General features: G+C 63.3%; 54 protein-coding genes, 3 pseudogenes and 1 other annotated feature (2 of these 58 running past the window's edge). Of the genes and pseudogenes, 34 read left to right on the forward strand and 23 right to left on the reverse strand.

The features are described from left to right. From PBT88_RS00595 to PBT88_RS00620, 6 genes are all read left to right on the forward strand, one after another. On the forward strand, positions 1–4 hold the 3' portion of the coding sequence (locus tag PBT88_RS00595; RefSeq protein ID WP_270077330.1) for a hypothetical protein. The gene continues 614 nt to the left of window position 1, outside the view; the window shows 4 of its 618 coding nt (coding positions 615–618); its start codon lies beyond the left edge, outside the window; it ends in the stop codon at positions 2–4. An 86-nt stretch (positions 5–90) separates the two neighbouring features. Then, positions 91–759, forward strand: a complete 669-nt coding sequence (locus PBT88_RS00600; RefSeq protein ID WP_270077331.1) for a queuosine precursor transporter — start codon at positions 91–93, stop codon at positions 757–759. A gap of 46 nt (positions 760–805) precedes the next feature. After that, positions 806–1,726 carry an acetylglutamate kinase gene (gene argB / locus PBT88_RS00605; RefSeq protein ID WP_270077332.1) on the forward strand — a complete coding sequence of 307 codons (921 nt, stop codon included), beginning with the start codon at positions 806–808 and terminating at the stop codon, positions 1,724–1,726. Positions 1,727–1,803: 77 nt separating this feature from the next. Next, positions 1,804–2,106: a YggT family protein gene (locus tag PBT88_RS00610; protein WP_270077333.1), complete on the forward strand. Its 303-nt coding sequence runs from the start codon at positions 1,804–1,806 to the stop codon at positions 2,104–2,106. Further along, positions 2,103–3,005, forward strand: coding sequence for a bifunctional methylenetetrahydrofolate dehydrogenase/methenyltetrahydrofolate cyclohydrolase FolD (gene folD / locus PBT88_RS00615; RefSeq protein ID WP_270077334.1), 903 nt, complete (start codon positions 2,103–2,105; stop codon positions 3,003–3,005). Before PBT88_RS00610 ends, folD begins: the two co-directional genes overlap by 4 nt. Continuing rightward, entirely contained in the window at positions 3,002–3,625 is a 624-nt protein-coding gene (locus PBT88_RS00620; protein WP_270079129.1) for a MarC family protein, read from the forward strand. Before folD ends, PBT88_RS00620 begins: the two co-directional genes overlap by 4 nt. 21 nt (positions 3,626–3,646) lie before the next feature. On the opposite strand, the gene PBT88_RS00625 is transcribed toward PBT88_RS00620, so the two are convergent. After that, a complete protein-coding gene (locus PBT88_RS00625) occupies positions 3,647–5,506 on the reverse strand; it encodes an AcrB/AcrD/AcrF family protein (protein WP_270077335.1) in 1,860 nt (619 codons plus the stop codon). A gap of 110 nt (positions 5,507–5,616) precedes the next feature. On the opposite strand from PBT88_RS00625, the gene PBT88_RS00630 reads away from it, so the two are divergent. Next, positions 5,617–6,051 carry a GtrA family protein gene (locus tag PBT88_RS00630; protein ID WP_270077336.1) on the forward strand — a complete coding sequence of 145 codons (435 nt, stop codon included), beginning with the start codon at positions 5,617–5,619 and terminating at the stop codon, positions 6,049–6,051. A gap of 25 nt (positions 6,052–6,076) precedes the next feature. Further along, on the forward strand, positions 6,077–7,042 hold the full coding sequence (locus PBT88_RS00635; protein WP_270077337.1) for a glycosyltransferase family 2 protein: 966 nt from the start codon (positions 6,077–6,079) through the stop codon (positions 7,040–7,042). 12 nt (positions 7,043–7,054) lie between these two features. On the opposite strand, the gene PBT88_RS00640 is transcribed toward PBT88_RS00635, so the two are convergent. The 3 genes from PBT88_RS00640 to PBT88_RS00650 are packed head-to-tail and all read right to left on the reverse strand — an operon-like array spanning position 7,055 to position 12,068. Continuing rightward, positions 7,055–8,632, reverse strand: coding sequence for a hypothetical protein (locus PBT88_RS00640; protein WP_270077338.1), 1,578 nt, complete (start codon positions 8,630–8,632; stop codon positions 7,055–7,057). A gap of 47 nt (positions 8,633–8,679) precedes the next feature. Next, a complete protein-coding gene (locus tag PBT88_RS00645; protein WP_270077339.1) occupies positions 8,680–10,494 on the reverse strand; it encodes a hypothetical protein in 1,815 nt (604 codons plus the stop codon). Between the two features lie 29 nt (positions 10,495–10,523). Continuing rightward, entirely contained in the window at positions 10,524–12,068 is a 1,545-nt protein-coding gene (locus tag PBT88_RS00650) for an NAD(P)/FAD-dependent oxidoreductase (protein WP_270077340.1), read from the reverse strand. A gap of 174 nt (positions 12,069–12,242) precedes the next feature. Between PBT88_RS00650 and PBT88_RS00655 the strand changes: the two genes are divergently transcribed. Further along, entirely contained in the window at positions 12,243–13,814 is a 1,572-nt protein-coding gene (locus PBT88_RS00655) for a glycosyltransferase family 39 protein (RefSeq protein WP_270077341.1), read from the forward strand. Here the strand turns inward: PBT88_RS00655 and PBT88_RS00660 are convergent. After that, entirely contained in the window at positions 13,776–14,996 is a 1,221-nt protein-coding gene (locus PBT88_RS00660) for an argininosuccinate synthase (RefSeq protein ID WP_270077342.1), read from the reverse strand. The two genes, PBT88_RS00655 and PBT88_RS00660, sit on opposite strands and share 39 nt — an antisense overlap. Positions 14,997–15,093: 97 nt before the next feature. Between PBT88_RS00660 and PBT88_RS00665 the strand changes: the two genes are divergently transcribed. Continuing rightward, positions 15,094–15,549, forward strand: a complete 456-nt coding sequence (locus PBT88_RS00665) for an EF-hand domain-containing protein (protein ID WP_270077343.1) — start codon at positions 15,094–15,096, stop codon at positions 15,547–15,549. Here the strand turns inward: PBT88_RS00665 and PBT88_RS00670 are convergent. Beyond that, positions 15,546–16,769 (reverse strand): SAM-dependent methyltransferase, encoded by a 1,224-nt coding sequence (locus tag PBT88_RS00670; protein WP_270077344.1) that lies wholly within the window; start codon positions 16,767–16,769, stop codon positions 15,546–15,548. The genes PBT88_RS00665 and PBT88_RS00670 overlap by 4 nt on opposite strands. Before the next feature lie 40 nt (positions 16,770–16,809). Continuing rightward, positions 16,810–18,018: a 23S rRNA (adenine(2503)-C(2))-methyltransferase RlmN gene (gene rlmN, locus PBT88_RS00675; RefSeq protein WP_270077345.1), complete on the reverse strand. Its 1,209-nt coding sequence runs from the start codon at positions 18,016–18,018 to the stop codon at positions 16,810–16,812. A gap of 398 nt (positions 18,019–18,416) precedes the next feature. On the opposite strand from rlmN, the gene PBT88_RS00680 reads away from it, so the two are divergent. Then, on the forward strand, positions 18,417–18,611 hold the full coding sequence (locus tag PBT88_RS00680) for a hypothetical protein (protein WP_270077346.1): 195 nt from the start codon (positions 18,417–18,419) through the stop codon (positions 18,609–18,611). A 164-nt stretch (positions 18,612–18,775) separates the two neighbouring features. Here the strand turns inward: PBT88_RS00680 and PBT88_RS00685 are convergent, their stop codons facing one another. Further along, positions 18,776–19,333 (reverse strand): hypothetical protein, encoded by a 558-nt coding sequence (locus tag PBT88_RS00685; protein ID WP_270077347.1) that lies wholly within the window; start codon positions 19,331–19,333, stop codon positions 18,776–18,778. Between the two features lie 136 nt (positions 19,334–19,469). On the opposite strand from PBT88_RS00685, the gene PBT88_RS00690 reads away from it, so the two are divergent. The 4 genes from PBT88_RS00690 to PBT88_RS00705 all read left to right on the forward strand — a co-directional run bounded on the left by PBT88_RS00690 (position 19,470) and on the right by PBT88_RS00705 (position 21,826). Beyond that, complete coding sequence (locus tag PBT88_RS00690; protein ID WP_270077348.1) at positions 19,470–19,976, forward strand: outer membrane protein; 507 nt, start codon at positions 19,470–19,472, stop codon at positions 19,974–19,976. 138 nt (positions 19,977–20,114) lie between these two features. Next, the gene (dnaN, locus tag PBT88_RS00695; protein ID WP_270077349.1) at positions 20,115–21,233 is read left to right on the forward strand and encodes a DNA polymerase III subunit beta; all 1,119 of its coding nucleotides are present in this window, start codon (positions 20,115–20,117) and stop codon (positions 21,231–21,233) included. A 148-nt stretch (positions 21,234–21,381) separates the two neighbouring features. After that, positions 21,382–21,525 carry a hypothetical protein gene (locus tag PBT88_RS00700; protein ID WP_270077350.1) on the forward strand — a complete coding sequence of 48 codons (144 nt, stop codon included), beginning with the start codon at positions 21,382–21,384 and terminating at the stop codon, positions 21,523–21,525. Between the two features lie 151 nt (positions 21,526–21,676). After that, the gene (locus tag PBT88_RS00705) at positions 21,677–21,826 is read left to right on the forward strand and encodes a hypothetical protein (protein WP_270077351.1); all 150 of its coding nucleotides are present in this window, start codon (positions 21,677–21,679) and stop codon (positions 21,824–21,826) included. A gap of 40 nt (positions 21,827–21,866) precedes the next feature. Here the strand turns inward: PBT88_RS00705 and PBT88_RS00710 are convergent, their stop codons facing one another. After that, a complete protein-coding gene (locus tag PBT88_RS00710) occupies positions 21,867–23,066 on the reverse strand; it encodes an MFS transporter (protein WP_270077352.1) in 1,200 nt (399 codons plus the stop codon). Between the two features lie 62 nt (positions 23,067–23,128). Here PBT88_RS00710 and recF point away from each other — a divergent pair, with 62 nt between their 5' ends. From recF to PBT88_RS00735, 5 genes are all read left to right on the forward strand, one after another. Then, positions 23,129–24,193: a DNA replication/repair protein RecF gene (gene recF / locus PBT88_RS00715; protein ID WP_270077353.1), complete on the forward strand. Its 1,065-nt coding sequence runs from the start codon at positions 23,129–23,131 to the stop codon at positions 24,191–24,193. An 81-nt stretch (positions 24,194–24,274) separates the two neighbouring features. Beyond that, positions 24,275–25,069, forward strand: a complete 795-nt coding sequence (locus PBT88_RS00720) for an OmpA family protein (protein WP_270077354.1) — start codon at positions 24,275–24,277, stop codon at positions 25,067–25,069. A gap of 87 nt (positions 25,070–25,156) precedes the next feature. Then, the gene (locus PBT88_RS00725; protein ID WP_270077355.1) at positions 25,157–25,417 is read left to right on the forward strand and encodes a hypothetical protein; all 261 of its coding nucleotides are present in this window, start codon (positions 25,157–25,159) and stop codon (positions 25,415–25,417) included. A gap of 81 nt (positions 25,418–25,498) precedes the next feature. Further along, a complete protein-coding gene (gene gyrB / locus PBT88_RS00730; protein ID WP_270077356.1) occupies positions 25,499–27,964 on the forward strand; it encodes a DNA topoisomerase (ATP-hydrolyzing) subunit B in 2,466 nt (821 codons plus the stop codon). A gap of 292 nt (positions 27,965–28,256) precedes the next feature. Beyond that, positions 28,257–28,859, forward strand: a complete 603-nt coding sequence (locus PBT88_RS00735; RefSeq protein WP_270077357.1) for a hypothetical protein — start codon at positions 28,257–28,259, stop codon at positions 28,857–28,859. An 84-nt stretch (positions 28,860–28,943) separates the two neighbouring features. Here the strand turns inward: PBT88_RS00735 and PBT88_RS21085 are convergent, their stop codons facing one another. From PBT88_RS21085 to PBT88_RS00755, 4 genes are read right to left on the reverse strand one after another with little or no spacing between them, the layout of a single operon-like run. Then, positions 28,944–29,300, reverse strand: a complete 357-nt coding sequence (locus tag PBT88_RS21085) for a DUF6527 family protein (RefSeq protein ID WP_407696488.1) — start codon at positions 29,298–29,300, stop codon at positions 28,944–28,946. After that, on the reverse strand, positions 29,297–30,682 hold the full coding sequence (locus PBT88_RS00745) for a ThiF family adenylyltransferase (protein WP_270077359.1): 1,386 nt from the start codon (positions 30,680–30,682) through the stop codon (positions 29,297–29,299). Before PBT88_RS00745 ends, PBT88_RS21085 begins: the two co-directional genes overlap by 4 nt. 12 nt (positions 30,683–30,694) lie before the next feature. Beyond that, positions 30,695–31,078: an E2/UBC family protein gene (locus PBT88_RS00750; RefSeq protein ID WP_270077360.1), complete on the reverse strand. Its 384-nt coding sequence runs from the start codon at positions 31,076–31,078 to the stop codon at positions 30,695–30,697. A gap of 6 nt (positions 31,079–31,084) precedes the next feature. Next, positions 31,085–31,474: a multiubiquitin domain-containing protein gene (locus tag PBT88_RS00755; protein ID WP_270077361.1), complete on the reverse strand. Its 390-nt coding sequence runs from the start codon at positions 31,472–31,474 to the stop codon at positions 31,085–31,087. Positions 31,475–31,628: 154 nt separating this feature from the next. Here PBT88_RS00755 and PBT88_RS00760 point away from each other — a divergent pair, with 154 nt between their 5' ends. The 3 genes from PBT88_RS00760 to PBT88_RS00770 are packed head-to-tail and all read left to right on the forward strand — an operon-like array spanning position 31,629 to position 33,255. Further along, positions 31,629–31,991, forward strand: coding sequence for a helix-turn-helix domain-containing protein (locus PBT88_RS00760; RefSeq protein WP_270077362.1), 363 nt, complete (start codon positions 31,629–31,631; stop codon positions 31,989–31,991). After that, the gene (locus PBT88_RS00765) at positions 31,991–32,911 is read left to right on the forward strand and encodes a hypothetical protein (protein ID WP_270077363.1); all 921 of its coding nucleotides are present in this window, start codon (positions 31,991–31,993) and stop codon (positions 32,909–32,911) included. The genes PBT88_RS00760 and PBT88_RS00765 overlap by 1 nt, the downstream gene beginning before the upstream one ends. Next, the gene (locus tag PBT88_RS00770; RefSeq protein WP_270077364.1) at positions 32,911–33,255 is read left to right on the forward strand and encodes a hypothetical protein; all 345 of its coding nucleotides are present in this window, start codon (positions 32,911–32,913) and stop codon (positions 33,253–33,255) included. Before PBT88_RS00765 ends, PBT88_RS00770 begins: the two co-directional genes overlap by 1 nt. A gap of 321 nt (positions 33,256–33,576) precedes the next feature. Here the strand turns inward: PBT88_RS00770 and PBT88_RS00775 are convergent. After that, a protein-coding gene (locus PBT88_RS00775) for an IS3 family transposase (protein ID WP_270077083.1) occupies positions 33,577–34,805 on the reverse strand; the annotation gives its coding sequence in 2 pieces (ribosomal slippage) (positions 33,577–34,517 and positions 34,517–34,805; 1,230 coding nt in all). Next, positions 34,408–34,524: a sequence feature (AL1L pseudoknot), on the reverse strand. (Overlaps the previous gene by 117 nt.) A 490-nt stretch (positions 34,806–35,295) precedes the next feature. Here PBT88_RS00775 and PBT88_RS00780 point away from each other — a divergent pair. From PBT88_RS00780 to PBT88_RS00795, 4 genes and pseudogenes are all read left to right on the forward strand, one after another. Beyond that, positions 35,296–36,936 (forward strand): AAA family ATPase, encoded by a 1,641-nt coding sequence (locus tag PBT88_RS00780; RefSeq protein WP_270077365.1) that lies wholly within the window; start codon positions 35,296–35,298, stop codon positions 36,934–36,936. Beyond that, positions 36,933–37,799, forward strand: coding sequence for a hypothetical protein (locus tag PBT88_RS00785; protein ID WP_270077366.1), 867 nt, complete (start codon positions 36,933–36,935; stop codon positions 37,797–37,799). The genes PBT88_RS00780 and PBT88_RS00785 overlap by 4 nt, the downstream gene beginning before the upstream one ends. 81 nt (positions 37,800–37,880) lie before the next feature. Further along, positions 37,881–39,209, forward strand: a pseudogene (locus PBT88_RS00790) (IS701 family transposase). 82 nt (positions 39,210–39,291) lie between these two features. Then, positions 39,292–39,435 (forward strand): annotated as a pseudogene (locus PBT88_RS00795) (IS481 family transposase); the annotation flags it as partial. Here the strand turns inward: PBT88_RS00795 and PBT88_RS00800 are convergent. Beyond that, positions 39,426–39,766 (reverse strand): annotated as a pseudogene (locus tag PBT88_RS00800) (transposase); the annotation flags it as partial. The pseudogenes PBT88_RS00795 and PBT88_RS00800 sit on opposite strands and share 10 nt — an antisense overlap. Before the next feature lie 160 nt (positions 39,767–39,926). Between PBT88_RS00800 and rfbB the strand changes: the two are divergent. After that, the gene (gene rfbB / locus PBT88_RS00805) at positions 39,927–40,985 is read left to right on the forward strand and encodes a dTDP-glucose 4,6-dehydratase (protein ID WP_270077367.1); all 1,059 of its coding nucleotides are present in this window, start codon (positions 39,927–39,929) and stop codon (positions 40,983–40,985) included. 98 nt (positions 40,986–41,083) lie between these two features. On the opposite strand, the gene rfbD is transcribed toward rfbB, so the two are convergent. The 4 genes from rfbD to PBT88_RS00825 all read right to left on the reverse strand — a co-directional run bounded on the left by rfbD (position 41,084) and on the right by PBT88_RS00825 (position 44,716). Next, on the reverse strand, positions 41,084–41,941 hold the full coding sequence (gene rfbD, locus PBT88_RS00810; RefSeq protein ID WP_270079130.1) for a dTDP-4-dehydrorhamnose reductase: 858 nt from the start codon (positions 41,939–41,941) through the stop codon (positions 41,084–41,086). Then, positions 41,941–42,486, reverse strand: coding sequence for a dTDP-4-dehydrorhamnose 3,5-epimerase (gene rfbC, locus PBT88_RS00815; RefSeq protein WP_270077368.1), 546 nt, complete (start codon positions 42,484–42,486; stop codon positions 41,941–41,943). The genes rfbD and rfbC overlap by 1 nt, the downstream gene beginning before the upstream one ends. Then, a complete protein-coding gene (gene rfbA, locus PBT88_RS00820) occupies positions 42,483–43,379 on the reverse strand; it encodes a glucose-1-phosphate thymidylyltransferase RfbA (protein WP_270077369.1) in 897 nt (298 codons plus the stop codon). The genes rfbC and rfbA overlap by 4 nt, the downstream gene beginning before the upstream one ends. Positions 43,380–43,498: 119 nt before the next feature. Continuing rightward, positions 43,499–44,716 carry a right-handed parallel beta-helix repeat-containing protein gene (locus tag PBT88_RS00825; protein WP_270077370.1) on the reverse strand — a complete coding sequence of 406 codons (1,218 nt, stop codon included), beginning with the start codon at positions 44,714–44,716 and terminating at the stop codon, positions 43,499–43,501. A gap of 203 nt (positions 44,717–44,919) precedes the next feature. Between PBT88_RS00825 and PBT88_RS00830 the strand changes: the two genes are divergently transcribed. The 3 genes from PBT88_RS00830 to PBT88_RS00840 all read left to right on the forward strand — a co-directional run bounded on the left by PBT88_RS00830 (position 44,920) and on the right by PBT88_RS00840 (position 48,680). Continuing rightward, complete coding sequence (locus PBT88_RS00830) at positions 44,920–46,044, forward strand: glycosyltransferase family 4 protein (protein ID WP_270077371.1); 1,125 nt, start codon at positions 44,920–44,922, stop codon at positions 46,042–46,044. After that, a complete protein-coding gene (locus PBT88_RS00835; protein ID WP_270077372.1) occupies positions 46,041–47,351 on the forward strand; it encodes a glycosyltransferase family 4 protein in 1,311 nt (436 codons plus the stop codon). Before PBT88_RS00830 ends, PBT88_RS00835 begins: the two co-directional genes overlap by 4 nt. Positions 47,352–47,594: 243 nt before the next feature. After that, positions 47,595–48,680, forward strand: a complete 1,086-nt coding sequence (locus PBT88_RS00840) for a polysaccharide biosynthesis/export family protein (protein ID WP_270077373.1) — start codon at positions 47,595–47,597, stop codon at positions 48,678–48,680. Between the two features lie 53 nt (positions 48,681–48,733). Here the strand turns inward: PBT88_RS00840 and PBT88_RS00845 are convergent, their stop codons facing one another. From PBT88_RS00845 to PBT88_RS00855, 3 genes are read right to left on the reverse strand one after another with little or no spacing between them, the layout of a single operon-like run. Continuing rightward, positions 48,734–49,864 (reverse strand): lipopolysaccharide biosynthesis protein, encoded by a 1,131-nt coding sequence (locus tag PBT88_RS00845; protein ID WP_270077374.1) that lies wholly within the window; start codon positions 49,862–49,864, stop codon positions 48,734–48,736. Positions 49,865–49,874: 10 nt separating this feature from the next. Next, complete coding sequence (locus tag PBT88_RS00850; RefSeq protein ID WP_270077375.1) at positions 49,875–50,690, reverse strand: ABC transporter permease; 816 nt, start codon at positions 50,688–50,690, stop codon at positions 49,875–49,877. After that, the gene (locus PBT88_RS00855; RefSeq protein WP_270077376.1) at positions 50,687–50,971 is read right to left on the reverse strand and encodes a hypothetical protein; all 285 of its coding nucleotides are present in this window, start codon (positions 50,969–50,971) and stop codon (positions 50,687–50,689) included. The genes PBT88_RS00850 and PBT88_RS00855 overlap by 4 nt, the downstream gene beginning before the upstream one ends. 197 nt (positions 50,972–51,168) lie before the next feature. Here PBT88_RS00855 and PBT88_RS00860 point away from each other — a divergent pair, with 197 nt between their 5' ends. Further along, on the forward strand, positions 51,169–52,080 hold the full coding sequence (locus PBT88_RS00860) for an FkbM family methyltransferase (RefSeq protein WP_270077377.1): 912 nt from the start codon (positions 51,169–51,171) through the stop codon (positions 52,078–52,080). A gap of 8 nt (positions 52,081–52,088) precedes the next feature. Here PBT88_RS00860 and PBT88_RS00865 read toward each other — a convergent pair whose 3' ends face one another. Next, complete coding sequence (locus PBT88_RS00865) at positions 52,089–54,263, reverse strand: glycosyltransferase (protein WP_270077378.1); 2,175 nt, start codon at positions 54,261–54,263, stop codon at positions 52,089–52,091. Between the two features lie 15 nt (positions 54,264–54,278). Between PBT88_RS00865 and PBT88_RS00870 the strand changes: the two genes are divergently transcribed. Continuing rightward, positions 54,279–54,506, forward strand: a complete 228-nt coding sequence (locus PBT88_RS00870; protein WP_270077379.1) for a hypothetical protein — start codon at positions 54,279–54,281, stop codon at positions 54,504–54,506. A gap of 2 nt (positions 54,507–54,508) precedes the next feature. Beyond that, positions 54,509–56,101, forward strand: the 5' portion of a protein-coding gene (locus PBT88_RS00875) for a glycosyltransferase family 4 protein (protein ID WP_270077380.1). 210 nt of this gene lie beyond the right edge of the window; the window shows 1,593 of its 1,803 coding nt (coding positions 1–1,593); its start codon is at positions 54,509–54,511; its stop codon lies beyond the right edge, outside the window.

Genomic DNA, 56,101 nt, shown 5'->3' on the forward strand with positions numbered 1-56,101 from the left:
CTGACGCCCTCCCGGGGGAGGGAAAGGCCGGGCGCACCCATGTCGTGCGTCCGGCCTTTTCGTGCGCGGTGAAAGCGGATAGCAGGGTACATGTCTTCTGCACCGGCGGCGGCGCCCGCCATTCCCCGCACCCTCTTCGTCTTCTCGCTCTTCTATGGCGGCATGGTCTGCATGGCGGGCGTGCTCGGGGTGAAGCAGGTCGCGCTCGGATCGCTGCCGCTGTTCGGGCCGCTCGCGGTCGAGGCGGGGATCTTCGCCTTCCTGATGCTGGTCGCGCTCGGCAGCAGCGTCGCCGAGCTTTACGGGCAGCGCACCGCGACCTTGCTGGTGCGGCTGGGCTTCGTGCCGATGTTCGCCGCCGCGCTGCTGATCCAGATCGTGCTGCTGCTGCCGACCGACAAGGGCATGTATCCGCCGGCCGTTGCCGCCTTCCCGATCGTGGTCGGGCAGGGCGCGCGGATGATGCTGGCGGGGTTCATCTCCTACGGCACCTCGCAGACGCTCAACGTGCTGATCTTTGCGAAGCTGTCGCGCGGTGGCGGCAAGCTGCTGTGGCTGCGCGGGATGATCGCCAGCGTCGTCAGCCAGATCATCGACACCCTGCTGTTCATCACCATCTCCTTCCTCGGCGAGCGACCGATCCTCGGGCTGATGGTCGGCCAGATGATGACCAAGGTGTTGCTGTCGATCATCCTGGTGCCGTGGCTGATCACCGGGCTGGTCGCGTTCGGGCGCTGGCTGGATGCGCGCCGCGTCTGACGATTCCGGGCTACCGATCCGGCCCCGGCAACGCTATGGCGCGGGCATGACATTGCCCGATCTCCTTCCCGATCCCGCCATGCTTGCCAAGGCGGAGACGCTCACCGAGGCGCTGCCCTATCTCCAGCGCTATGCCGGGCAGACCTTCGTGGTCAAATATGGCGGCCACGCGATGGGCGATCCGGACATGGCGCGCAGCTTCGCCTCCGACATCGTGCTGCTCAAGATGGTCGGCATCAACCCGGTGGTGGTGCATGGCGGCGGCCCGCAGATCGGATCGATGCTGAAGCGGCTGGGCGTCGAATCGCGCTTCGTCGACGGCCTGCGCGTGACCGATGCGGAAACCGCGCAGATCGCCGAGATGGTGCTGGCCGGATCGATCAATAAGGAAATCGTCGGCTGGATCGGCCAGGCCGGCGGCAAGGCGGTCGGCCTGTCGGGCAAGGATGCGCGGCTGGTCGTTGCCGAGAAGGTCGGCCGTTCGGAGCCGGACAAGCTCCAGGGCATCGAACGGCATGTCGATCTCGGCTTCGTCGGCGAGCCCAAGCATGTCGATCGTACCATCCTCGATACGCTGTCGGCCTCGGGCTTTATCCCGGTGGTGGCGCCGATCGGGATCGGGGCGGACGGCCACACCTACAACATCAATGCGGACACGATGGCCGGCGCGATCGCGGGGGCGCTGAAGGCGGCGCGGCTGTTCCTGCTGACCGACGTGGCGGGCGTGCTCGACAAGGACAAGCAGTTGCTCTCCGATCTCGTGCCCGGCGATGTCGAGCGGCTGAAGGCGGACGGCACCATCTCGGGGGGCATGATCCCCAAGATGGAAACCTGCGTCCATGCGATCGAGGCCGGGGTGGACGCCGCCGTCATCCTCGACGGGCGCATCCCCCATGCGCTGCTGCTCGAAATCTTTACCCGCCAGGGGGCAGGCACGCTGGTAAGGGCCGCGGAAACGCTGTCCTGACGGCCAGATTCCGGTCCTGATGGAAAGCGACGGACCACTCGGCTAGAAGCAACGAACAGGCTCCTGAGGGAACGCGAATGTATTCGATCTACCAGATCCTCCAGCTCCTCCTGACGGTGCTGTTCTACATCATCATGATCCAGGCGATCGCCTCGTGGCTGATCGCCTTCAACGTGATCAACATGCGCAACGATTTCGTGCGCCAGTTCCTCTATGCGCTCGATCGCATCACCGCGCCGCTGTACCGGCCGATCCGCCGCATCCTGCCCGATTTCGGCGGGCTCGATTTCTCGCCGATGGTGGTGCTGCTGATCGTGATCATCCTCCAGCGCATCCTGCTGCCCAACATCTTCGCCTCGCTGATCGGCGCGACCGCGTGACGGCCGCGATCATCGACGGCAAGGCCTTCGCCGCCACGCTGCGCGAGAAGGTGGCGGCGCTGGTGCCGGCCTTCGAGGCGGCGGCGGGGCGCAGGCCCGGGCTGACGGTGGTGATCGTCGGCGAGGATGCGGCGAGCCAGGTCTATGTCCGCTCCAAGGGCAAGGCGACCGAGGCGGCGGGCATGGTCAGCACCACCCACAGGCTGCCGGCGGACACGACGCAGGACGATCTGCTGGCGCTGATCGGGACGCTCAACGCCGATCCGACGGTGGACGGCATCCTCGTCCAGCTGCCGCTCCCGAAGCATATCGACGAGCAGGTGGTGATCGCCACGATCGATCCGGACAAGGACGTCGATGGCTTCCACGTCGTCAATGTCGGTCGGCTGGGGGTCGGGCAGGAGGGCTTCGTGCCCTGCACGCCGCTCGGCTGCATCATGCTGCTGGAGGATCGCCTCGGCGATCTGTCGGGGCTGAACGCGGTGGTGGTCGGTCGTTCCAACATCGTCGGCAAGCCGATGGCGCAGCTGCTGCTCGCCAAGAGCTGCACCGTCACGATCGCGCATTCGCGGACGCAGGATCTGCCGGGCGTCTGCCGCCGCGCCGACATCCTCGTCGCGGCGGTCGGCCGGCCGGAGATGATCAAGGGCGACTGGATCAAGCCGGGCGCCACCGTGATCGACGTCGGCATCAACCGCATCGACAACCGCACCGACGGGGGCGAAGGCGGCACCAGGCTGGTCGGCGATGTCGATTTCGCCGAAGCGGTGGAGGTCGCCGGCGCGATCACGCCGGTGCCGGGCGGGGTCGGGCCGATGACGATCGCAGTGCTGCTGCGCAACACATTGGTCTCGGCCTATCGCCGCGAAGGCGTCGCGCTCGGAAAGGGCTCGATCTGATCGCGCTCTTCCTCTCGGCGTTCGTCACCTTCTTCGTGGTGATCGATCCGCCCGGCTGCGCGCCGATCTTCGCGGGGCTGACGCGCGGCACCGACATGGCGCACCGCACCCAGATGGCGGTGCGCTCGACCATCGTCGCGGCCCTGATCCTGCTCGCCTTCGCGCTGCTCGGCGAGCCGCTGCTCAAGACGCTCGGCATCAGCCTCGACGCCTTCCGCATCGCCGGCGGCATCATGCTGTTCCTGATCGCGCTGGAAATGGTGTTCGAGAAGCGCCAGCAACGCCGCGAGACCCGTGCCGAGGACATTGCCGCGCATCCCGAGCAATATGACGATATCTCGATCTTCCCGATGGCGATGCCGATGATCGCCGGGCCGGGGTCGATCGCATCGGCCATGCTGATGATGCAGCGCGCGCATGGCCTGTCGGCGCATGTCATCGTGCTGGCGGCGCTGGCCGCCAACCTGGCGATCATGATGGGCGCCTTGCTCACCGCCGGGCCGCTGATGCGCTTCCTCGGCTACAAGGTGGAGGCGGTGATCACCCGCCTGCTCGGCGTGCTGCTGGCGGCGCTGGCGGCGCAGTTCGTCATCGACGGGCTGCGCGCCTCCTTCGCCTGATCAAACAGGCCGCCGGCTCGATCAGCCGACCACCTTCCACAGCTGATAGGGCGAATTGGCCGGGAGCGGCTGGCGGGCCAGCCAGTTCGGCGTCCAGCCGCTTTGCAGCTTGGCGTAGAAGCCCGCCGGCGCCTCGGCCTGATAGATCGTCGCCTCGGACATGTGCGGGCACAGCAGCAGATATTGCGCGTGGTGCGCGTCGATGATCGCATGGGCCTGGTCCGGCGTGCCGCGGAAGGCATGTTCGATATCGAGGATCGCCCGCCAGTTGCGGTGATAAGGGCCGCCGACCGCGCTGTGATGGGTGAGCGTGATCAGGCGCGGCCCATTGTCGATCATCGTGAAGAACAGCGCGGGGGGCAGCTTGCCGATCGGTGCGAGCGACGGGATCGTCATGCAGCGGCGATTGGCGAGGCTGGTGAGATCGGGCTTGGGCTTGCCGCCCGGCTTGGGCGCGGCCGGCCATGCCTCGCGGCCGCTGGCGATGGCCCAGAGATTGGCGACCTTGAGCTTGCTGAACCGATCGGGCACGCGATCGAGCCCAACGGTGAACAGCAGCCCGGACGCGATCAGGAAGGCGGCGACGGGGCCGATCACCCGCACCAGCACCGATGAGCTCCGCCGCAGCTGCACGAAGCCCCACAGCGCGATATAGGCCGCGCCCGACACGGCGAGCATCTCGGCGCTCGGCGCGGTGCGGATCTGCCAGAACAGCAGCGCCGTCGCGAACAGGGTGAACAGGGTGACGGGCGCCCATTCGGCGGCGGCGCGCGTGCCCCAGCGGCGGATCATCGCGACCAGCGCGCCGATCGAGCCGACGAACGGCATCGCGGCGATATCCACGAAGGTGCCGATCGGGTGCATGTAGATCGGCCGCGCCTCGCTGACGTGGCTCAGCCACAGCCTGTCGGCCTCGGGCGGGATGCCTTCCAGCCGGTGCCCAAAGCATTGCGGGAAACCGATCACGTAGATCGCGCCCGCGATGCCGCCCGCGACGATCACGAGCAGCAGCCTGATCGCCCGATGGGGCGCGGGCACGAACGAGATCGCGAGCAGCAGCACCGCCGCCGATGCCACGGTCGTCATCCACACCGGCGACAGCACATCGCAGACCGGATGCCAATTGTCGTTGGAGGCGAAGACGAGGAAGCACAGGATCGTCGCGACGGCGAGGCTGGCGCCATAGCTGCGGATGCGCGGCGTCTCGGCGGCGTCCCACGCCCAGTGCAGCGCCACGGCGGCGCCGGCGAAGGCGACGTAGGGCAGCATCTCCAGCCCGATCGCGAGCGACAGTGCCGAGGAGAGGGCGATGATGATGCCGGATTTGCGCTTGTCCGGCTCGGTCAGCCCGGCGACCGTCGTCATCAGGAAGGCGAGCTGCCAGCCATGATGGTCGATCCGCAGCGGCGACCACATGCCCATCGTGTAGCCCGCGCACAGCAGCAGCGGCAGACCCAGCACATAGGCGCGGGGCCCGATCAGGCGGCGCACCGTCAGCGCGCTCATCAGCATCGCCAGCAGCATCGGCAGCATCGGCGCGACCGCGCAGGCCCAGCGATAGGCCAACTGGGTGCCGACGATCGGCTGGAACAGCAGGATCAGCCCGGCCAGCGGCAGATCGACCAGCCGCGACCAGTGGATCGAGAAGCCGCCCGGCGGGTTCATCCGATACTGGCGCAGATCGTACCAGCCCTGGCCGGCCAGCCAGTCGCGCACCTGGTCGAAGCGCATATTGTCGTCGGTATCGGAGAGCGCGAGCCAGTGGATCGCATTCGCCTTCTGGACGAGCAGGACGATCGCGACCACCACCCAGAAACCGAAGGTGACGAGCTTCCAGCGACGATCGATCAGATCTTCGGCCCAGCGTTCGAGGCGTTCCATGCGGGAATCAGAGATCACGTCCGTCATGCGGGGCTTCATGTCCGATAAGGATTTGAGATTTAGTATCCCTCGCTCTAGTCGCTGGACGGGTGGGAGCAAGGGGTGCGCAGGTGCGTGACGGATTGGTAAGACTTTGGACCGGGCTCGACCACGGCCATCGCGCGCTCGTCGTGCAGCTGCTCCGCTACGGCGTGGTCGGCGTCGGCGTCACCCTGTTCCAGATCGTGATCTACAATGTCCTGATCGGGGCGGGGCATCGCCCGCCGCTGATCGCCAATACGCTGGCGACGATGGCGGCGATGGTGGTCGGCTACACCATCCACAGCCGCTTCACCTTCGATGGGCATGGCGAGCGCGAGAGCGAGATCAAGGCAATCTTCCGCTTCGTCGTCACCAACGGCGTGGTCGGTTTCGGGGTCAACAGCTTCTGGGTGTGGCTGTTCACCCAGGCGCTGCATCTCTCGCCGCACTGGCCGTCCGTGCCGATGTTCTGCGTCACCCCCGCGATCCTGTTCTGGCTCAACCGGAAGTGGGTTTTCGATTGACGGCGAACCGGCGTAAGGACGCATCATGATTGCTCCCTCTCCGCTGGTGACCGTCCTCGTGCCCGTGAAAGACGAGGAGGAAGCGATCGCCTCCTTCGTGCAGCGCGTCTCCGTCGTGCTCGAGGGACTCGGCGAGCCCGAAGGCTGGGAAATATTGTTCGTCGATGACGGCAGCCGCGATGCGACATTGGCCGCCATCGCCGCCGAGAACCGCGCCGATCCGCGCATTCGCTGCATCTCGCTGTCGCGCAATTTCGGCAAGGAGGCGGCGTTGTCCGCCGGGCTCGATCATGCCGCCGGCAAGGCGGTGATCCCGCTCGACGTCGATCTGCAGGATCCGCCCGAGGTGATCGCCACGATGGTCGCGCGCTGGCGGGAAGGCTTCGACGTCGTCTACGGCGTGCGCCGCAACCGGGAGAGCGACAGCCTGCCCAAGCGGCTGACCGCCGACCTCTATTATCGCGCGCACAATTATCTCTCGGCGGACAAGATTCCCGAACATGCCGGTGATTTCCGCCTGCTCGATCGCAAGGTGGTGGACGTCATCCGGATGATGCCGGAGCGCAACCGCTTCATGAAGGGGCTGTTCGCCTGGGCCGGCTTCCGCCAGACGGCGGTGGAATATAACCGGGCCGAGCGCGAACTGGGCACCACCAAGTTCAACTATTGGAAATTGTGGACGCTGGCGCTCGACGGCATCACCTCGGGATCGACGCTGCCGCTGCGGGTGTGGAGCTATCTCGGCGGCCTGGTCGCGGTCGGCACCCTGTTCTACGCCGCCTATCTGGTGATCCGCACCTTCGTCCATGGCGGCGACGTGCCGGGCTATCCGTCGCTGATGGTGGCGATCCTGTTCTTCGGCGGCGTGCAGCTGCTGTCGCTCGGCGTGCTCGGCGAATATGTCGGGCGCATCCTGGTCGAGACCAAGCACCGCCCGATCTATGTGGTGCGCGAGACGATCGGGGTGCCGCTCCAGCCGATCACGCGCTGACCGCGCCCACCGCTATCGGGCCGGATTCGGCCCCATCGCCTTCGGTGCCGGGTGGTGGATGATCCGGTAGAGCACGCCGAAGCGATTGCCTTCCCAGATAGGCACCAGATCGGGGTCGATCGGCCAGCGGTTGCTGGGCATGTCGATCATCCAGACATAGTCATAGGCATCGCGCGGGAAATATTCGAGCGCGATCTCGAGGATCGGCTCGTTGCGCGCACGGCAATCCGGACGGCGGACGATCTGCGAGGGATCGTGCGAATAATAGCGGCCCGCCGGCCGGTAATCGATCCGCAGCAGCTGGGCGCCGGGCGCCACCCATTGATCGTTGACGAAGGCCTGTCGGCGCACCGTCGCCATCGAGGAGAGATGCTCCATCCGGGACGAATACCAGGCCGATCGGCAGGGCGTGTTGATCAGCGCCATCACCCGTGATCCCATCGGCACATGATCGAGCGCCTTCAGCTGGGTGGTGTAGTTGCGCTCGAACTTGAGGAAGGCGAGGGTGGTGATGCTGATCCGGCCGACGAAGAACAGGGTGGCGGCCACCGCGATGCCGATCGCGATCCGCCGATCGGCGATCGGGCGCAGCGCCAGAATCAGGATTGCCAGCATGTAGGGCACCAGCCGCATGTCGGCATAGGCCGAACTCAGCAGCACGCGCGGCAGGCAAACGAAGATCGCGATCAGCACCGCGGCGCTGATGCCCAGGATCGGCTCGTAACGGCGCCACGGCTTCCAGACGAGGCCGGAGAGCGCGACCGCATAGAGCAAGGCGGCGCTCGCCATATCCCAGATCTGCACCCGCTCGCGCAGCACCGAGCGCAGCCAGATCCATTTGAAATACCAGTTGAACCAGTCGAACGTACCCTTGGGGCTGTCGCCGCCGCGCCACGGCATCAGCAACAGCGCCGGCGGCGCCAGCGGCAGGCAGGCGACGACCGCGCGCCAGCCGGTCTCGAACCAGGACTTGCCCTCTTTCCGCCGCCTGACGACCTCGGCGATGAAGCACAGGATGCCCAGCGTGCCCCAGGCGAAGCTGTGCGCCACCCATAGCAGGAAGGAGACGACGAAGAACACATAAGGCCGCGCCTTGAGCTTCCCCGTCCGCGCCATGCGCAGCCAGAAGGCGAAGGCGATCAGCATCAACCCCATCGCGAAGGCGAAGTTGACGAAGCCGAACTGGAAGGGATAGCCGAAGGCCAGCGGCAGCGCGAAGAGCGCGGTGGCCGGCACCCGGCCATGGATTTCGCGCGCGACCAGCAGCAGCCCGGCGACCATGATGCAGGGGATCGACAGCACGATCAGCTTGACCGCCAGCTCCAGCCCGAGGATCGGGCCGAGCAGCTCGACCAGCAGATCGCAGCCGAGATTGCCGATCAGCCCCCAGTCGAACCGGTAATAATGCGGCAGATAGGGCGAGTGGCCGATATCCAGCTGCACCCGATAGCGGCCCATATGGCCCATCAGATCTGTCAGCGGCGGAATCGCCGGGAGGAGGAGCGGGATGGCGGCAAGCGCGATCATCGCCAGGGCGAAGCTGCGCGTCTCCCAGAAGGCGGTACGCGGGGACGGCGACGGGTCTGTCATACGGCTACCCGCGATAGTCTGCGCCGGGGGGCGCGGGCAAGCGCCGATCAGCGGGTGATCGCGTAGAGGCGTGCGAAGCGGAGCCTGGGAACCGCGACCGGAGTCAACCAGGCGGGTGGTTTGCCGGCGACCAAGCGGGCGGCGAGGCCACCCGGAGCGTCGCGGGCGTACAGGAAGGCGTCGCCGTCACCGGGGCAGACCAAGACATATTTCGGGTGGTAGCGGAGCGCGATCGCGTGCGCGGTTGCATCGTCGGCGGTGAAAAAGCGGATCGTCTGCTCCAACGCCGGAGCATCGCGGTGATAGCCCGAGGCTACGGCACTGTGATGCGTCGCCGCGATCAGCGCCTCGGAGGTGGACGACGTCGTCAGGATAAGCGCGGGTGGCAGCGTATCGAGCCGTTGCAGATTATCGAGTCCGGTGCAGTTGACTCCGATTGTCATCAGCGCACTGGCCATATGTGGCGACGCATTCCATTTCGCGGGGATGAGCGAAATCGCCGCAGCCACCGGTGCGATCGGATTGAGCAGGACGATCGTGGCGGCAGCGGCCGGCGCGCGCAGCCAGATCGTTCGCAGTGCCATGGCTCGGTTCCACATCGCGCGCAGGAGGAGGAGTGCGCCGGGGACGGCCAGAAGGTTGGATAAAGCCGCGGCGCGCATCAGCATGAGGCCGATCGCGAATGAGGCGGCGAAAAGGGCTGCATAGTCGAGGAGCGGCGCCTGCCGGGTGGTAGCCGCGTGACGCAGTCCAAGCGCGGCGCCGACCAGCCCGAGGAGAGGGAAGCCGTTATACACCGCGACTGTGACGACAGGCTGCGTCCAGAAGGGCAGGCCTTCGGGTATCTGCAGATACCAGAGGCGATAGCTGAGCGGCGGTAAGGATGCGAAGGGGCCGCCTCCGCACTGGGGCGCCCACAATTTGTAGGTCGCGGCCGCCAGCAGTGCGGCAGTGGCGATGCCGATGCCACGGACGACGATGCCACGCGGCGCGAGCGCCAGGCAGACGGTCGTTCCGATCGCCGCCACCGCGAACATCACCATGTGGACGGGCGAAACCGCGTCGCAATAGGTCTTGCCGAACAATGCGCTCCCGTGGGCGACGAGGAAGAGCGCCAGACTGCCGAGCGATACGGCGCCTAGAAAGGCGGGAAGCGTCGCACCCTCGCGGGTGGGACGGATCAGCCAACAAACCCCGAGCCAGCCTCCGCATGCCGCCGTGAAGAGGATCCCTTCGAGCGAGATGTGCATCCACAGCGCGGCGATCAGCCCGGCGATCGCTGCGCGGCCCGGCATCCGCGGGCCGAGCAGCAGCAGCACCATGCCGAGCGCGCACGTCACCTGCCAGCCATGGTGATCGATCCGCAGCGGATGCGAAGTCAGGACGATGCCGCCATTGATCGCGCAACAGGCCGCCGCGAGCAGCGCCAAGGCATCGCTGTTCAGCAGGCGGCGGGTGATTGCGGCCATCAGCAAGGCGATGCAGGCGTAGGTCAGCATCGGCACCGCGACACAGGCGAGGATTTCGGCCTGCGCCGGGCCGACGAACGGCCGGAAAGCGAGGATGGCAGCGGCCAGTGGCACGTCGACCAGACGCGACCAGTGCATGGGCATGCCCAGGGGGGGGCTCACCCGATATTGGGTGACGTCGGTCCAGGCCTGCCCGGCCATCCAGTCGCGCACCTGCTGGAGGCGCATGAGGTCATCGGGATCGCCAAACTGCCGCTTCGCAATCGAATCGGCGGACATCAGCACGAGAAAGGCGATGCCGAGCGCCACGATCGCAATCAGGGCCAACCGATACCACCAGCGGGGCATGCCGGCAGCGCTCTCTTCGGGCCGGGCGCCCGGCCGTGATCGCATCACGTCGATCATGACGCCCGGCCGCCCGGTCACGCTGCCTTCAGGCGGCGCGGTACGGCGCGCACCGATGCGAGCGCCGCCTTCTGGTCCTCGTCGAGCGGCGCGGCGATCTGCGCGTCCGCGCCCTCGTTGCCCGACTCATGATATTCGGCATCCTCGTTGACCGCCCAGACATCATATTGGCGATGGCCGGCCAGGATGTTGCGGACGGTCAGCATCGCCGTCATCATCGCATGATCCTGGTTGTTGTAGCGGTGCATGCCGTTGCGGCCGACCAGATGGAGCGTCGGATAGGCGGCCTCCAATTCGGTGCGCATCGCGGTGACATGGCGGGCATAGGCATCGTCATAGACCGGATAGGCCTTCTCCTGCCGCACCACCACGCCGCCCTCGACGGTGGCCGGATCGCACAGGCCGAGAATGCCCATTTCCTTCGTGGCGAGATCGATCAGCACGTCGTCCGGCGACGCCCACACGCCATCACCCTCGAAGCAGAAATATTCGAGGCCGACGCAGGCCAGTTCGGGATCGGGCACCATTTCCGGCGACCAGCTGCGGAAATTCTGGATGCGGCCGACCTTCACCTTCGAATCATGGATGTAGATCCAGTTGTCGGGGAACAGGTCTTCGGAACGGATCATCAGCGCGACGGTCAGGAAGTCGCGATATTTGAGATCGAGCGCATCGGGCAGCGACTGCGGCAGCGGATGGATGCGGCCGGCCAGCTCGCGCATCGGCGCCGACGAGATGACGTGGGCGGCGCGGATCACGCGATCGCCGTCCGGCCCGGTCGCGACCATGCGCCAGCCGGATTTGTCCTGGCTGAGCTGCTTCAGATTGTGCGCCATCAACACGCTGTTGCCGCCCTCGACCACGCGGTCACGCGCGGCCTCCCACATCATGCCGGGGCCCTTGCGCGGATAACGGAAGCTTTCCAGCAGCGTCTTGGTCGCCATGCCGTCATTGGGCTTCTTGTTCAGCCCGAGCGAGCGCTTGAGGCCATCCAGCACGGCGCCGCCGAGGCTCAGTCCCTTGATACGCTGGGCGGCCCAGTCCGCCGAAATCTCGTCGCAGGGCATGCCCCACACCTTCTCGGTGTAGGTCTTGAAGAAGATGCCGAACAGCTTGGCGCCGAACTGGTTGATCGTCCAATCCTGGAAGCTCCTGGCCTCCTTCTTGGGGAACAGCTTCCAGCGCAGATAGCTCGCCATGCAGAGCGTCGAGCGCCACACGCCGAGGTTGAACAGCGCCTCGAACGCGCGGAGCGGATAGCTGTAGAATTTGCCCTCGTAATAGATGCGGCTCATCCGCGGGCGTTCGATGAAGTCGTCCGGCAGGATCTCGTTCCAGAGGTCGACCACTTCGCGGCTCTTCGAGAAGAAGCGATGGCCGCCGATGTCGAACCGGAAGCCGTGATGTTCCACGGTGCGGCTGATGCCGCCGACATAGACCGGATCCTTCTCGATCACGGTCACGGTCTTGCCGGCCTTGGTGAGCAGGTAGGCGGCCGTCAGGCCGGCCGGGCCTGCGCCGATGATGGCGACGTCGACACTATTCTGCTGTTCGCTATGCACGCTCGTCTCCCCGGGCGATCCTTCGTCTTTCCGATGCGGCGAAACTGGATAATTTACGGTTAAAACCTGTCCCGGATCGGCCCGGAAGCCCCGATTTACGGGATATTCGCATGGTCCCCCTTCGGCTAAGTCCGATTCGCCGGGGGGCGGGGACGAGATGTGACGAATCGGGATATGCAGGCACGTCGCGCAGCGTTGCCCGTCGTGATGGCGGTGGCGGCGGTGCTGGCCGGATCGGTCCTGCGCCTGTGGCATGTCGCAGGCGAGCCATTGTGGCTGGACGAGGCCTATAGCGCCTTTGCCGCCGATCACGGCTTCGCCTTCCTCTGGCATGTCGTTCCCCAATATGAGACCCACCCGCCGGTCTATTATTCGCTGCTGCGGATCTGGAGCGGATGGGCCGGCACCGGGCTGGTCGCGCGACGGGCGCTCGGGCTTCTTTGCGGTTTCGGGACGATCCTGGTGGTCGGCATGGTCGCGGCGCGGCTGGGGCGGATCACCCGTATGTCCCGCCGTGACCGGCTGTGGCTGATCGCGATCATGCTGTCCCTGGTGGCGCTCCAGCCGCTGCTGATCGCGATGAGCCGGCAGGTGCGGCCCTATCCGGTGATGATCCTCGTCTATGCGACGAGCCTGCTGCCGCTGCTCCGGCTGATCCAGGATACCGCACGCCGAAACCGGCCGGATCGCGCCGCGATCGCCGGCTTCTTCCTCTGCGAGGCGCTGATGCTGTGGCTGCACAGCCTCGGCCCACTATTTGGTCTGTCGATGACGCTGGCGCTCGGTGTCGCGGTGCTGAAACCCGGCCTCGGTCGGCGCGACTGGACATGGCTGGCGGGCGGGCAGGCGGTGGTCGGACTGATCTACCTGCCGGCCTTCCTGATCATGATCCATCAGGCGACCGGATGGGTGAGCAGCACCTGGGTGACCTTCGCGATGGCCGACGTGCCGGTCGCGATCGGGCAGATCTATCTCGACTGGAATCTGTGGGCGCGCCTGATCGCGCTGGTGGCGGCGATCGTCGGCGCCACCCTGCTGCTGCGGCGCCTGGGCGGCGGCCGGCTGCTGACCATCCTGCTGCTGATGGCGCTGCTGCCGGTGCTGCTGTCGATCCTGCTGTCGGCCCTGGTCTCGCCGGTGTTCCTGGCGCGGACATTGAGCCCGGCGGCGATCCCGGCCCTGCTGCTGCTCAGCGTCGGCCTGGTCTGGCCGGGGCGCTGGCTGTGGGCCGGGCTGGTGCCGCTCTCGGCCGTGCTGGGCTCGATGGTGATCATCGACCGGATGGAGGCGAGGGTCGGGCCGGCGCAGGATTGGTATGGCGCGATCGCCTGGCTCACCCCCCGCATGGCGCCGGGCGACGTGGTGTGGGCCTATCCCAATGAGGGCGCGCTACCGCTGGCCTATGCGTTGCGGGATCAGCGCCGGCACCTGCCGCTGATGCAGGTGCCGGCGGCGATGCCGGCGCTCGCGGTGCCCGGCTACCACCCGACCGGAAGCCGGGGCGCCGTCTCGCTCTATCCCGCGCAGATCGATGCGCTGATGCGAACCGATGCCGCCCGCCGCCCGCCGACGATCTGGCTGCTCCGGCTGACCGGGCCACTCTACGACACCAACGACCATATGCTTCACGCGCTGGAGCGGAACCGGGTGACGGTCGGTCGTTTCCAGAGTCGTCAGATCGATCTGATTGGCCTGAGACGGACGGATTTAGCGCCCGTCGCGGCGGCCGAGCAGGCGCAGCCGTAGCGCGTTGAGCTTGATGAAGCCGGCCGCGTCGCGCTGGTCATAGGCGCCGGCGTCCTCCTCGAAGGTGACGACCTTCTCGGAATAGAGCGTGTCGGGCGACTTGCGGCCGACCACCGAGGCCTGGCCCTTGTAGAGCTTGAGGCGGACGGTGCCGTTCACCCGCGCCTGCGAATGGTCGATCGCGGCCTGGAGCATCTCGCGCTCGGGCGAGAACCAGAAGCCGTTGTAGATCAGTTCGGCATAGCGCACCGCCAGCTCGTCCTTGAGGTGGGCGGCGCCGCGATCCAGCGTGATCTGCTCGATGCCGCGATGCGCGGCGTGGTAGATGGTGCCGCCCGGCGTCTCGTACATGCCGCGCGACTTCATGCCGACGAAGCGGTTCTCGACGAGATCGAGCCGGCCGATGCCGTGGGTCTTACCGAGGCCGTTCAGCGCCTCCAGCAGCGTCGCGGGGCTCATCGCCTCGCCGTTCAGCGCGACGCCGTCGCCCTTCTCGAAATCGATGGTGATATATTCCGGGGTGTCGGGCGCATCCTCGGGGTTGTTGGTGCGCGAATAGACATAGTCCGGCACCTCGTCCCACGGATTCTCCAGCACCTTACCCTCGGACGAGGTGTGGAGCATGTTGGCGTCGGTGGAGAAGGGCGATTCGCCGCGCTTGTCCTTGGGCACCGGGATCTGGTGCTTCTCGGCATATTCGATCAGCTTGGTGCGGCTGGTCAGATCCCACTCCCGCCACGGCGCGATCACCTTGATGTCGGGCTGGAGCGCGTAATAGCCGAGCTCGAAGCGGACCTGGTCATTGCCCTTGCCGGTGGCGCCGTGGCTGACCGCATCGGCGCCGACCATCTTGGCGATCTCGATCTGGCGCTTGGCGATCAGCGGCCGCGCGATCGAGGTGCCGAGCAGATAGGTGCCCTCGTAGAGCGCGTTGGCGCGCATCATCGGGAACACATAGTCGCGCACGAACTCCTCGCGCAGATCGTCGATGAAGATATGCTCGGGCTTCACGCCCATCAGCAGCGCCTTGGCGCGGGCCGGCTCCAGTTCCTCGCCTTGGCCGAGATCGGCGGTGAAGGTGACGACCTCGCAATTGTAGGTCTCCTTCAGCCATTTCAGGATCACGCTGGTATCGAGACCGCCCGAATAAGCGAGGACGACGCGGTTGACCGGCTGAGACATGGCGAGTTCCTTACGGACACAAGGGGGTGACGGGACGGGCGCGCCTGTGCCATCGCCGGGCCTGCGGTTCAAGCCGCGCTGTTGCCGGAGTGTCATGATGTCGAAGTGCTGGCGGCTGTCGCCGACCGTTGTGGCCGCCGCTGCGGTGCCCCTCCTTCTCGCCGTCGGTGCGGCGCGGGCCGATCCCCCGCCGGTGCATCGATCGGATGTCGAGGCGCGCGCGATCGCCATGTTCGACAAGGCCGACGTCAATCATGACGGGGTGATGACCCGCGAGGAATATCATGCCGCCTTGGCCGCGATCGTGAAGGCGAAGGGCGGCACGCCGACGGCGAAGGGCTGGGCGATGGTCGATGCGCAGTTCGATGCCGTCGATCAGGCGCATAGCGGACGCATTCCGCGCGCCGCCTTCGTCGCCGCGGCGCTCGCCCATACCGATGGCGCGGACCTCAACCATGACGGCACGGTGACGCCCGACGAGGCGCGCAAGGCGGCGAGCATCAAGCGCAAGATGCTCAAGGCGCAGGCGAAGGCCGCGAAGGCGACCCCTTAACCCTTGGCGAGCAGCGCCTTCTCCGCCTCGGCGATATAATCCCGCGTGATCGGCAGCGCGTGCCGATCGCGGACATATTGGAGCTGGAAATTGACCATGTCGGCATGGCGGAATGCCGTGATCGCGCCGGCGAGGTAGAAGCGCCACATGCGGTAGAAGCGCTCGTCGTAGAGCGCGACGATCTGGTCCTTCGCGGCGCCGGTGCGGGCGTACCAGGGTTCGATCGTCAGCCCGTAATGGAGGCGCAGCACCTCGAGGTCCGAGAGCATCAGATGCTCGCGCTCGCTCGCCGCGACCGTTTCCGACAGCGCCGGGATATAGCCGCCGGGGAAGATATATTTGGCGGTGAAGCCATCGGTGAAGCTCGGCGGGCCGACTCGGCCGATGGTGTGGATCAGCGCCACCCCGTCCTCGGTCAGCAGATCGCGGACCTTGCGGAAATAGGCACGGAAATCGGGCACGCCGACATGCTCGAACATGCCGACCGAGACGATGCGATCGAATCGGCCATCGAGCGTGCGATAGTCGATCAGCTCGAATTTCACGCGATCGGCGACGCCGGCCTCCTCGGCGCGGCGGCGGGCGACCTTGAGCTGCTCCTCGCTGAGCGTGATGCCGAGCACGTCGACGTCGGCGACGCGGTTCAGGTAGAGCGCCATGCCGCCCCAGCCGCAGCCGATGTCGAGCACCTTCTGGCCGGGCTTGAGGGCCAGCTTGGCGGCGATGTGCGCCTTCTTCTCGAGCTGCGCCCGATCGAGATCGCGATCATTATTCTCGGGGGTGAAGTAGGCGCAGCTATATTGCTTGTCGCGATCGAGGAAGAGATCGTAGAGCCGATCGCTCAGATCATAATGATGCGCGACATTCTTGCGCGATTTGCGCCGGTTGTTGGCGCGGCCGAGCCGGGTGATCCACGGATGCTCGCCGATGGCGAGGCCGTCGTCGGTCGCCGTCTCCCAGCGCGCATTGGCCCGGTAGAGATCGATGAAGGCGAGGATATCGTCCCCCTCCACGTCGATCCGGCCGTCCATATAGGCTTCCGCCATGCCGAGCGCGGGGCGGCGGACGAGATCGAGCGGCACCTTCTTGTCGTGAAACCGCAGATGGACCGGGGCGCGGCCGGGTTCGGGTGCGCCATAACGGTACGTCTGGCCGGCAGCGTCGGTGATGGTCAGTTCGCCCTGGCGGACGATACGGCGGAACAGGGGATCGAGTAGCATGACGAAACGGACCTAGAACCAGCCGGGGGGCGAAGGCAAGTCAGCCGAGCGCTGCTTGCTTCTCCTCCGCCAGCCGATCGAGTTCGGCCCGGCTCTTCTTCTCGGAGGAGGTCTTGAGCTGGCCGCAGGCGGCATCGATGTCGCGGCCGCGCGGCGTGCGGATCGGCGCCGAGATGCCGGCCTCGAACACGATGTTCGAGAAGCTGCGGATGCGCTCCGGCGTCGAACATTCATACGCGGCGCCCGGCCACGGGTTGAACGGGATCAGGTTCACCTTGGCGGGCAGGCGGTATTTGCGGATCAGCCGGACCAGCTCATGCGCATCCGCATCGCTGTCATTCTTGTCCTTGAGCATCACATATTCGAAGGTGATGCGGCGGGCATTGTTGGCGCCAGGGTAATCGGCGCAGGCCTGCAACAGTTCCTCGATGCCATATTTGCGGTTGAGCGGCACGATCTCGTCGCGGACCTCCTTGGTCACGCCGTGCAGCGAGACGGCGAGGTTGACGCCGATCTCCTCGCCGGCGCGCGCCATCATCGGCACTACGCCGGACGTGCTGAGCGTGATGCGGCGGCGCGACAGGCCGAGCCCGTCGCCATCCATCACGATCTTGAGCGCATCGCGCACCGCATCGAAATTATAGAGCGGCTCGCCCATGCCCATCATCACGATGTTGGTGAGCATCCGCCCTTCGGGCTGGCTCGGCCATTCGCCGAGCGAATCGCGCGCCAGCATGACCTGGCCGACGATCTCGCCCGGCGTCAGGTTGCGGACCAGCCGCATCGTGCCGGTGTGGCAGAAGCGGCAGTTGAGCGTGCAGCCGACCTGGCTGGAGACGCACAGGGTGCCGCGATCGGCATCGGGGATGAACACCATCTCGAAATCATGGCCGTCGGTGGAGCGCAGCAGCCATTTGCGGGTGCCGTCGTTGGAGACCTGTGCCTCCACAACCGCCGGGCGATCGACCGAGAAATGCTCGGTGAGCCACGGATGCTGGGCCTTGGCGATGTCGGTCATCGTCTCGAACGCGGTGGCGCCGCGATGATAGATCCAGTGCCACAATTGCTTGGCGCGCAGCTTGGCCTGCTTGGGCTCCATGCCGACGGCTTCGAGCTCGCCCCGGATCTGCTCGCGGCTGAGGCCGACGAGGCTCGTCTTGCCTTCCTCCGCGCCGGGCGGAGTCGCGCGCGGCACGGGCACGGGATCGACATGGCCGGCGATCGGCATCAGGTTCGGGGCTATCTGCATGGCGCGCACATAATGGAAATCGGGGTGTTTTTCCAGTGGCGTGGCGGCCGCGGGAAAGCGCCGAATCCGGCGCCAGGACGGGGTGGGGGCGAAGTTGACAAAGTTGACAGCGAGCGGGCCGAAGAAAAGACCTTTTCGCCGATTGCGCCGGGGCTGAGAAAGAGTCGCCGGATGTCTCGCCGGCAACCCGACGCTGACAGACGAAATCCTACAAGGGAAGGACGTTCGCTCATTTCTGTTATTCTGGCTGTGGCTATTCTGGCTGTGGCGACGATGGGCATCATGTTGCGAAAGGGATCCCTTTTGCGACAAGTTGTCCGGGTTCGATTTGGTTGAAAGCCGCTTGTCGGCTACCGGAGAGAGGAATAACGTAAAAGCGACACGCCAAGGAGGACGGAATGAAGCCGGCACTGGTTTACCCGATCGCTGTCGGTGTGCTGACTGGCCTCTCTCTGACGCTTTTGGATGCATTCCATGTTGGAGAGCATTCAGCATGGCGCGCTGCCCTAGTAGGCGGCCTCTGCGGAGGTTTGGTTTACTGGATAGGGCCGAAGCTGGCTGGCAAATCAATCAAACGAACCGGCAGCCTCTGAGCGTTCCCATAAGGCGATCGAGTGACTGCGTAGGAGGCGCTTTTGCGTCTCGGATGTTGCGAAAGCGTTCCCTTTCGCAACATCAACCGCGCACCTATCATCTCAATAGCTTGCCGGTTGCATAAGGCCGTCGCTTAATATCTGCGCCGTGACCGGGCGCGCCCTCACCGCATCGGGCAGGCCAAGGCCGCCGCATCGATCGCGCTGGCTGCGCCGCGCAGGCGGTAGACGTCGGCGAAGGGGTGGCCGTCGGCGCCGATGCCGCTGATGCTCATCGAACTGCCCGATCGCATCGCGGCGACGATCCGCGCATCCTGGTGGCGATCATGCGCCCAGGCCTGCTGGCCATGGCCGATCAGCGCGAAGGCGGCGTCGCCGATGGCCAGCGTCACCGGCTCGCCGTCGCGCAGCGCGTAGCTCAGATGGATCGAGAGTTGCGTGCGGATGCGCCGGCCCGGCCAGTAAGCCACCGCGGCGAAGGCGCCGCGCCCGGCCGCGATGGTGCTGGGCGGCGGGGCCGCGATCGCGAAGCAGCGGGCCGGGGCGTTGGCCGGGCCTTCGCGAAACGCGCCCCAATCGCGAAACACGGCGATCGAGGTCCGGTCGGGCGCAGCGCGGTCGGGCATCGCATGATCCGCCGCCCGTGCCGCCTGCGCCGTCCCGACTGCGGCGAGCAGCGCCGTAAGGGCGGCAGTCCGCATTTCAACATGGAACGGTTTCATTTTCGTACCTTTGTTGCGGCGCGGCAACACCGCCCAATCCGTTTATGTGACGTTCATGTGACAACGCTCAGTGGCCGCCGCCGCGGACCCGACATCCCCCTGGAGAGGACGGGACGCAAGCGTAAGGAGTAAGTTTATGCGTATCATGTTCGCCGCAGCCATTGCCGCCGCCGCCATCGCCGCCCCCGCCTTCGCGCAGGACGCCGCGCCGTTCACCGGTGCGCGCCTCGGCGTCACCCTGGGCTACGACAAGACCCACGACCAGGACGGCTTCACCTATGGCGGCGCCTTCGGTTACGACAAGGCCGTGGCCCCCAGGATCACGCTGGGCGCCGAGGCGACCTTCGAGGATTCGACCACCAAGGGCGACGGCTTCAACGTGTCGCGCGATGTCGCGATCTCGGCCCGCGCCGGCTATGTGGTGTTGCCGCGCGTGCTCGCCTTCGCCAAGGTCGGCTACGACACGACCCGCTTCGAATATCAGGGCGGCCACACCAACCTCGAGGGCGTGCGCTACGGCGGCGGCCTGGAATATGCGGTGACGCCGCGCACCTATGTGTCGGCCGAATATCGCCGCACCGAATATGAGGATGATTTCGGCGGCCGTGACGCCGGCATCGTCGGCTTCGGCGTGCGCTTCTGATCGCGCGATCGATCCGAAGTTAAGCCCGAAAATGAGCAAGGGGGCCGGGGCGGAGACGCTTCGGCCCCTTTCTTATGGCTGGCGGCCTGCGAACGGCGCGCTATAACCACTCTCCAAGTCAGTGTAAGCGGGGACGGAATGAAGGCGACGATCGAGCGGGCGACGCTTCTGAAGGGACTGAGCCATGTCCAGTCCGTGGTGGAGCGACGCAATACCATCCCGATCCTGTCCAACGTGCTGATCGAGGCGTCGGCCGGCGGCGGATTGAAGCTGATGGCGACCGATCTCGATCTCCAGATCGTCGAAATCGTCGATGCGGCGGTCGATCAGGCCGGTGCCACCACCGTCTCCGCCCACACATTGTTCGATATCGCGCGCAAGCTGCCCGAGGGGTCGCAGGTCCAATTGACCGCGGCCGAGGGCAAGATGCTGGTGACGGCAGGCCGCGCGCGCTTCAACCTCGCGACCCTGCCGCGCGACGATTTCCCGGTGATCGCCGAGGGCGACCTGCCGACCAAATTCGATCTGCCGGCGGCGACGCTGCGCCAGATCATCGACAAGACCCGCTTCGCGATCTCGACCGAAGAGACCCGCTATTATCTGAACGGCATCTATTTCCACGTCGCCGACGAGGGCGCTGACGGCCCGGTGCTCAAGGCGGCCGCGACCGACGGCCACCGGCTCGCCCGCGTGACCGTGCCGCAGCCGGAGGGCGCCGCCGGGATGCCGGGCGTGATCATCCCGCGCAAATGCGTGGCCGAGCTGCGCAAATTGCTCGACGAGGTCGACGGGTCGGTCGAGCTGTCGCTGAGCGGCACCAAGATCCGCTTCGGGCTGGGCGCCGCGATCCTGACCTCCAAGCTGATCGACGGCACCTTCCCGGATTATTCGCGAGTGATCCCGACCGGCAACGACAAGCTGCTCAAGATCGATCCGAAGAGCTTCATGCAGGGCGTCGATCGCGTCGCCACCATCGCGTCCGAAAAGACCCGCGCGGTGAAGATGAGCCTCGATCGCGACAAGATCACGCTGTCCGTCACCTCGCCGGAGAATGGCACGGCGGCCGAGGAAGTGCCCGGCCTCTACGCCTCGCTCGGCTTCGAGATCGGCTTCAACGCGCGCTATCTGATGGATATCCTCGGCCAGATCGAGGGCGACGAGGTCGAGGTCCATCTCGCCGATGCGGCGGCGCCGACGCTGATCCGCGAGGGCGAGAAGGCCCCGGCGCTCTACGTGCTGATGCCGATGCGCGTCTGATCTGGCGGGCGGCGGCGGCGGCGGCGATGATGACCGCCGCCGCCCGTCGATCGGTCGGCTCGGCCGGTCTCACGCCCCTCCAGTCGCGACCAATGTCCAGCTAAACCGGCGCGTCCTGTCGTCGTAAGCGGGAGGGACGGAGCGCGGCGTGCAGAAGATTCACGAACAGAGGGTGGGGGCAGCGCTGAAGCGGGCCTTCGCGCAGCCGATCGGCCAGCAACTGCCCCACGAGTTCATCGCCCTGCTCGCAGCGCTCGATCGCAGCAAGAGCGAGCCGGTTTCCGGCGGCTGATCGCGGCCCGCGCCGGGCGGCGCGGCATCGAATCGACCCCGTCGAATCGAAAATAACGGTCGAACCGAAAATAATGCGATCCGGTGCGCGCCGTTATGGTCAGCGAAAGCATTGCCGGATTATGCCGTAGCAATCTGGTGGGAGTGCATCCTTGTATTTCGATCGCAACCTGGAACTCGGCCTGTTGACCGACGAGCAGCTTCAGAAAGCGCTCGACGAGGCGCTGGCGGACGAGGATTCCAAGCAGGTCTGGCGGCTTGTCGACGAGATCGAGCGCCGGAACGGCGCGGTCGAGGTCTGACGGCCGCCGCCTGATTCGCCTGATTCGGGCGCCTGCGCCGCTATTTCAGCTCGGCGCCCTTCCGTTCCGGCCCGATGAACGTCCACACCACCAGCACCACCGCGGTCACCCCGCAGACCAAAGCCATGGCGTGCGAATAGCTCGATTGCCTGGCGAGGCTCGCCTGCCAGGTCGCGTTGATCGACGCGATGAAATTGCCGGCCTGGTAGGCGAAGCCGGGGAACATGCCGCGCGCGCCATCCGGCGCCAGTTCGTTGATATGGGCGGGCACCACGCCCCAGGCGCCCTGCACCGCGACCTGGATCAGGAAGGCGCCGAGCGCGAGCATCGCGGCGGTGTGGCTGAACGCCCATAGCGGGATGACGGGCAGCGCCAGCAGCGCCGCGCCGATGATCGCCCAGCGCCGGCTGAACCGATCGGACAGCGCCCCGAACAGCAGCCCGCCGGTGATCGCGCCGACATTCATGATCGCGGTGATCAGCCCGATCTGGTGGGTATCGAAATGGTGATCCGACTTCAGGAAGGTCGGATAGACGTCCTGCGTGCCGTGGCTGAAGAAGTTGAAGGCGGTCATCAGCACGACGACGTAGAGCGTCGTCTTCCAATGCCTGAGCAGCACCGCGATCGGATTGGCCCGCGGCTCGCCGCGCGCAGCCTCGAAGCTCGGGCTCTCCTTCACCCACAGCCGGATGATCACGACGAGCAGCGCGGGCACGATCCCGATCATGAACATGCCGCGCCAGCCGATCGCGTCGAACAGGAAATAATAGGCGATCGCGGCGAGCAGATAGCCGCAGGCATAGCCCTCCTGGAGCAGCCCCGAGATGATGCCGCGCGTCTTGGCCGGGATCGATTCCATCACCAGCGAGGCGCCGATCCCCCATTCGCCGCCCATCGCAAAGCCGAACAGGGTGCGGATGATCAGCAGCATCACCAGGCTCGGCGCGAAGGCGGAGGCGAATTCGAACACCGAGAAGAGCAGGATGTCGATCATCAGGATCGGGCGACGGCCGAACCTGTCGGCCAGCCAGCCGAACAGCAGCGCGCCGAACGGCCGCGCCGCCAGCGTCAGCGTCACGCCGAAGAACACCGCTTCGTGGTCGGAATGGAATTCGGTGGCGATCGCGTCGACCATGAACAGCATCAGGAAGAAATCGAAGGCATCCAGCGTCCAGCCGAGGAAACTGGCGATCACCGCGCTCCATTGGCTGCGATCGAGTGTCCTCAGTTCCGCGAGCATATCCATCTCCCTGTGTACGGCCGCCTTTTCGTGACGGGTCGTCTAGCATAGACGGGCGGTGCATGTCCGTCTCGCGTCTGATCCTCACCGATTTTCGCTCTTATGGTTCCGCCCTGATCGAGGCGGGGCCGGGCTTCGTGGTGCTCACCGGCGAGAATGGTGCGGGCAAGACCAACATCCTGGAGGCGCTTTCGCTGCTGTCGCCGGGGCGGGGCCTGCGGGGCGCGGCGCTGTCCGAGATGGCGCGCGGCGACGGCCCCGGCGGCTTCGCGGTCGCGGCGCGGCTGGGCGCGGATGTCGAGATCGGCACCGGCACCACGGCGGCCGCGCCCGAGCGCCGGCAGGTCCGCGTCAACGGCGCCGGGGCGACCGCCAACTCGCTGTCCGAATGGCTGTCGGTGCTGTGGCTGACGCCGGCGATGGACCGGCTGTTCAGCGAGAGCGCGGGCGGGCGGCGGCGCTTCCTCGATCGCCTCGTGCTGGCGCTCGAGCCGGGCCATGCCCATCACGCCGCGCGCTACGAGGCGGCGATGCGCGCGCGCAACAAGCTGCTCGCCGAGCCCGAGGGATCGGACCCGAGCTGGCTGGCGGCGCTGGAGGCGGGCATGGCCGAGCATGGCGGCACGCTGGCGGCGGCGCGCGGGCGGACGGTGGCGGCGCTGGCGGCCAGGCTGCGCGATCAGCCGGAGGGGCCGTTCGCGCGCGCCGGCCTCGCGCTGGAGGGCTGGAGCGGCGGCGATCTCGCCGCCGAGCTGCGCGCCTCGCGCGGGCGGGACGCGGCGGCGGGGCGGACCTTGGTCGGGCCCCATCGCAGCGATCTGGTCGTCACCCATCTCGGCAAGGACCAGCCGGCCGGGCGCTGCTCGACCGGCGAGCAGAAGGCATTGCTGCTCGGCATCGTACTCGCCCATGCCGATCTGGTGGCGGAACGCACCGGGCTGCCGCCGCTGCTGCTGCTCGACGAGGTGGCGGCGCATCTCGATCCGCTGCGTCGTGCCGCGCTGTTCGAGCGCCTCGCTTTGGCCGGCGGGCAGGTGTGGATGACCGGCACCGAACCGGCGCTGTTCGAGGGGATCGGGGACGGCACCCATCTGCGCGTCGCCGACGGGGGCATCCTGCGCGCCTGAACATCGCCTGTCGGCCATGCTCACCAGCCGTTCAAGCCGCTCCCCCCACACCCGCCGCGAGTGGGAAGAGGAGGAATGCCGATGTTCAACACCCGTTTTGTGGCCGCCGCCGGCCTGGCCGCGATGCTCGCCTTTCCCGCCATGGCGCAGGGCCATTGGGTGCCCGGCCACTGGGACTGGAGCGGCGGCCGCGCGGACGATCGCCGCGCTTATGATCTCGACGGCCCCGGCCTGCGCATCCTCTATCCCGAGCTGAGCCGCACGCCGCGCGGCCGCGCCTTCGTGGCGCGCAATTTCGACTGGAACCATGACGGTTTCATCACCCCGCGCGAGGCGCGTGCCGCCAACCGCGCCTTCGCCGAATCGGCCGGCCCCGATCATGGCCGCTTCGATTGGGCGGTGGTCGATGCCGGGCCGCCGGTTGCGGTGCCCGTGCCCGTCCGCGAGGGGCCGCCGATGCGCGAGCGGGAGGCGATGCGCGCCTATCATTTCCGCGATACCCCGGAAGGCGCGCGGATGACCTTGCAGGAGGATGTGCTGTTCCGCACCGACAGCGCGGAACTGCGCCCCGGCGCGATCGACAAGCTGCGCGCGCTCGCCGATTATCTGCACGACAATGCGGGCGTCCGCGTCGCGATCGACGGCTTCACCGATTCGCGCGGCAGCGAGGCCCACAACCAGGATCTGTCCGAGCGGCGCGCGGAGAGCGTCCGCGCGGCGTTCGACCGGATGGGCGTGACCGAGGCCCGCTTCCGGGTGCGCGGGCATGGCGAGCATGATCCGGTGGCGACCAATGCGACCGCAGCCGGTATGCGCCTCAACCGCCGCGTCGAGGTGACTTTGCTCGGCCAGCGGGCGAGCGCGTTCGGCGGATAAGTCGTTTCGCAGGGGCCATGCGCGCCGGCTGGCGCGGCGGGCGGGCGGGCGTTATCGTCCGCCCGCCCTCTCGCCGCAGGATCGCCGATGCCCCGCCGCCGCTCTCCCGCCAGCCGCTCTTCTGAACGTCGCCGTGCGATCCGTCGCGACATCCTCGCTTCGCTGGCGCTGGTGGGGGCGATCTTCGTGTCGATCCTCGCGCTGCCGGTGGGGGAATGGCACGCGCACGCCTGCTCGGTGGCCAGCCGGGCGATCGGGCATGACATCCCCTGCGGGCTCTCCTCCCTCGACATCACGCTCGACACCGACCGCCGCCCGTTCGTATTCGTCTCGCTGCGGCCGCTTTGAGCCGGCCGCGCGCGCGTCGCATCGGCCGTAACCGTCCGGCAGAACGGCATTTCGCTTCCGTTTCGTGACGCGAATCCCTATATGCTCGCCATGGCAGATACCCCTCAAACGAACGATTATGGCGCCTCCTCGATCAAGGTGCTCAAGGGCCTCGATGCGGTGCGCAAGCGCCCGGGCATGTATATCGGCGACACCGACGACGGATCGGGCCTCCACCACATGGTGTTCGAGGTCTCCGACAACGCGATCGACGAGGCGCTGGCCGGCCATTGCGACCGCGTGATCGTCCAGCTGAACCCCGAAGGATCGGTCTCGGTCGAGGATAATGGCCGCGGCATCCCGACCGGCATCCACCCGGAAGAGGGCGTGTCGGCGGCCGAGGTCATCATGACCCAGCTCCACGCCGGCGGTAAGTTCGACAATGCCGACGACGGCAATGCCTACAAGGTGTCCGGCGGCCTCCACGGCGTCGGCGTGTCGGTGGTCAACGCGCTGTCCGACTATCTCGAGCTCAACATCTGGCGCGACGGCGAGGAGCATCACATGCGCTTCGAGCGCGGCGATGCGGTCGCCCCGCTCAAGCTGGTCGGGCCATCAAACGGCAAGAAGGGCACCCGCGTCACCTTCATGCCGTCGGCCGAGACCTTCAAGATCACCGAGTTCGACTTCGAGAAGCTCGAGCATCGCTATCGCGAGCTGGCCTTCCTCAATTCGGGCGTGCGGCTGTTCCTGGTCGATGCGCGCCACGCCGAGCGCAAGGAGATCGAGCTGTTCTACGAGGGCGGAATCGCCGCCTTCGTGAAGTATCTCGATCGCACCAAGACCCCGCTGATGCCCGATCCGGTGGCGATCACCGGCCAGCGCGACGATGTCGGCATCGATGTCGCGCTCGAATGGAACGACAGCTATTACGAGCAGACGCTCTGCTTCACCAACAACATCCCGCAGCGCGACGGCGGCACGCATCTGGCGGCCTTCCGCGCGGCGCTGACCCGCACGCTCAACAATTACGCCGAGAAATCGGGCGCGATGAAGCGCGAGAAGGTGACGCTCACCGGCGACGACATGCGCGAAGGGCTGACCGCGATCGTCTCGGTCAAGCTGCCCGATCCCAAGTTCAGCTCGCAGACCAAGGACAAATTGGTCTCGTCCGAGGTGCGCCAGCCGCTCGAATCGCTGATGGCCGACAAGCTGGCGGAATGGCTGGAGGAGAATCCCGGCCACGCCAAGACGATCATCCAGAAGATCATCGACGCTGCTGCTGCCCGTGAAGCCGCCCGCAAGGCGCGCGAGGCGAGCCGCAAGTCGGTGATGGGGATCGCCTCGCTGCCCGGCAAGCTCGCCGACTGCCAGGAGAAGGATCCGGACAAGTCCGAGCTGTTCATCGTCGAGGGTGATTCGGCCGGCGGTTCGGCCAAGCAGGGGCGCAACCGCCACAATCAGGCGATCCTGCCGCTGAAGGGCAAGATCCTCAACGTCGAGCGCGCGCGCTTCGATCGGATGCTGTCCTCCAAGGAGGTCGGCACGCTGATCCAGGCGCTGGGTTGCGGCATCGGCCGCGACGATTTCAACGCCGACAAACTGCGCTACCACAAGATCGTGATCATGACCGACGCCGACGTCGACGGCGCCCATATCCGCACCTTGCTGCTCACCTTCTTCTACCGGCAGATGCCGGAGCTGATCACGCGCGGGCATCTCTATATCGCCCAGCCGCCGCTCTATAAGGTCAATAAGGGCCGATCCGAGGTCTATCTGAAGGACCAGCCGGCGCTCGACGAATATCTGGTCGAGGGGGGCGTCAGCACGCTGGCGCTCGATACCGTCGGCGGCCGCCGCGCCGGCGCCGACCTGCGCGCGCTGATCGATCATGCGCGACGGATGCGCACGCTGATGACCTATGTGCCGCGCCGCTATGAGCCCGGCATGGTCGAGGCGCTGGCGCTGACCGGGGCGCTGTCGCCGGAGGCCGATCGCGCCACCGTCGCGGGCCGCGTCGCCGAATGGCTCGGCCGGATGGACCCCGAGGCGGAGTGGACCGGCGTCGCGACCGACGCGGGCGGCTATCATCTCGTCCGCAAATGGCGCGGCGTCTCCGATCATCATGCGGTGGACGAGGGCTTCCTGAACTCGGCCGAGGCCCGCAAGCTGCACACGCTGGCGTCGGAACAGGCCGATGCCTATGCGGCGCCGTCGCGGCTGGTCTCGATCAAGCTGGCGGAGAAGGCCGACGGCATCGACGAGGACGATATCCCCGCCGATCCCAAGGGCGTCGCCATCGGCCGCCCGTCCGATCTGCTGGAGGCGGTGTTCGCCGCCGGCCGCAAGGGGCTGTCGATCGCCCGCTACAAGGGCCTGGGCGAGATGAATGCGGAGCAGCTGTGGGAAACCACGCTGGATCCGTCCAATCGCTCGCTGCTGCGCGTCGAAGTCGCGCAGGCCGACGTCGCCGACGACATCTTCACCCGCCTGATGGGCGACGTGGTGGAACCCCGCCGCGAGTTCATCCAGGACAATGCGCTGTCGGTCGCCAATCTCGACGTCTGATCGGGCCGTGTCGATTATCGCAATATCTGGATCAAATTGCGCGATTGCTGAATCTGTTAGCCCATAAGTTGGATTTTGGAGCGGTATGAATAACCGCAGGGTGTAGATAAAAAACGCTGATGATGCGATTTTGAACGCACTTGCTGAATCATTAGGCGCTCGGTTTTGCCTCCGGGCGCCTAATTTTTGGGAGCTTCCCGATCAAGCAGTGCGCCCTTTTTCGCAGTCGGTCGCAGAGGCTTGCTCGCGGTCAGTCCACGGCAGCCGTCTTCCGAACCTAGGGGGGGGGGGAATGGATTGGTTGCAACGTGTTCTTCCGACGGTTCAGGGGCGATTGACCACTGCGGCTGCGTTAATCGCGGCAATCGTAATCGGCCTCTGGCCAGACCATTCGCGCCCGCTTGATCCTGCCAAAGCTTCCGTAATTGTTCTGACGGGACTGGCGTGGCTTTTTGCCGAGATCAATGGCGCGAGTAAACCAACCGACCATGACGTGGCGCTTTTCAAGCGGTATCGCGAAACTCTGCGAGAAGAAGACCGAAGCTTTCTCCGCGAACACAATTTCTGGAATTCATTTCAGTATCATCGTTCAGAGGGATTGCGCGAACTCGCATATTGGGATGGAGCGGCGCATGAATTTATGGACCGAAGAGTTCAAGGTCGCTGGAAAGAGGTAATTCAGGGAATTGATGCCTTTGTTATGCTCATGGCGAAATATACGGCGCCCGTGAATGCAGCGGCTGGCCTACTGTCTGTTCACCCTAAACAAGGTGACCCTGAGAATCCTGAGGAATGGATCTTAAAAGAAATAAATGAATTGAACGAGGCCTCGAGGGCGTTGCATCAGATTACGGAAGATTTTGAGAGATTCGCTCGCGAGCGGTTGCTTCGATGATAGCTAACGATTTCGATCGATGTGGGCTTATTATTACCGCTGATTGAAGTTCACAACCGAAGACGGATGGTGGATCATCGTCTGTCACTCGCACCAATTTATCTGACCATCCGTCAATACGAAATGGCTACGACAGCCAGTGGTGCGCCATACCGATGGATGAACGGTAGCATTTCCCTTCAGGGCACCAATGCTCCAGCGCGGGTGCCGATCACCGAAGAAGCGCAGGTGCAAAGTCTCCCCGCAGCCACATGGGCAAACCATAAATCCGAAGCCGGCTTTTCCGGAGCGAACGGTGACATACAGTCGGTTCTTCCTGATCATGGTTGGCCGTTCGTCAACGGCTGTGACTTTGACACGAGATCGAAGACGGCGAGCAAGACTTTTGCGCGCGCTTCGCCATAGCCCCGTACTCGTTGCGGTCAGCCACTCGAACATCATGCTGCCTCACTGATGCGAGGCGACATAAGCAAGGGGATACAGTCGCCTCGGCCCACTAAAGGCGCCAGAAGATCATCCGGTTCTCCTGCCTCTCGCGGCGCAGTTCGCCCGTGGCTGAACAAAATTTTCTGGATCGCGAAATCCCCGTTTGACCGGGTTCGGAAGGGGTGCAGTCGCGCTAGGAGCTCATTGACAGCGAAAGCCGCTGCCGCCGTGTTGATGCTGATGACGGCCGGGCGTTCGACGTTCACTCCCTTGATATAGCCCCGCCTGACCTGATCTTCATAGAAAACGGGATCGGTACGATAGAGATACTCGGCGTGGAGATCGGCATCAGTATAGACCCCTCGTGATCGGAGGCTTGATCCACCGGGGACGAGATAGTGGATTCCAGCCGAGATGCTGGCCATTCCGCCCTCGCCATCAGCGTCAAGCCGGACGCCAATGTCTATGTAGGGCAGTGAGTAAAATGTGGCGATGCGATTTAGAATATCGCGTCCCTCGACCGAATCCATGCAGCCGAACACAGCGTCGCACGTACTAACGAGGCGGACGGAGCCGGGATCATCGATGCGGTTGGGCACGATCTCGACGATGGTGCCTAGCCCCAAGCTCTCGATATGGGCCTTCATCATGCGGGCCTTGTTGACCTTCTCTTCCGCGTGAATGCGTTTGGCGCCCCATATCCGATTGAGGTTTTTGTCTTCGACAACGTCGAATTCGACCAGCACGATGCGACCGACGCCGAGACGCGCGAGCATCTCAACAGTGGGGCTGCCGGTCCCAGAAACCCCGACGACGGCCACAGAGAGACTGGATAGTATCCGGGTAGTGCGCTCCCCAAAGGCCTGTCGGTGACGGACATCGAAGTCTCGTGTGCGAACGTCGTCCTCCGCGCCAGCGCCTCCCCAGAACGCTAAGTCGTCACCGACTATGCTGATGCGATCTACCGGGCCGGAGACACTACCGGCCGTCAAACGACGAGCGAAGATTTCGCCGTTCGGAAGCAAGACGGCGCTGAGATGCTCGCCTGGAACCTTCAGGCCAACAGCAGCGTAGAGTTCTGCATCGGATGTATCGTCGCGCGTAGAGAAGAATCGCGCTCCCCCGCCGTGCGAATGAAACTTGATGACGGCTAGTCGGTCGTGGGCGGCCTGAGCGAGAAGGTTGCGCAAGCTTCGAGTTGGCCACGTGATCGAATCGATCTGGCGATTGCACAGGGAATGAGGAATTTCGACGAGGTGGTGCAGCACGAAGAGGTGGCGGTCAGAGGTTCCGCCTCGGCCGCAGAGACCAACGGCGACAGCCTCGAGGCCAGTGCCGTCGTGTAGATGCGCCATCAACTGACTGTGCTGGCGCCCGGTAATGCGAAGAGTGTCCATTTGGGGCTCCTTTCAGCGCTTGCGAAATTCATGCTTCAGCCAGCCGCGAACCTTGCGGATGTGCGTGGCCAATGAGTCTTTGCCGGCGGTCCAGGCGTAATGGCGGGACCACTGTTGATAGGTCGCGCCGTCTAAGGGAAACGGCGTCAAGTTATTGATTTGCCGTCCGTCCAACCTCGATAGGGGCGGAAAAAAATAGGCCATGTCGATCATGCCCGACGGGTAGGTATCGAGCCTGATCGCCACGCGGGCGACGGATATGTTGTATCCCGCTGGGATCGGGAAATCGTGAAGAATGAGCCAAAGGCTCGGACCCTGCTTGATCGTTTCCCAACGATATCCGAGCGCCTCAAGCGTTCGGATATCGTCAGGACCGAGATCGAATTCCCGGCGCACTTGCGATCAGCCTTCAGTCTCGTCGAGCGGAAAGGTCTCAAAGACCTCGATGCCCGGCTCTCCAAGATCGACCTTCTCATCCAGGTCGAGCGAGACATACTCACCGCCGTGCATGCGTTTCTCGAGTTCGAACTTGTCCGGCGGAACCTTGCCGGCGATCTCAAGAAGTTTGCGGGCAGTCGGGAGCCGCTCCTCAATCACGAAATAGACGTGGTCGATCTTGATACGGAAGCGGTGGGCATGGGGCGGAGGAGGACGGTTGTCCCGACCGCATTTCTCGATATCGACCTCGATTATTTCGCGGCCATTCTCATGTCGGATGTCGACACCAACTTCGACGCCCGCGCGGTCATGGACGATGACAACTTCGTCCTTGCGGTTCTCAAGATTGGACATTTTTAAGCACCTATCGATTCGCCGGCAACATCGCTCGACGTCATGCTAAGTGGATTTAGCAATGCTAAATGTCAAGTGCGCTAAGACTCGCTTGATAAATTTAGCAAGAGGGCTATCTTGTCCCCTCGACAGGGGCGCTAAAATCGGGTGATCTATGGCTGGAGAAAAGGAAGAGAATGAAACAAAAAGTAATTTTGGTAGCTTTCTCAATGATTTGCGTAAGTCGCGCGGTTTTACGCTTAGGGATGTCGAGAAAATCACCGACGGTTCGATATCGAATGGGTATCTAAGCCAGCTCGAGAACGGCAACATCGAAAAGCCGTCGGCAGCGAAGCTCCATCACTTAGCAAATGTCTACGCGGTCGATTATCATGTGCTGATGGAACACGCAGGATTTGTCTCAGAGGCGAGCGCTCCGATGAACCGTGTAGCAACATCGGTTTTGGGTGAGTTGACGCACGAGGAAGAGGAGCAGTTGCTCCAATATCTGAGCTTCATCCGGAGCCAGAAACGGTAGTGGTTGCGGACGATTCCTCGCTTCCCATAGAGGATCTGGAGGAGATCGCCCGCATTGCGCGTCGTGCGCTGAATGATGCAGATGCGATTGGCGTTTTTCCGACGCCAGTCGATCGGATCATGGAGGCCGCGAAAATTCAGGTTGTGCCGCTTGCGATCGATGAAGGTTACTTGGCTCGCCTCCGACGGCAGGCGGAAGCTGCTGGCAAGGCACTGCTTTCAGCAATATCAAAGGTTTGGGGCGTTCTTGATCCGAAGGCCCGTGTCGCATTCATCGATCCGGAGACGCCGAAGGCGAAGTTGCCTTTCCTGAAGCTGCACGAGGGCGGGCATGCCTTGCTCCCGTGGCAAAGCCTGTTCGGTCACGTCGAGGATTGTCGCAAGACTCTCTCGCCCGAGATCAAGGACGAATTTGAGCAGCAGGCCAATGTTTTCGCATCTGATGTGCTTTTTCAGATGGGCAGCCTCCGCCGTGATGCTGGAGATCTGTCATTTGGAATTCCAGCAATTCTGAGCTTGGCGAAGCGTTATGGCGCTTCAATCTACGCTACCGCTCGTCGGTATGCCCAAAACAGCGATCGAACCTGTGCGGTGATCTTCCTAGACCCACCCGCGATCCACGCCGAACTCGGTGGGGTTGCAATGGTCAGGCGTGTCGCAACGTCCTCGTCGTTTGACGCTAGGTTCAGCCATCTTGTGTGGCCGTCGTGGATCAGTACGAGAGAGGGCTTGGGACGCCTCATCCCGCTGGCCAAAATGACTAGGCCTCGAGATTTTTCGATGGCCGACGCGAATTCCGATAGGTTCGAATTTGTGGGCGAAGCGTTTCGCACAACCCACCACATCATGATCCTCATTTCCTGTTTAGAAACGACGGTTCCCAAGATTTTCGTGCCTGACCGTCAGCTGGTGCTTTTCTGATGCCAGTCCAAATCACAGCTTATCTCCCCATTGTGGATGCTGAGCGTTTTCAAGCGTACGCAGAGTCATTTGGGATCGATAAGTCCGCACTGGCAAACCTGTTGATCAAGCGCGAGCTGGCTCTTCAGCGTCTCTCTGTCCTTGAGCGATACAAACATTCGATGCCGATTTCAGGCTGTAAAAAAGTGACGGCTCATATCGTTGATCCCGAAACGAAAGCCGCGTTTGCTGCCCTTTCTGAGCAAAACCAGCTCAAGGCTGGCGCGGCTGCGAGCATTCTCTTTCTCGCTGAGCTCCATGAGCGGTGGCTCGACCGCGCATTTGGGCTAGCTGACTCAATCTGAGTCAAAATCTTGACTCAGATTGAGTCAGCGCATACCGTCCCTTAACCGCGTTGTCGTATTAGCGTGGCTGTTTAAGCTCGGCTTTTCACGTTCGTGAGTCGCTGCATAAGGGGATGCTGGGATGGGAGCGCTTGCTCAATCGCCGTCGAAATATGTTCTGACGGAATTGGCCATGCGTTCGATGGTTGAGCTCGAGAGGGCTAGGGCGGGGTTGGATTTCGAAAGCGAGGCGCTCGGCGAACTCGCGTCTGCCCTGCTTGACAGCTATGAGGTGGGCGGTACTGAACCGCCCCGGGTTTACCGGAGGCGTTGGGTTGTGAGTCACGCTGCCATATCGATGGTGTCTGCGGCAGCATAATATTGATCTTCGGCTTCGGCAGGCGGGATGTTGCCGATAGGCTCCAGCAGCCGACGATGGTTGAACCAGTCGACCCATTCGAGCGTGGCGTATTCGACGGCTTCGAAACTGCGCCACGGCCCACGCCTATGGATCACTTCGGCCTTGTAGAGGCCGTTGATCGTCTCGGCCAAAGCGTTGTCGTAGCTGTCTCCGACACTGCCGACCGACGGCTCGATCCCGGCTTCGGCAAGGCGCTCGGTGTACTTGATGGACACGTATTGCGACCCGCGGTCGCTATGATGGATGAGGCCGCCCCGATGAGCCGGCCGGCGATCATGAAGCGCCTGCTCCAAGGCATCGAGAACGAAGCTGGCATGCGCCGTCCTGCTGGCCCGCCAGCCGACGATCCGCCTGGCATAGGTGTCGATGACGAAGGCGACGTAGACGAACCCCGCCCAGGTCGCGACATAGGTGAAGTCCGACACCCACAGCATGTTCGGCGCCGGCGCGTAGAACCGGCGGTTGACGTGATCGAGTGGGCACGGCGCCGCTTTGTCGCTGATGGTCGTGCGCACCGGCTTGCCCCGGATCACTCCTGCCAAGCCCATCTCTCGCATCAACCGCGCGACAGTACAGCGGGCGACCGGAAAGCCTTCCCGCATCATCTGCCGCCAGACCTTGCGCACGCCGTAGACCGCGAAGTTCTCGGCGAACACGCGCGCGATCTCCGGCTTCAGGGCGACATCCCGCTGCGCCCGCGCCGATAGGCGTGTTGGATCCTGTCGCTGCGCGACGCGCTCGTGATAGGTGGATGGGGCGATCGGCAGAACGCGGCAGATCGGCTCGACCCCATAGGCATCGCGGTGATCGTCAATGAAGGCGATCATCGCCGGAACGGGCGGTCGAGCTCCGCCTGAGCAAAATACGCTGACGCCTTGCGCAGGATCTCGTTGGCCTGTCGCAGTTCGCGGACCTCGCGCTCCAACGCCTTCACCTTGTCGGCAACCTCTGTCGGGACGCCCGCCCGCTTGCCGCTGTCGACCTCGGCCTTCTTCACCCACTCATGAAGCGTCTGCGGAACGCAGCCGATCTTTCCCGCGATCGAAACCACCGCCGCCCAGCGAGAGGGATAATCGCGCTCGTGATCGACAACCATCCGCACCGCCCGCTCGCGGACCTCAGGCGCAAATTTGTTCGTCGTCTTGCTCATACAGGCTCCACCTTCTCAGGAGTTGGAGCCTCCGGCAAACCCGGCGCGGTTCATCCAGCCTTCAGTCCGCACCGTCTTCCAGTCCATCGGCGAAGGTTCGCTGTAGCAAGCCCAAGGAGCGTGGCATGGAAGTCATCGATGGAACGTCCGGCGTTCGCTTTCGGCGGCAGTCGACCAGTTATCGCCATTCCGACGCTCGAGTCGCGCTCCCAATAGCCGACCGGCCGCAGGCCCGCGATTCATTCCCAAAGTCCAGAGAGGCTCGAAGCCACGTTTGATGCCGGGCTGCAAGAAGCTGGCCACTGCGAAACCAGCTGCCTCGGATGCAATGGTAGTCGCGATCTGACACGTCCCTTGAGATGCTCGTGCCCAGATGGGGCAAGCCGCTTAGCGTGGAGTCAATCGATCGCGATGCTTGCCCAAACGCGGCCATGAGCCACCATCTGAGAAACCCGTGGACCTTCGGTTCGACTTTTGCTTGGAACGCTGGATGGACACGGTGATCTTCACACTCGACCTGGACGCATTCCCTGACGCTCAACCAGGCACCATCATCATTACACCCAGCAAGGAAAATTGGAACGACTTCGGCTTTCGTATCCGCGTCGATATCGCGTTCATCACGCCCCGCGAATATGACCGCGTCCTCAACATTTCCGGCTTCTTTGGATTCATCGGCGAATCAAAAAATGTTTCCGATGTGCGTCTTTTGAGGAAGTTGCTCGAGAATGCTCCCGACAAGCGGCTAAGCTCCAAGGATATCCCGCCTTTTTTCACCATGCTCCCGAATATGGGCGCGTATCGCGACATCGTTGCGTATCTCGGACCAGAACTCGCGACCAAGTCTCTGCTCGCCATGAACGAGGTCGTCGCCATGGACGACACCAGGACTGGCCCCGGTTGGTTGCGTGACGCGAAACAATCGCGGGTTTTCAAACAGGCATTCCTAAGAACCTCGGAAGCGTTCTTCGCATGGACCAACGCCGGACCGGTGCTGCATGGCCTGGAACACGAGCAGGTCGGCCAGATCTCTGACACGTTCAACGTACACTTCCAGCTAGAAGGTCGGCCCAATGCGCACGACCTCAGTTTCCGGTTCAACGTCAACGACTCCATATTGCCTCGGCGCTTTGCCGTCGTGATCGGAGAGAACGGCGTCGGCAAGAGCCAGACGCTGAGCAGTATCGCACGGGCGGCTCTCGATGGCACTAGCCATCTGACGGACGGCGATGGGGAGCGCCCATCGGTCAACCGTCTCCTCGCATTCACACCGACATCTACGACGTCATCGGTCTTTCCCAGTGATCGCCGGCGCAATCCCAAAATATGGTATCGTCGTTTCGCGCTTGGCCAGTCCAGTGGCGTCCGGGATCGCTACACGACGGCGGACATGATCCTGCGCCTGGCGCGTACCAGCGAGCGGATCGGCACGAACAACCGGTTGAACCTGTTCCTCAAGGCGATCCGTGCGATTGAGGGCTGGCACGAACTCGGGTTGCATGCCGTCCCCGACTATGAGCACGCGATTATTTATCTCAACGGCTTGCTCGATGGTGGCGAGCAAGAAAGGATCGAACGGTTCAGCGCGATCGATCTGCGCCGCGAACCGGCTCGGATCGTCTATGGCAGACCCTATCCCCTCAGCAGTGGCGAGCAGTCGTTCCTGCGGTTTGCCGCTATTGCCAGCCTGTACATCGAGAACGGGACCCTAGTCCTCCTCGACGAGCCTGAGACGCATCTCCATCCCAATTTCATCAGCCAGTTCGTCGCGGTCCTCGACACCCTGCTCGAGCTGACCGGATCCGCCGCCATCATCGCGACGCACTCGGTCTATTTTGTTCGGGAGTCGTTTGAAGACCAGGTGATCATCCTTCGATCGGAGAGGGACAGGTCCATCATAGCAGAGCGACCGGTGTTGAAGACATTCGGCGCCGACGTCGGCTCAATCTCCTATTTCGTCTTTGGCGAAGACGAACCTTCGCGCCTCGCGCGCGAGGCGGAACGCCGGATCGCGGGTAGCTCGGCATCGTGGACCGCGATCTTCGAACATTACAAGGACGAGATTTCCTTAGACCTTCTTGCCGAGATCCGCGCCCGCCTAGAGCCGCCCAAACCGGCCAGTCGCTCGTGAAAAAGCTTGCGCCGCCAACATATGACGACAATGCCGCGCTCGACTCTTTGGGCAGTAACAAGCGTCTCGACAGCTATCCCCGGCTGCTGCACCATCTTCCGAAGCTGAAAGCCGGATATGCGCATTATGTTGCGGCCAATGGCAATGTTAGCGCTGTCCAGCCGGTCACCATTTCCAAAGTGACGGCAAGGTTCCTTCGCGGATACTACGGCTCCCCGCCTGCCGCTCTCTCTTACATCACCACCATGCGCGAGGAGAGCGACTCAAACACTTGTCCGATGTGCGGATCGCTCCACAGCGGCACGCTTGATCACGTCATGGACAAGGATAGCCACCCCGCTTTCTCCGTTTTTACACAAAACCTCGTCCCCGCCTGCAAGTGCAACAGCAAGCGCCTGAAACCTCTCGTTGGCGCGAACCCGGGGGAGCGGATCCTCCATCCCTATTTCGACACGGTGCTGGCGCAACGGATCGTAGCTGCCCGCTTTACCGATCTCGGCCCGGTTCCCCATGTCGAGACGCGCATAGTCCTCGACGCCACAGACCCTCATTATGCTGCGACCATTTTTCATCACAACAGCGTCGTCATGCGAACATCGATCCATGGCTATCTCGCGAGGAACTGGGCGGCGATGCTGCGACGACCGGCGCTCGCTGTCCCAGACCTGAAGCGTGATCCGATCAGCCGCAACGAAATGGTGGCGATGATCCAGAACGAGCGCGACCGAACGGATGACGCGCGCGAGAGCAGGAACAACTGGGATTCCGTGTATCTCAGCGGCCTTCTCGACGACGACGTGATCGATTGGCTGTACCAGCAAATCGGTCGCCCCGGACGCAGGCCAGGTGGTCCCCTCTTCTAGCACTACTTTGGCAGGTTGAAGGAACCGACAGGGATCGTCATGGATTCGGATGTGTCAGTGTAGGCTGACGGATCCTTTGCGATGGCGGTGGACGAGAGCTGGCGGATTGATCTGGAGCGATGGCTTGAACCGTTCCTGGTCGGGCTATCGCATCCAGCGCGGCGCAGGATGTGCCCGCTGTATATTGCTGGTCTGATTGGTCCAGGTGACCGCAAGAGCGTGCAGCCTATGGCGGCTCGCGCCGGCGAGGTCGGCTACGACCAGCTTCATCATTTTGTCGCGGCGGGCGTCTGGGACAGCGCGCCTTTGGAGAGGGCTCTCCTGACGGAAGCGGATCGCCTGGTCGGCGGCGACGACGCCTTCCTGGTCATCGACGACACGGCATTGCCGAAGAAGGGGCGCCACTCGGTGGGCGTCGCGCCACAATATGCCTCGTCGCTCGGCAAGACCGCGAACAGCCAGTCGCTGGTGTCGGTGACACTGGCATCGGGCGAGGTACCGGTGATGGTCGGCCTTCGACTGTTCCTGCCGGACAGCTGGACGCGCGATCCGGAGCGGATGGCCCGCGCTCGCATCCCAGCGGACCGACAAGTCGCTTTGTCGAAGCCCGAGATTGCGATCGAGGAGATCGACCGTGTCATCGCGTCCGGTGTCCGATTTGGCTGCGTACTTGCGGATGCGGGTTACGGGTCGAGCGCGCCGTTCCGCCATGCGCTGAGCGAGCGTGGCCTTGTGTGGGCAGTCGGCATGTCCCGGCGACAAACGGTTTATCCCACCGATGTCGCCATGATCTTCCCAACAGAGAAGGCTCGCAAACCGCGCAAGCACCACATCCCAAATATGCCGCCGGTCTGCGCAGAAGAGGTGCTGGCCGGCCAGAGATGGCGAAAGATAAGCTGGCGACGCGGCACGAAGGGCGCGCTCACATGCCATTTCGCTGCATGCCGTGTCCGCATCGCAGACGGTCCAAAGCACCGCATCTTCGACAAAGGCGTCTCCAGAATGCCCGGCGACGAAGTTTGGATTATCGGCGAGCGCCGCGCGACCGGTGAGCGCAAATATTACATCTCGAACCTGCCCGCGCACACGACCCTCAAAACTCTCGCAGCTGCGGTCAAAGCCCGGTGGATATGCGAGCAGGCCCATCAGCAGCTTAAAGAGGAACTTGGCCTCGGCCACTTCGAAGGCCGGTCATGGACGGGGCTACACCGACACAGCTTGATGACGATGATTGCCTACGCCTTCCTCCAGTCCCGCCGCCTCCAGGTCGCGGGACGGAAAAAAAAGAGTCTCGGGACCGCCGCCGCAACCGAGCATGCCGGCTGTTAGGCAGGCCATCCTCGACCTCTTCGCACGACCACCACCCTCCCGATGCCCACAATGTCGGCGCCAACCAAGCACGCCGGCTGAACCTGAAGTGCCAAAGTAGTGTTAGGTGTTTAGTCCCCGCATTTGATGGTGCATTATTCAGTCAGCAATGGAAGGATGCGCTATGGGGCATGTTCTTCACGGGAGCGCCCGCACGATAGCGGCGACCCGTCGAGCGATACAGCATAGTCAAGAGAGCTTGAGGGCGCTGGCCAAGCGCCATGGTATCAACCCCAAGACCGTCGCTAAGTGTAAGAAGCGCACCGACGTGCGCTTGTGGCTCAACAGGTTGTCCATAATGACGACGTTGCCGCGGCGCATTTCGGGCACGAGAACGTGGGTAACATAGGCCTCGAACCAGTCGCCGTTGATCGGGCCGCCGAGCATCATCGGCGCCACCATCCCGGTCATGCGCAGCCCGGCGACCAGGGTTGCTGTCTTGCGGTGCCCGTGCGAGAAGCCCATGCGCAAGCTTCCGCCCTCGGCACAGCAGCCGTGGCTCCGCGTTATGTTGGTCGCGGCCTACGTCTCGTCGATGAACACCAGGCGCTCTGGGGCGAGGCGAGCTGATCGGCGAACCACAGCCGGCGCTGCCTCAGGCGTAAATCGTACTGGAGGCGCGGAGCTGCAAGCACCCCGCCATCCGCCCGGCAAGCCGGCGCGATGCCGGACAGGGCTTTATCTAAACTAAATTTGCCAAGGCGATCCGGCGCCTGCTAGAGGAAAATCTAAGCTACCACATTTGGGAAAAATGCACTGATGCAGGTCTTGGTTACAGGTGGCGCAGGTTTCATCGGTTCAGCGGTCTGCCGGCATCTGGTGCGGGATCTCGGTCACGCGGTCGTCAACGTCGACGCCTTGACCTATGCCGCAAGCCTCACCTCGGTCGATCCCATCAGCGCATCAGAGCTCTATGCGTTCGAACATGCCGACATCCGCGACCGCGCCGCGATGGATGCCGTGCTTCAACGGTACCAACCTGATACGATCATGCACCTTGCCGCAGAGAGCCACGTCGATCGTTCGATCACGGGGTCCAGCATCTTTCTTGAAACCAACATCATGGGCACGGCGACGCTGCTTGAGGCGGTGCGCGCCTATCGCGACGGGCTTCCCGCTGAACGCGTCGACAGCCTGCGCATGTTGCATATCTCGACCGACGAGGTTTACGGCTCGCTCGGTTCGGCCGGCCTGTTCACGGAAGAAACGCCGTACGATCCGTCCTCGCCCTATTCGGCCTCGAAAGCAGCATCGGATCATCTCGTCCGGGCCTGGGTCCGCACCTATGGTCTGCCGTGCGTGATCTCAAACTGCTCGAACAATTACGGGCCGTACCACTTCCCGGAAAAGCTGATTCCGCTCGTTATCCTCAACGCGATGGCCGGCAAGCGCCTGCCCGTCTACGGCGACGGCTCGAACATTCGCGACTGGCTCTACGTCGAAGATCATGCCCGTGCGCTCGTTATGGTTCTCGAAAAAGGCCGGTTCGGCGAAAAATATAATATCGGTGGTCGCAACGAGCGGACCAATCTGCAGGTCGTCAAGCGCATTTGCGACCTGATGGACCATCTCGCACCCAAGTCTTTCAGGCATCGCGATCTCATCGATTTCGTCACCGACCGGCCAGGGCACGATCACCGATATGCGATCGACGCGACCAAGACCGAAACCGAGATCGGCTGGCGTGCCCAGGAGTCGTTCGAGACCGGGATCGACAAGACGGTGCAATGGTATCTCGATAATGAGGCATGGTGGGCGCCGCTGCGCAAAGGCTATTCTGGCGAGCGGCTCGGTACGCTCAAAGCCGCGGCAGAATAGCCTGGCAGGCGGCTATCTGTCGCCTGCATTTTCAGCGGCAGGTCGTCAGCCCGCTTTCGCGATTTCGGCTTCCCCCCCCAGGGACGTAGCCATGGTCCTCAACCCTGCGCCACGATCTCCGCAATCATCGTGCGCAGATGCGCACGCCAGTGCGACGTCGGGCCGCCCAACGCGGCAAAGGTCGAGCTCTTGTCGAGCACCGAATAGCTCGGCCGCTTCGCCGGAGTCGGAAAATCGGCGGTGGCGATTGGAATGACCGGCACCGCGCTGGACAAAAGGCCCGCCTCCCGTGCCTCTTCCTGGATGGCTATCGCGAAGTCGTACCAGCTTGCCACGCCGGCATCTGTGTAATGGTGAATGCCCGTTACGCCCATGTCGGCCATTGTCCAGAGCGCCGCAGCAAGGCCGGGCGCATAGGTCGGCGTGCCGATCTGATCGGCAACGACACGAACCTCGGGCCGCTCACCCATCAGCCGGATCATCGTGCGCACGAAGTTACCCCCGGTCGGCGCGTAGACCCATGAGGTGCGCACGATCAGAGCATCCTCGCCCGCTAGATGCTCACCCGCCAGTTTGGTGCGTCCATAAGCGCCGAGTGGATTGGCGGCAGCATCGGGTGCGTAGGGAAAACCTGCTTGCCCATCGAACACGAAGTCAGTCGAGACATGCACCAGCCGCGCACCCTGCCGGCGCGCTGCATCGGCGAGCAGGCCGACGGCAGTGGCATTGACGGCATAGGCCGCGCTCTCGTCGCTCTCGGCCTTGTCGACGGCCGTATACGCGGCCGCGTTGAGGATCAGGTCCGGCTTCTCCGCCGCAACCACCGCCGCGACGCTGGCTGCATCGGTAATGTCGAGTGTATCCACGTCATGGCCGACAATCTCGACGCCCCTAGGCGCGGTAGCAGCGAGGCCGTGACCGAGTTGCCCCTTGCTGCCAACAATCAGTGCTTTCATCACGCGAACGCCTCGATATCGGCAAGCGGCTTGCCAGCAATGTCTTTGCCAGAAAGCTTCGGCTCGATGTCGGCCAGCGGCCAATCGATACCGAGCGCTGGATCGTTCCACAGCAGCGAATGTTCACTGGCGGGATCGTAGAGTTCGGTGCATTTGTAGAGAAAGTCGGTGCCATCTTCGAGCGTGAGGAAGCCGTGTGCGAAACCGGGAGGCACCCACAACATCCGCTTGTTCGACGCCGAAAGTTCAACGCCGACCCACCTGCCAAAATGCGGCGAGGCACGGCGGATATCGACCGCCACATCCCACACCGCTCCAGCGGTCACGCGGACCAGCTTGCCTTGCGGATTAGGGTTCTGAAAATGCAACCCGCGCAGCACGCCCCTGGAGGAACGACTGTGATTGTCCTGCACAAAGGTCAGGCCGAGGCCAGCGTCACGGAACTTGGCTGCATTCCAGCTTTCCATGAAGAAACCGCGATCGTCGCCGAACACAGCCGGCTCGATGATCACCGGTCCAGGAATGGCGGTCTCGATGAAGTTCATGAAAACACCTTTGTTTCGAGCAGATCCAGCAGATACTGGCCGTAGCCGCTTTTGCGCAGCGGCCCGGCGATCCGTTCCAGCTGCGCATCGTCGATGAAGCCCTGTCGCCAGGCAATTTCCTCGGGGCAGGCGATCTTCAGGCCCTGCCGCTCCTCGGTAATCCGCACATACAGCGCGGCATCGAGCAACGAGCCGTGGGTGCCGGTATCGAGCCATGCATAGCCACGCCCCATGATCTCGACCGAGAGCTTGCCTTGCTCAAGGTAGAGCCGGTTGAGGTCCGTGATTTCGAGTTCGCCGCGTGGGCTCGGCTTCAGGTCGCGTGCTAATTCGACCGCGCGGCCGTCGTAGAAATAGAGGCCCGTCACCGCGTAGTTCGACTTCGGAGTTGCCGGCTTCTCCTCGATCGTCTCGGCGCGCCCATCAGCATCAAAAGAAACGACACCGTAGGCTGTCGCATCCTTGACGTAATAGCCGAACACAGTCGCGCCCTCGTCACGTGCCGAAGCCCGTGTCAGCAGGTCAGGCAAGCCGTGGCCGTAGAAGATATTGTCTCCCAGCACGAGTGCCGAGGGTTTGTCGCCGATGAAATCCGCACCGATGTGGTAGGCTTGGGCCAGGCCCGCCGGCTCGGGTTGGACGGCATACTCAAGCGCCATGCCGATGTCGCTACCGTCACCAAGCAGTGCCTTGAATGCCGCCTGGTCATGCGGCGTGGTGATAATCATGACTTCACGGATGCCTGCGCTCATCAGCGTCGACAGCGGATAATAGATCATCGGCTTGTCGTACACGGGCATGAGTTGCTTCGATACGCCGCGCGTCAGTGGATATAATCGAGTACCGGAGCCGCCCGCGAGAATGATACCTTTGCGCAAAATGTCACCCTTCATATTGTCGGAGTCGCTTAATGCGGCACCCCTGAATGAGCAACGTACCTTTTCGCCTGAAGCGCCGCGCGGAGCAGCAAGGCGCAATCAGCTGGGTCAGCACCGTTTCGCCCTGACACCTGTCAGTTCGAGGTCGGCGCGTTCGCTCCTTCCGGCACGATCGCGTAATTCAGGATGCAGCCGCGATAGGAGATGGCGGACGCTGGCATGGCGGACGACAGGAACGGGCGAGAATCCGGCGAGACGTTTACCGCCACATCGACGCGACGCGGACCGCAAGTGCTCGGATACGTGCCGGGGGATGCGATGAACTGGTTATGGTCGATGGCCATTGGCCCGGTCAGACGGTCAACATTGAGCGCCAACATGGCGTGCGCCACGCGGTTTCCCGCAACAATGCCACCGAACGCCGGTGCGTCGTACCACGGCGTCGAACCGATCATGATGCCGAAGCCACAGCGCCGTTGCGGCCCACAATCGATCTTGTTGCGGACGACCCGCGTACCCGTAAAGTTGCCGCTGGTAGCTTTCGGCCATGCCTGCAGCATGATTTCCCCAAACGAGCCCCCCCCGGCAGCATCGCTATGACCGAAGCGGTTGTCCGCAACCGTACAGCCAGTGCAACCGCCAAGAACCAACTGAATATCGGTATTGTCGCGAAAGCGGTTGCTCAACACGCGCAGGCCTTTTGCGTCATGAATCGTCAATCCGTCGGCCCAGCGCAGTTTGGCGGTGTGTGTGCCGTTTCCGACGAAATCATTGCCGCTGATGACGGTAGCCGCACCATGCCCAAATTCGAGCGCGGTATAGCAGGCCATGTCCCGAAATACGGATCGATGGATTACGATCCCGGTCCCACTGACGCGCAGTCCGCCGGCCATTGGCCGTTCCTTGTCTGATGCGCAGCGCTTTGCCGACAACCCGGGGTCGGTGAGCCGGGTTCCCTGAAATACCAGGTGATCAAGCCGGACATAGTCGCTGGCGATGTCAAAAGGCATAATCGCGCTAGCGATCACAGCAGGTGCGATCGCTAGATGCAATTGCGCACAGCGGCGCTCATCAGCGGAACATGGCGCTGAAACAGGAGACAGGCCAAGTGTTGTCAGCGTTATCGGGAGCCGCAGATGAATCGGCGTTGCGATCAGATAGCGACCGGGCGGAAGTGCGACCTTTCCGTTCGCCGGTGTCGCATCCAGACATGCCTGAAGTGCGGGTCCGACGTCACTTACGCCCCCCACCAACCGGGTCATCGCGATGCAGGGCTCCGCGTTTGAACCTGGGCTGGCGACTGCCTGGTCTTCACCGATGAGCCCCAATACGCCGTCCAGCGCGATCGCCATGGCGAGAACAATCGCCCAAACCAACTGGCCCCTGCCCAAAGCACCTTGCTTGCGGGGCAATCCGACCTGGTGCAGGGAACGCCAGAATATGGCGCATCGATGACTCGAGAGCTGTAAGAGCAAAATGGGCTTTCGAAAACGCTGGGCGACACGCCTGAGGCTAACGATTGCGACGAGGGTTATCAATGCCATCAGGGCGCACTATGCCGGAAGTGCCGATCTGCATCGATGGCCGGATGCTGTCCTATGGCGGCGCCGGCACGGGGGTTGGGCAATTTGCCCGCACCGTGAGAACGGCGCTGCAGACCGCAGGGATCCAACCGTCGATCCTCGAGGATGGCGGTACGGGTCTGCACCGTTCGCAGGTTTCCAAGCTGTTGGCAGCCGTCCGGCCTTGGCAGCGCCATGCCACCGCGAGCGCGCAAGGGTTTTTCGCCCGCGACATTTTTCGCGAGGCCTATGTTTTTTTCGACATCCACAAGCGACCGATGCCGGTCGCCCTGCCCGGCCCGGCCGGGATCATGCACTGGTCATATCCCCTGCCGTTACGGATTATCGGTTGGCGCAACCTCTACACGGCTCATGACGTGTTACCGCTCGACCCGGCGATCCCCAGCCCCGTCAATGGTCTGCGCCTGCGCCGCCTGCTCGATGCGATTCGGGCTGCAGGCGGTGAATTCGCGACCGTGTCGGACGCCGCACGCGCGCAGATCGTCGAACGGATGGGTTGGCCTGCGGATTCGGTGACATCCTGCCATCAGGCAGTGGATGTCGCAGGCGCGGATCAGGGCGATTTGCCAGGCGGACTGCAGCCTGGCGCATATCTGCTATATGTCGGGGCGGTTGAAGCGCGCAAGAACCTCCACCGCCTGATCGACGCCTATCGAGGCAGCGGGATCACGACGCCGCTGGTCATATCCGGCCCGGACGGGCTCGACGCGGCGAGCATCGACGCGCGGATCGCCGCGACGCCCGGCGCGGTCAGGCTTGGGCTTCAGTCGCGCGGCACCGTGCTGCAACTGCTGGCCAACGCGCGTGCGCTGGCCTTCGTATCGCTGGCCGAAGGCTTCGGCCTGCCAGTCGCCGAAGCGATGGCGCTGGGCACCCCGGTCCTTGCCGGCGACGTACCTGCACTAGCCGAGGTCTCAGCGGGCGCCGCCTTGCTGGTCGATCCGTTGGATCTGACCGCGCTGCAAAATGCGCTGATTGCGATCGACGGCGATGCCTCGCTGCGGAATCGTCTCTCGATGCTGGGCACTCAGCGGGCGCGGCACTTTGCGCTTGGCCCCTATGCACACCGCCTGCTTACCCTGTACGGGATGGCATGACCAATTACAGCGCCTCGCCGATCCGCATTGGATTGGATGGATATAATCTGGCCCTGCCGCAAGGCACCGGGGTCGCGACCTATGGCCGCAACCTGTCCGATGCGATCCACACACTGGGGTACCCGGTCGATTTCGTGTTCGGCGTCAACATTCCACGCAAGGCCGATATCGATCTTCGGGAATCTTTGTTTTTTGGTCAGCTGGAGGCGGATGCCCCCCATCGGCTTACCCTGCGTAGGCGGATTCGCCGCTGGCGCGTTCACCCCTTTGCGCATGATCTGATTGAAATTCCGGTCACCGGCCGCGTCGTCTTGGCGGATGGCGGCGCGCGCCTGCCGCAGTTCGAGCGGCTTTTCAACCTCAGCGAAATCTTCGATGTCTGCGCCCGACATTTCCGTCGCTATGGACGCTTCATGACGCTGCGTGTGCCCAATCCGCCAGCGATCATGCACTGGACCTATCCCTTGCCGCTACGGCTGGCGGGGGCACGCAACATCTATACCTTGCACGATTTGGTGCCGTTGCGGCTTCCGCGCGCCAGTCTCGAGGACAAGCGTTATTACGACATGCTTCTGCGCGCCTGCGTCGGCCGGGCAGACCATATCGTCACCGTATCGGAAAAATCGCGCTCGGATATCATTGAACTGCTGAACGCCGATCCGTCCCGGTTGACGAACTGCTATCAGGCCAGCGACATGCCACCTCTGCGCGATCCCGCAGCGCTGCCGGGCCGACTGCGCCGGTTGTTCGACCTGGATATGAAGGGATATTTCCTGTTCTTTGGCGCGATCGAGCCAAAGAAAAACCTCGGTCGCGTGATTCAGGCCTATCTGGAGGCCGATATCGAAACCCCGCTTGTTATTGTCGGACGGGAAGCTTGGCACGCCGAGCGGGAACTGAAGCTGCTGGGCACCGCGCACGGCCGACACTTGCCCGGCATCGACCGGATCCGCCGCATCGATTATGTCCCGCGGACGCTGCTCACCGATCTGCTTCATGGCGCCAAGGCAAGCCTGTTCCCGGCGCTTTACGAAGGTTTCGGCCTTCCCGCGCTGGAAACTCTCTCGGCCGGGGTTCCGCTGCTGTCGAGCACCACAGGCGCGCTCCCCGAAGTGACCGGCGAGGCCGCGCTGTCGGTTGATCCCTATGATGTCGATGCCATGGTCAGCGCCATGCGCAAACTCGACAGGGACGGTGCGTTGCGCGACCGACTCGCCGCGCAGGGCCCTATCCAAGCGGCGAAATTCTCCCGCACCGTTTTTGCCGATCGCATTCGTAAACTTTACCAGCAAGTCGTCGAGCGCTAGGCGCGTGCGGGAAGCGTGTCTGCGGAATCGAACCCCGCCAGGCTGAATATTCGCGCGAGCCGCCTTGGGCGATATTGGAGTAACATTATGCGTGTTAAGTGCGCGAAGCAGGTTGTACGTCCGGGACTGACCTTGCTGGCAATGACTGCGGTAAGCGCGTGCGCCACATTGCCGCGAAATGGTCCCACCGGACACCAGATCACCCGGGACGAGACGAAGCGGAACGATATCGGGTTTCAAATTGTGGACATCGCCCCCGGCAATATCGGCACCCTGTCAACGGTGGATGCGCCGACCGGCGCGCTCGCCGCTCTGTCCGCAGACGGTTTCGTCGACACGCTCGGGCCGGGTGACGTGCTGTCGATCGAAATCTACGAGGTCGGCGTATCGCTGTTCGGTGGACGCGCCAATCTCGGTGGCACGACCGGAATGACGATCGGCGACCCCGCACCTTCCGCAAGCGGCGAACCGCTCGGCGACAGTGGTGTTGTCGTGGATCGCAACGGAGCCATCACCCTGCCGTATGTCGGCACGATCGTGGTCGCCGGCCTTACCCCCGCCCAGGTGCAGCAACGGATCGTTGCGGGCTTGCACGGCAAGTCGCAAAACCCTCAGGTGATCGTGACGCTGCAGCGCAACGTTTCCAATACCGTCGTCGTCATGGGCGCCGTTTCCAACCCGCGGCGCGTTCCGCTGACCCTGGCGCGCGAGCGTCTGCTCGATGTGATCGCGGATACCGGCGGAATTACCCGCACCGCGCAAACCGGTATGTCGACGGCAACCGGAACCGGCCCCCAAGACGAGATCGTGCGCTTCACGCGCCGTGGCCGCACGGTGGAGCAGCCGCTCGACAGCATTCTTTCCGGTTCGCCCGACGATCTCGTCCTGCTGGGCGGAGATCGGATCGAGCTGATCCGCCAGCCGCGCACGTTCACCGTTTTTGGCGCGATCGATCGGATCTCTCAGATTCCCTTCGAAAGCCGTGCGCTGACTCTGGCGGAAGCACTGGCCCGCGCCGGGGGGCCCAATGACGGTCGTGCCGATCCCAAGTCGGTGTTCGTATTCCGCCTGCCCTCGGGTGAGACCGCACCGACAGCGGCAGCGCAGCCGGGCGACCCGGCGACGTCGTCTGCCGCGGCTATCAAACCCGTCGTCTACCGCATCGATATGTTGAGCGCCCAGAACTACTTCCTGGCGCAACGCTTCATGATGCACGACAAAGACGTGGTCTATATCGCCAATGCATCGGCCAACCAGCCCCTTAAGCTGGTTCAGGCGCTGGGCCAGTTGTTCTCGCCCGTTCTGGCCGTGCAGAACGCAACGCGGTGATATATTCCCCCTACCCGGCGCGCCGCAGGCGCGTAGGGTAGGGGACGTCGCGATCAGGCGGCATGCTCGCGGACACCTGCGGCAATCAGCCAGCCGATACCGTAGATCAGCAGTAGCGCCAGGAAAGCCGTGACGACGATCTTGGTACGCTGCGGGTACAGCGCGCGAACCGGCATGTTGGGATCAACAACCGGCACGACGAACAGCTGCTGGCGCCGGGCATCATCCTGTGCATGCTGCAAGGCGGAATATGCGACGTCCAACTGTTTGCCAGCCATTTCCTGTCGCATCTTGATGCCTTCGTAAGCTCCCATCCCGGTCGCGACGTTGCCGGGCCCCTGCGACAGCTTGGCGGTTTCTGCGGCGACCTGACGAGACAGCGCCGCGACCCGCTGCCGGGTCGCCGTCAGTTGCGGGCTGGTTGGCGCGAGGACCGCCGCCATGGCTGATTCCTGTGCCCGGGCGATGGCAAGTTGGCCCTGCAGGTCCGAAACCATAGTCGTCCGGGATGTCCCGGTAACTTGCGGATTGAAATCGCGTTCATCGCTGCGGAATTGGGTGATCCGCCCCTGAACCTGCGCGAGACTGGCTTCCGCTTCCTGCACCCGCTGCTGCGACATCGCGACTGCATTGGCATAGTTGCGATGGTTGAGCGTATTCACGCGATTCTCGCCCAGTTTGAGCAGCTCGCGGATGATCTGATAGGAATCCTCCGGCCGGAAGCTGCGTACTTTCAGTGTCGTGATACCCGTATCGGTACTGACGTCGACGTCCGCTTTGCTGCTGAAATATTTCTGGAGCTGCTCGGGCGTTGGATTGGCGAACCAGAGACGCGAGACGATGTCGGCTTCCGGTCGCCGATACCGTTGGCTCAATCCGATCTGGGACTGCAGCGCGGAAACCGCATCGTGCGACTTCAGATAATCGGCGACGACCAAGGCGTCGCGTTCGGATGAAGCGCCGCCCACTAGCGTCAATGCCTGGCCCAGACCGGTCGGTGCGGCGGGCTGCGTATCCGATGTCCTGACGACGAAATGCGCTTCCGATTCATATTGGTCGGCCGCGATGAGGTAATAATAGGCCGCGATAAGTACCGTCGGCAGCAGTACGATCAGGCACCAGTTGCGATGCGCACGTAACCACCCGATCAGCCCGGCCCGATCTGTTGAAGAGGCATTGTTCAAAATGGATACCTTAGTGAAGGTGAACGCGACGACGCGTCGCTCGAATGAACACAAGTCCACCGTAGGTTAGCAGCAAGCACCAGCCAACCACATACGGGATGTCGACATAGGTGTCTTTTGCAGCATGAAACTGCCCATAACGCAGTAATTCATAGATGACCGTCAAAGGAAAATACGAAAGCCAAGTTTTATATGGATCCGGGATCCAGATTAACTGATAGAATGCGCCAGATAAAGGCATGAGGATATAGGTTATGGGGTGAACCAGCCGTGCCACTAGCCTGTTGTCATGCGTCCAGGCGCATATTATTAGCGAGAGCGCAAAAGAAAACCAGAACATCAGGAAAATTCCGATCAGCAACTCCAATGGCCGGTCGGGCACGTGTGTCATGCCGATGATCGTTATAAATCCCATCAGCACGACATAGGTCACGATCGTGCTGGCGCCTTCCAGGAGAGCTCGCGCGAACATCATGTCGAAAATGGTGACGCGCCGGTGATAGAGCAGCGGCATGTTCGATTCGAGCGTGCCTTCCGCACGCGAAATCATGCCGCGAAACATCAAGAAAATCGTATATCCAAGAATGGCGAAGGCTACGGGGTCGATCGTCGCGCCATGTGAGCCACCTCCGACGTGCAGCAGAGCGACAGCGGCAGCCAACGTCATCGGCTCCAGAAAAATCCACAGATAGCCGATATTCTCACGGCCATAGCGGGTGTGCAGTTCACGCATCAGGAGGGCGCCGATAACGCTCCCCTGGATCTGCATGCCACGCCAGAAGCCACGATCGCCGGTTGTCCCGGAAGTATCGGAAATCATCGTCATGCGGAAATATCCGTTGGCGGGAAAGACATCATGCGATGCACATGCGGAGCCGCAGCGAACAGCCCTGCCGCGCGATACGACGGCGGGTTCCAGAAAGAGCGCACCTGCAAACCACAGCCAAAGATCGTATTGACCAACGCTAACCTACCCAATGGGTCGAGACGCTCGAACACGCCCTGTCCATGCTCGTGCGATACCAGAAAATTGCGATGGGAAAAGGGCATCCTGGGTATATTGCCTCGTTCACAGCCGCGCAACCAACCGGACGACACCATGAACACCGTCGTGATCCTCGAAACGCCCTGCCACGCATGAGGCGGTCTAGGCTGGGACAAAACAAGAGACAAGCCGACATGCGTTGGAGGCCCCGGCCGGCTGTGCAATGGCTGAGGAAGGGCGGCACGTTCTATCCGGCACAGGCGCGCGACCGTCCGGTAATGGTCGCCTTATCGTTTGGTCTGGCATATGGGGCTGCCGTATGAAGTACCCCAGCGTCCTATCGAGCATCGCGTCGCGATTTCATCATCGATCAACCGGCGATGCTGGCATTCGCCTGTTCCATCTCGATCATCTGCGAACACAGTCGCGACAGCGCAACGAGGCGGTGATCCGCAAACTATGCGCTAACGCCTATCTCGGTAATTCCCGGTCGCTGTGCCGGGTGCTGGGACGCTATAAAATGATCGTGGATACGACCGACGTCGGCCTGTCGAGCCATCTACTGCTCGATGGTTATTGGGAAATGTGGCTTACGGAATTGCTTAGCAATCTGGTCCGACCGGGCATGACCGTGGTCGATGTCGGTGCTAACCTCGGCTATTTCACCTTGCTGATGGCGGATCTGGTCGGCCCGGGTGGCCATGTACATGCGTTCGAACCGAACACCGATCTGGCGCGTCGGATGACGCAAAGCCTCGCCATCAACGGTTTCCAGAACATCGCCACGGTGCACGAGCAGGCCCTGGCCGATACCGAGACCGACGTCCTGCTGGTGGTGCCCACCGATGAACCCAAGAATGGTCATTTGCTGCCGGCGGATCATCCCGTTTCAGCCGATCAGATGACCGAGAGCCGCCTGATGCGGACGCGTCGCCTGGACAGCTATGCCGAACTGCTGGATGCGGATCTCATCAAAATCGATGCCGACACATCAGAACTCGCCATTTGGAACGGCATGTCGGGAATCCTGCAATCGGGGCGCCCGCTGACGATCGTTCTCGAATTTGCCCGAATGCGTTATGCCGACCCCGGCGGCTTTATCAACCAGATCGTGGCGGACGGCTTTACGCTTGCGGAAATCACGCTGGAGGCCGGAGTTCAACCCACCACGCGCGCAGCGATCTTGGCTGCCCCCCCGACGGAAGACGTGATGCTGTTGCTCGTCCGTTGAACCTCCGGTCACGCGCGCGGCGGGCGCGTAATCACCATTTTTTCCACGACAATCTCGCCAGCCGTCGGCACGATCGGAATCCGAAGCGTCACGGGGCCGTCTTGCAGCGCAGAAGATATGATCAGGGGGATGCCGGGCTCGACCTGATACTCTTGGTGTTGGCCATTGATCCCAACACGGACCCTAGCGAAGCCAGGGGTGACCGCGAAATGGATGTGGAGCACGGCATTACCCGTACCCCCCCAGCAGAACCACAATGCGGCGTCGTCACCGCGGATACGACATCCCGTGATCCCGGGAGACAGCCAGCAGGAGCCGTGCCGGAGTGCCTCGCCCTGTTGTGAGACCGGCGCCTGATCGCTGGTTTCGATCTGATGGAACAGGGCGAGGCTCCAGGTTCCCGCGTCGTCAAGGCAAGGCAGGGTGTCTTGGACCCGCGATGCGACCATGCTGGCTTTGGCGACCACGTCCTGTGCAATCCGATGCCATGTCCGCGGTGCATAATCCTGTCGTATCGCGGCTTCAGCCGCCTGTCGCGTCGCGGCGTTGAGGAGCGTGCGAACCGTCTTTGCAATGTCAGCAACCATGTTGGGGTCGAAATAGCGGGCATAGGGACCGCCCGCCTCCGGCAACGACGAAACCCGCGATATCGCAGGAACCTTGCCGTAAGACAGCGCTTCCGAAACCGGTAATCCCCAGCCTTCGTAGAAGCTCGGATATAGTGCGAACAGACAATGTTGATAGAGCGTTGCCAGCGTATCGTCGGGAATGCCGTGAAGGATGAGTACCAGACGTTGCAATACCGGGCGGTCGCGCAGCATCTCGTGCAAATGCTCGTTGAGCCAGCCACGCCCCCCGACGCAGACGAGCCGCGGCATCGCGGCTTCGCCGAGCGTATCGGCAAGCGCAAGCCAGGCTTCGAACGCACCGCGATGATTCTTCCGTGGTTCGAGTGTCGAGACGAACAGAACGTAGCGTTGCGCTTCCAGCCCGTAAGCGCGCAAGGATTCCGGATCGGCCGCGACCTGACAAAAATCGCCGTCGAGCCGAACCACGGGAACCGATTCTCGGGGCATCGGCACATTCCATTCGGCGGATTTGTCGAGCAAATCTTCTCGCGTGGCCTCAGAGATCGTCAGGCACCCATCGGCTGAGTGGAGCAACGATCCGAACCAAGCACGATAATCGCGGACGAGCGATTGCATGAACCAGTGCGGCCCGATCAACGGGATCAGGTCGAACACGAGGGGGACATAGACCATTCCATCACGTGCGCGGATGTTACGGACATCGAGCAGATAGTTCCGATCCGACCAGGACGTTCCCAGGTTGACGAGTACGGTTCCGGGCGAAAACCGAATCGTCCGGGCTACCGCTATCTTGCGATACATCTGATCCAGTTGCGCGATCCACGCGGGATCCTCGATATCGTCGCTCTGTCGGGCCAGCCGGCAAAGTGCGTCGAAATGATCGCGAGGCAGCTTTAGCCAGCCGCGCCGCGCACTGGCATAGACGCAGAATACGGGTTGCGGGTCGAACCGTTCTTCGAGACACGCCAGAGAAACCTCGATCTGGACGCGCTGAATCCCGGTGGGCAACCGGCGCTGCCCGAAAAAGGCGAGAAGGTCGGTAACGTCGAACACCATCGCCTCACGCGGCAATTGCCCGGTGTCGTCCGCCTCTACTTCCGCCGGGTTGATCTCTAGCACATCGAGAACAGCCGTCCATAAGTCCGGATCGACCTCATCGCGGTCGGGCATCAGCCGAACCAGTTCGGAAATCGCCTGCAGATTCGTGCGGTCGCGCTGCAAGGCGGCAACAAAATACCCCGCAGCATCGGCCGGCTGGCGCCAGGCTTTGGCCATATGCCCGAGTTGGAGCAGCGGCTCGGGATCGTCCCGTTTGAGGCGCGCGGCTTCTTCATACGCACAGGTGGCCCGATCGATCTCGCCGGCCTCCTTTTCCATATGGGCGAGTTGTACCCACAGATGCTGCAGATGCGGTTCGGACGTCAGTGCCCGGCGATACGCGCTCGCCGCGCGCGACCAATCCTGCTGCCCACGCGCAATATTGCCAGCCCTGATATGAACGGCTGTGCTGCGGTGCACCCGCACGCCGTTCGACCGTGGGTTGAATCGCAATTGTGCGGATATGTTGCCCCACCAGCTTTTGATCAATCGCATCCTATCGTCCCTAGCGTGCAGGCCCTGGCGCTGATAGCGATTTTGCAGGGCGAGACATCCGGCCGTGCGCGACGAGCGATCCGTGCCCGCGTGTCCTATTTTTTGCAAATCTTCCACGAACTCGGACCATTTGCGCGCGCCTGCCTTATGGCCGTCACGTACGTCGCCCCGCCGCACAATATGGCTTGGGTATGGCGCCGCGCGCCTTATAACGAGCGCGATTGCCGGAACTTGAAAGGCTGAATGTGCGCGCGAAGCTGAACGACGACATGATCTTTTTCTCGGTCCAAGACCTGTTCGGGTATTGGAAAGCCCATGTTACGATGTCCGGCATCCAGCGCGTTCAGGCCGGCATCGCGCTCTATGCGATCCAAGAAGAGGGCGAGCGGGTTGGCTTCCTCCTGAACGACCTGACCGACAGCCATGTTCCTGGCGAATTTTTCCTGGTCGACAATGCTGTGTTTCGCGACATCATCCTCTATGCATCGGGCGAGAAGGTGGATCACGATCTCCTTCGCGCGATGCTCGCCGAATGCGAGCAGGGCGCGGTGCGCATTCGACCAGTGAAAGGACAGACGATCGTCCTGCTCGGCGCATTCTGGGGCCATGGCAACACCATCGACCAGTATCTCACCTCACGGCGCAACGGCGTAATCATCGGCGCCTACGTGTACGATATTATCCCCCTGACCCACCCCGAATATTGCAAGGCGGATCTCGTCCGCGAACATTCGATGTCCGTCTGCGAGATGGGGCTGGTGGTTGATTTCGTCTTTACGATCTCCGATTTCACGCGGCACGCACTGGCGGCCCTCTTCGCGCAAAATGGCGGCCGCGAGATCCCGATGTACACGGTGCCGCTCGCCCATTCTATGACCACCGAGGTGTCGGCAGTCGATGCGTGGCCGATGGCGTTGCGGGCGATCAAGGGTGCGCCTTACGTGACCTATGTCTCGACTGTGGAAGGGCGGAAGAACCACCGCTATGTCGTGGAGGCTTGGCAGCAATTGATCGACATGGGCGTCGACGTCCCAGACCTTGTCTTTGTGGGCCGCGAAGGCTGGCGGATCGGCGGGCTGATGGATCTGCTCGACGGCACGCGCTACCTCGGTGGGCGGGTCCATATTGTGCACGATCTCTCGGATGCCGAGCTCAACAGCATCTATACCAACGCAATGTTCACGGTGTTCACCAGTTTCGTCGAGGGATGGGGCCTTCCGGTAGGTGAAAGCCTTGTCCACGGTACGCCCTGCGTTGCCTCGGGAACGTCTTCCATCCCCGAGGTCGGTGGTGAGTTCGTCGATTATGTCGATCCGCTGAATCTACGCGACGGCGTGGCGGTGCTACGCCGCATGATCGAGGACAAAGATTATCTCCAGACCCGGCGTCGCGCGATCGAAGAGCATTTCGTCGCACGGACATGGGACGATGTCGGTCGTGACTTCCTGGCCCGAACGCGGGCAGCGGTGCAGCGCAATTATCCCGAGCGCCTGATCTACCCACGGCTGGCGGAGGGCGCACAATTCTTCCCCGGCAATCTGGTGACCAATGCCATCCGGTATCCCGACTACGTGCCCGCCCCGATGCGGTTGGCGCTGCGGGAGTCATTCTACCATCTCGAAGAGCATGGGGTCTGGATGCGCGGCAATATCGGCGAAATCAGCTTCCTGACCGGGCTCGACGAAAACACCGAAGTGATCGCATACCTACAGCTGTCAGCCCCGCCCCATGGGGCAGGCAATTTGGTTACGGCGTATATCGCCGATGGATCAAGTGTGGCGCCGAGCGACGGACGATTTCATTCGCTCGAATTCAGGCAGCGGGCGCTGATGCGCGCG

The organism is Sphingomonas abietis (assembly GCF_027625475.1).
Lineage (GTDB): Bacteria > Pseudomonadota > Alphaproteobacteria > Sphingomonadales > Sphingomonadaceae > Solisphingomonas > Solisphingomonas abietis.

What these genes read in the sequence shown, in the direction of transcription:
- PBT88_RS00600 (WP_270077331.1), top strand. Translation starts at nt 91, where the DNA reads ATGTCTTCTGCACCGGCGGCGGCGCCCGCCATTCCCCGCACCCTCTTC.
- argB (WP_270077332.1), top strand. Translation starts at nt 806, where the DNA reads ATGACATTGCCCGATCTCCTTCCCGATCCCGCCATGCTTGCCAAGGCG.
- PBT88_RS00610 (WP_270077333.1), top strand. Translation starts at nt 1,804, where the DNA reads ATGTATTCGATCTACCAGATCCTCCAGCTCCTCCTGACGGTGCTGTTC.
- PBT88_RS00625 (WP_270077335.1), bottom strand. Translation starts at nt 5,506, where the DNA reads ATGGAACGCCTCGAACGCTGGGCCGAAGATCTGATCGATCGTCGCTGG.
- PBT88_RS00635 (WP_270077337.1), top strand. Translation starts at nt 6,077, where the DNA reads ATGATTGCTCCCTCTCCGCTGGTGACCGTCCTCGTGCCCGTGAAAGAC.
- PBT88_RS00640 (WP_270077338.1), bottom strand. Translation starts at nt 8,632, where the DNA reads ATGACAGACCCGTCGCCGTCCCCGCGTACCGCCTTCTGGGAGACGCGC.
- PBT88_RS00645 (WP_270077339.1), bottom strand. Translation starts at nt 10,494, where the DNA reads ATGCGATCACGGCCGGGCGCCCGGCCCGAAGAGAGCGCTGCCGGCATG.
- PBT88_RS00655 (WP_270077341.1), top strand. Translation starts at nt 12,243, where the DNA reads ATGCAGGCACGTCGCGCAGCGTTGCCCGTCGTGATGGCGGTGGCGGCG.
- PBT88_RS00660 (WP_270077342.1), bottom strand. Translation starts at nt 14,996, where the DNA reads ATGTCTCAGCCGGTCAACCGCGTCGTCCTCGCTTATTCGGGCGGTCTC.
- PBT88_RS00665 (WP_270077343.1), top strand. Translation starts at nt 15,094, where the DNA reads ATGTCGAAGTGCTGGCGGCTGTCGCCGACCGTTGTGGCCGCCGCTGCG.
- PBT88_RS00670 (WP_270077344.1), bottom strand. Translation starts at nt 16,769, where the DNA reads ATGCTACTCGATCCCCTGTTCCGCCGTATCGTCCGCCAGGGCGAACTG.
- rlmN (WP_270077345.1), bottom strand. Translation starts at nt 18,018, where the DNA reads ATGCAGATAGCCCCGAACCTGATGCCGATCGCCGGCCATGTCGATCCC.
- PBT88_RS00680 (WP_270077346.1), top strand. Translation starts at nt 18,417, where the DNA reads ATGAAGCCGGCACTGGTTTACCCGATCGCTGTCGGTGTGCTGACTGGC.
- PBT88_RS00685 (WP_270077347.1), bottom strand. Translation starts at nt 19,333, where the DNA reads ATGAAACCGTTCCATGTTGAAATGCGGACTGCCGCCCTTACGGCGCTG.
- PBT88_RS00690 (WP_270077348.1), top strand. Translation starts at nt 19,470, where the DNA reads ATGCGTATCATGTTCGCCGCAGCCATTGCCGCCGCCGCCATCGCCGCC.
- dnaN (WP_270077349.1), top strand. Translation starts at nt 20,115, where the DNA reads ATGAAGGCGACGATCGAGCGGGCGACGCTTCTGAAGGGACTGAGCCAT.
- PBT88_RS00710 (WP_270077352.1), bottom strand. Translation starts at nt 23,066, where the DNA reads ATGCTCGCGGAACTGAGGACACTCGATCGCAGCCAATGGAGCGCGGTG.
- recF (WP_270077353.1), top strand. Translation starts at nt 23,129, where the DNA reads ATGTCCGTCTCGCGTCTGATCCTCACCGATTTTCGCTCTTATGGTTCC.
- PBT88_RS00720 (WP_270077354.1), top strand. Translation starts at nt 24,275, where the DNA reads ATGTTCAACACCCGTTTTGTGGCCGCCGCCGGCCTGGCCGCGATGCTC.
- PBT88_RS00725 (WP_270077355.1), top strand. Translation starts at nt 25,157, where the DNA reads ATGCCCCGCCGCCGCTCTCCCGCCAGCCGCTCTTCTGAACGTCGCCGT.
- gyrB (WP_270077356.1), top strand. Translation starts at nt 25,499, where the DNA reads ATGCTCGCCATGGCAGATACCCCTCAAACGAACGATTATGGCGCCTCC.
- PBT88_RS00735 (WP_270077357.1), top strand. Translation starts at nt 28,257, where the DNA reads ATGGATTGGTTGCAACGTGTTCTTCCGACGGTTCAGGGGCGATTGACC.
- PBT88_RS21085 (WP_407696488.1), bottom strand. Translation starts at nt 29,300, where the DNA reads ATGATGTTCGAGTGGCTGACCGCAACGAGTACGGGGCTATGGCGAAGC.
- PBT88_RS00745 (WP_270077359.1), bottom strand. Translation starts at nt 30,682, where the DNA reads ATGGACACTCTTCGCATTACCGGGCGCCAGCACAGTCAGTTGATGGCG.
- PBT88_RS00755 (WP_270077361.1), bottom strand. Translation starts at nt 31,474, where the DNA reads ATGTCCAATCTTGAGAACCGCAAGGACGAAGTTGTCATCGTCCATGAC.
- PBT88_RS00760 (WP_270077362.1), top strand. Translation starts at nt 31,629, where the DNA reads ATGGCTGGAGAAAAGGAAGAGAATGAAACAAAAAGTAATTTTGGTAGC.
- PBT88_RS00770 (WP_270077364.1), top strand. Translation starts at nt 32,911, where the DNA reads ATGCCAGTCCAAATCACAGCTTATCTCCCCATTGTGGATGCTGAGCGT.
- PBT88_RS00780 (WP_270077365.1), top strand. Translation starts at nt 35,296, where the DNA reads ATGGACACGGTGATCTTCACACTCGACCTGGACGCATTCCCTGACGCT.
- rfbB (WP_270077367.1), top strand. Translation starts at nt 39,927, where the DNA reads ATGCAGGTCTTGGTTACAGGTGGCGCAGGTTTCATCGGTTCAGCGGTC.
- rfbD (WP_270079130.1), bottom strand. Translation starts at nt 41,941, where the DNA reads ATGAAAGCACTGATTGTTGGCAGCAAGGGGCAACTCGGTCACGGCCTC.
- rfbC (WP_270077368.1), bottom strand. Translation starts at nt 42,486, where the DNA reads ATGAACTTCATCGAGACCGCCATTCCTGGACCGGTGATCATCGAGCCG.
- rfbA (WP_270077369.1), bottom strand. Translation starts at nt 43,379, where the DNA reads ATGAAGGGTGACATTTTGCGCAAAGGTATCATTCTCGCGGGCGGCTCC.
- PBT88_RS00825 (WP_270077370.1), bottom strand. Translation starts at nt 44,716, where the DNA reads ATGGCGATCGCGCTGGACGGCGTATTGGGGCTCATCGGTGAAGACCAG.
- PBT88_RS00830 (WP_270077371.1), top strand. Translation starts at nt 44,920, where the DNA reads ATGCCGGAAGTGCCGATCTGCATCGATGGCCGGATGCTGTCCTATGGC.
- PBT88_RS00835 (WP_270077372.1), top strand. Translation starts at nt 46,041, where the DNA reads ATGACCAATTACAGCGCCTCGCCGATCCGCATTGGATTGGATGGATAT.
- PBT88_RS00850 (WP_270077375.1), bottom strand. Translation starts at nt 50,690, where the DNA reads ATGACGATGATTTCCGATACTTCCGGGACAACCGGCGATCGTGGCTTC.
- PBT88_RS00860 (WP_270077377.1), top strand. Translation starts at nt 51,169, where the DNA reads ATGAAGTACCCCAGCGTCCTATCGAGCATCGCGTCGCGATTTCATCAT.
- PBT88_RS00865 (WP_270077378.1), bottom strand. Translation starts at nt 54,263, where the DNA reads ATGCGATTGATCAAAAGCTGGTGGGGCAACATATCCGCACAATTGCGA.